We start from the raw sequence: 57,671 nt of genomic DNA, 5'->3' as shown, positions 1-57,671 counted from the left end.
GGCCAAGCACAAACTTATTCCGGTTGTTCATGCGGTTGGTCTGGATAGGCACATCACTGGTATCTATGGCTACGGGTATGCCTTGCCGATCTGAGAAGTACACCTGAAAGCCCGATACCTCATCCTGAAGCAACCGCTCCTTGAACAGCAGGCACAGCGCAGCATCGGAGGTGGTTTGAAACCTGTCGTATGATTTCAGCTCCGATGTGTTACCCGGCAGCATGGCCCTGAACAACTCCATCTGGTTATAGGCATTGTACGAGGGAATGATGCCCTGGGAGAACAGCGCGCTCTCAATGTAGTTCACCGCCCTGTCTACCCGCTGCTCAGTGGATGAAAGCAGGATGTTGTAGTGGCCATAGACCAGCAGCTGGTTATTTTTTGCTATGTCAGCCATGACCTGGTCTATGTCTTCCACCGCAAGGTCATTGGCTGGGTCAGGCATGGAGGTGTGGCGCTTTCGCTTGGCCGTAAGCTTTGCTAATTCTGTGCGCTGGTCAGGTATTTGTATCACCTGGTTATAGACCACGCAATCCGTTGCAGGTACATGGTGCAGGAAGTGCAGCAGGTCCACCGGCAAATCAAAGCCCTGGCTGATGTTGGAGTGCGGGCTGATTACCGACGGTAGGTTAATCTCATCCACATCAATGAGCGATACGCTTTTTATCACTTTCTCACCTGACCGGAGCAGCTCAGGCTCTGCGCTGAAGTTGTTGATACCGAATACATCATTTGAGAAGTCAAAGGCCAGCAGTCGCCTTAAAAGCTCCTGTATCTCCGGCTCAGTCAGCACGTGCGGATCTAGGCCTCTACCCTCCAGCAGCTCCACTATTTTTGCGATGTTTCGATGGAAGGCTTTGAACTCCTTCTCGTCATAGGTAAAGAAGGCAGACCGCTTTACGTCCTTTGTTATGATGAGGTAAGTTGCTAGGTCGCGATACCCCCTCCCATCAAAAGCAGCGTTGTATTTCCGGCTCAGGAAGTCCTCCGAGCGCCGGGGCCTATAACGCTTGAGAGCAAACACATCTAGCTTCTGAATAGTATAGCCTGACCCGAGCAGCTTGACAATATTGGCAAAGAGCCGGTGAAAGCTGCTGTATGCGGAAGCATCAGCACTATACTGGAGCACGGGGTTTGTGATGCGAAGAAGCGCCGAGTGGTCGCCATTCTCATGGTAAAGGGTGTGGTGGTCATGCTGCCCTACGCCAATGTAAGGCACATGGAATTTCTTGTTCTTCATAACTTGGTCAGTCTGGTATACCCTTGGGGCACCAGAGCGGGCAGAGCCTGCGCCCTAGCGCCTGTATCGGGCGGGAACGATAAACACTCCTTCGGATCTGGACTTTGCGTGCAGCCCTTTCTTCTGCCTGCTGTTGGTGTAGAGCAGACCGGAGAGCGAGACTGTCAGCAGTGCCAGGAAGCCCGTCAGGAAGTTGACGGTAACGGTAAGGATGACGGCCGCCAGGAAGCCAGCCAGTATGCTGGCCAGCCCCCAATAGATGTAGCGGCCCTTCAGCGTTTTAAACACTATCGGCTGCTGAAGGCCTTTGTAAACACTGAAACTGTATGCCTGCCTGTCCCGGCTCATAGGCTTACACGCCGAAGAATGCCCTGACAACCACGCCTACCAGCATGAGGAACACGCACGAGCCCATCCAACCCATGATAGACTTCTGGGTGTCCTGGTCTCCTGAGTTCCACTTGATGAACACGCGCACGCCGCCTACGAAGCCTACAATGGCGCCAATGACAATGATGAGTGTACCGATGGGATCAATGTAAGTAGTGAGTTCTGAGGAGGCCGCATCGATACCTGCTACGCCCTGAGACATACCAGACTGAACAAAAGCCAGCATCGCCAACACGGAGAGTGTAAGTTTCTTTTTCATAAAGCTCGGTTTTGGTTTGTGATTAGAATATTGAACTGGAATAAGACTTTGCTTCTTTGATGAACTGCTCCAGTGGGATGCCCTGTCCCTCTACTTGCAGGGTGGGCGTTGGAGCTATGCTGATGGGTACGACTGGTTCCTCCTCTTCAAACTCATCATCTTCTTCGTACTCCACCTGCTCTTGGTGGTCTTCAATATCGTCGGGGTATTCTAGATCATAGGGCACTTCTGTGGGAGCCTCCTCATAGGCGGCCAGATCGTCAACGCTGTACTGCACGCCGCCAGCTGTGGCTCCTTTCTTCCTGCGACCAGCCATGAGGTCGTAAAGTATGTTGAGGGCGTAGTAGGCTGTATAGCCCAAAAGGATAACCGGAAGAAATACACTCCATGCCATAGCTCAATATTTAGGTTAAACACGATGCTTTATGCAGGGGCCGGCCTCACCGCCAAGCGAAGCTTCGGCTAGTCCAAAAGACTGTTGCTTTTTATATCGATCAGCTGTCGTATAGAGTCCTTATGCTTACTGAAAAACTCGCGAAGCAGGAAGCTCACTAACAGGCTGGATTTTATTTTTGCCTTCTTCCTGAGCAAATCGAGCACCTCAGCGCTCTCATTGTCGATGTAAACACTCCGCCTTTCAAATACCATCTCGGCTTTGGCGGACTCCAGTGCCTGGTGCACCTCAGGGAAACCTCCCTCTGATAGGATGCTGGTTAGATCAGGGGCCGCTTCATGTGCGGTAGGTTCTCCCTGCAGGCTTTCGTTTCTCAGGGATTCTTTAATCCTACCGAGTACTGGATTGTTCTTGTTTTTAGTCATACGATAAACCAATGTTTAAAGGTTGAGATATTTTAATACTTTATATAGTGATATTATTGTAACTAATTAAATATCATAGAAATACCTTAGAATATTATCGTGATGCATTTTCTTTCAGGTAGCTGCTGTAGATAAATTCAAATGCCTCTTGCACTATTTCCTTGGCCTCAGCCCCGATTGATACCGTATCGATGCGCTGCAAAGCCACACGCTCAGGTATTTCCGGTGCAATTTCTCCAAAGCTTGCCAGCGCCTGCCGTACCTTCTCTTTGATTTCGTACTTGATGGTTTTATTTAGCCTGGTAGGCAGAAACACGATCTTGTTATTGGGGTTCAGGTGACGTGCCACCCGGGCAAATACATGCGATGACTCAAACACGCTGCGCTCGTAGGCCATGGGGCAGATGATCAGGTCGGCGTCTTTCAGAACGGCAAGTATCGCATCGTCATCCAACCTGCCCGGCATGTCTATGATGACCTGCGTTTGGTCTTTCAATGCTGCTATGTCGGCTGCATAGCGGGGGTACTCCTCCAGCTCCATCTTCAGCACCTCATACAGCGACTCATTGTCGTACAGCTCACGGTCGCGCTCCCACTTGGAGAACACTGTTTCCTGCATATCCAGGTCGAAGAGCACCACCTCCTCGTTTTTCTCAAGGGTCAGGTAGTTGGCCAGCAATACGCAGCTGGTGGATTTACCCACTCCTCCCTTTTGGTTTGCGATTACAATTCTCATGGTATCGTTAGCGGTTTAGTTTTCTCTTGCGGCGCAGGGGCTCCTCCTCCTGCTTTCTGGCAGCAGAAGCTATCAGGCCCAGCAACCCAGCGGCTGCGCTCTGCTCTGGCTGCTCCTGCACTTCTATGCTTTGTGAGATCTCCCGAATGATGTCTTGCGAACGCCTCCGCTCAAAGGAGTCATCAATCTTTCGCCCTTCACTGTCAACTCGTGAGGAGACAATATGCACATGGTTGTTAACGGTGTCACTATGCAGGTAGATTAGGTAAGGGTTCTGGCTGTAGCCCATTCGCTGCAGGTACTGCTCAGCCATACGTAGTAGCTCCTCGCCTTCCATGGCATGCCCCTTACAGGAGATCACCGCATGGAACTGCGGCCGGTGTACCTTTCTCTCATTGTTTGCGGACTTGCTCCATAGCTGAAGGTAGGCTTTGATATCTGCTGTTGAGTTAACCAGGCGCTCCATGTCGAGCATACCAAAGTTCTCAGCAGCCAGCAATCGGGCTGTACCCCTTTCTACCTTTTCCTCATTGTAGCCCACCCCCGAGAAGGAGCTGGCAGAGGAAAGTATCTTTACAATCATAGCAGAAGGTATTATGGTTATGCATAATGCGCACTGCGCAGTAAGGCCTGCGGCTTACGGGTTACGCAATGCGCACTGCGTACTTTACTTTGCTGCACGAAGGAAGGCGCGTATGGCCTTCACATACTCTTCTTCAATTTGGATAAGCTCTGCAAAGCTCCTGTTGAAGTCCTGCAGTACTTGCTCGCTTAGGATATTATGCTTCTCCAGTAGCCGCACGTAGCGCGCCACCTGGTTTATGTCTGTGCCTATCTTTTTAAGGGCTGCGCCTGTGCGATTTGCCACCACAAACAACTCTTTGGGATTATAGTCCGTGTCCCCGGAGAATAGTCTGGCGCGAATGTAGGCGCTCAGGTCGGTGTACCCGGCATCAGCCGCGAGTGTGTCCAGATCCTTCCGCTCATCATCGGTGAACCTGATCTTGTAGGTGTTGTCTCTCGGGTTCTCTGAACGGGGCCTGCCGCCTTTTGGCTTCCAGTTTTCATCATACCCTTGCTGTTCCATAGTCCTGCTACGGCACCACCTCCTGTAAAGGTTTCTGTACCCACATAAACACATCTTGCAAAACAGATTCCGCACTAACCGGCCCCTGCAGAAATAAACTTACCTGTTTTATTAACCGGCACACATTTCCAATCCTATACTATGTCGGGTTTGTCAGAAAATATTTTGATTTTTTTCACCGATTTCGGGCATTTGCCCAACCTGCCGACTATTTATCTATGAGGCCTGAAAGAAAATTGAAAATAACTGCCAAGGGGCTGAGCATAACCTGATATATAAAATGGTAGGGCGCGCCACATTATGCACTAGAAAGGAGAACGAAATGATAGACTTCAACAAATTGGTAAAAGGCGTATGCCTGGTGCTAGCTTTGGTGATCATGCTGGTAGCTGTTAGCATGGGACTGGTAGAGTTTGCCGGCATGATGGTTGGGTTGGTTGTGACGATGATCACCAAACTATAACCAGTTGCCGAAGAGGCAGAGGGAGGCGCTTGCTCAGTGAATGGGCGGCGCCTCTACTTACTTCATGTTTGAAGTAAGTAGATAAAAATAAAGGCACTTGATTTATACTTTGAATGTATTACATCTTAAACTGCCTTCCCATTTTGGGGTGGTATGGCTCCACAGACTTTTGAAGTAGATGGTAAAATGGGGGTGGATCTTTCCTGCCAGGCTGAAACGAAACATTCTCTGCTTGCTTATAGTCGGCCGAGCTTATTTTTGTCCAATCAACTCGGTACCCAGCATTGCGTGCTAAAATAGAAAACAGCACTTTTATGGTGCGGGTATTACCCTCTCTGAATGGGTGAATAGCATTAAGTTCCTCCAGGTAGTAAGCGCCCCTGTGCAGGAATGTTTCCAGATCAGCGCCCTTAAGACCTTTCTCAGCCTTCAGCTCATCGAAAAGGTGATTAGCATAGGGACCAATCATGCTTGGCACAGCATGCACTGCATTCCCTTTTGATATCATCACGCTCCGTATCTCACCGGCCCATGTGTAGACCGTTCCAAATGTTTCCCTGTGGACACGCTGCCAAAGGTCCAGATTTATCGTCTGACGCCCCTTAAGGTTAGTTGAAAACTTATTGAGGTTCATTCTCCAATGGTTAAGCTCTATGAAGTCCAGCTGCGCCTTATCTTGGATATTGAATTTATTAATCAGTACATCAGTGCCAGAGTAGCAGTACGGATCAGTCATTATAGGTACATGAGGTTAAACAGCTCAATTTGCTCATCTGAAGTAATCTTACCCTCTACCCACAGCTTGTCCAATTCATGTGTAAAGGTAGTTGGCTCCCACCCTTCACAGGCCGCAATATGGTTAGTTTGCCTAACATGTTTGCTGCGCTCCATAACGCTGTTCAAAGGAATACTAGCCAAACGTGCCTTATACTGCTCTAAGAGCTGTAGCGCCTTGCGCTGCTTAGTAATGAGACGATGGCTATTCAGTTGCTTATGCAGAAAGTCTAAGTAATCAACAGCTGAATAGTGCTTGTGCTGATTAGCAGCCTCTATAGCTTTAACTAGATATTCCTCCTCTGAGGAGTTAACTCGTAAGTTCTCGATGGTGATCGTCGTGCCATCCCCTAAGTTTGCTGTTAATTTTATCATGTGTTTTTTTACGCTCCAAACCTTAACAAGGTACCTGTAATGCTATGTTTATAACAAGGTAAATGACCATTACGTGCCCTTATAACTTTGATGCCGGAATGCGGTGGCTCCACTTAAGATCCCTTGTACATAAGCACAATCTATGGCAGCTATCATAAAGTCCGCTCTCAATAAGTTTCTCCCTCCAAAGTCTGTACTTCTGTTCAAAGCAGATTAAAGCATTCTTTTGCTAACGGTGTAGTAGCTTATTGGAGTTGAGGTATTGGCTATTTCATATTGCAGCTTGCAGAGGTAGTCAGTGATACTGGGTATCACCTTAATATAACTAGCTAATACTCTTCTACCTCACCTTTCTTCCTCGCCGAATTCAAGCAGCAAAAAGCTCCAACTGGCCTTCCTGGCAGAAGCGGTTGTTGAACTTTGGTTTTAGGGTTTGGATGTAGTGCCGCTCCAGGCGCAAAACCTGTTCCTTGTTCTCGTATTCCTGCAGGTAGATCTGAGAGGCCTCCGTACACTTGGCCTTGTGCTTGGCCATACGCCAGAAGATGTTGCTCGTCTCCCCTACATACACACAGACACCCGCCTCCATAATAAAATACAGGAAGTAGGATGTGTTGTCCCGCACATACCGCAGGTGCCTGTATTCCCGAAGCACCTCTCTCCTGCTGAGTATTTTGGAATCAGCTTGAATCATCTGTTCTTGAGGTACGGTTTACCCTTAAAGTATTCCTTTAGAATGTACTCCACGAAATCGGATTTGCTTCTGTACATCTCATGCAGGGTACCTTTGTCGATGTAGTCTTCCAGCACCTCATCTACAAAGAAAGTGATGCGTTTCCTGTTGGATTCTTTCTTTCGCTTGGGGGGCACAGGTACAGGCACCTCCCCCTCCGCAGGATCAGTGGCTGACTCAGCGGCCCTTACACCATGAAGCTTACCTAGTACGTTATCAAACCGCTTTGAATCTTTAGTTGCCATAAAAGAGGTATTCTATTTTTAGTCACACAAACATAATACTTTATTAACTATTAATAAATTATTATTTATTAATAATCTCTTGCGTTAACTCCCTGTAATCTTTTGCCCCATTAGAATCAGGCGCATAGGAAAACACATCCTGGCTCATCACCAGGCATTCGTTTAAAGCCACGTTCGTACGTATTGCCGTTCGCATAACTTTGTCTCCTAACTGTTCCTGTGCTTCCTTCACAATGGTTTTACCCAAGATTGTCTGGGCATTTTTAGAATGATTGGTAAAGAACAACCCTCCTAATTTAAGCTTTGGGTTCAGCTCTTCTTCCACAATGATGTCAATTGTTTCCAACATTTTATCCAGTCCTTTCCAAGCGAAAGGTTCAGCAGCCATCGGTATATATACTTCATCTGAGGCGATCAAAGCATTTACTGTGTAGATACCCAATGATGGCGGACAGTCAATGATCACGTAGTCATACTTATCCTTCACCTTCTTTAGGACTGACCGTAACTTAGCAGCTCCAGCAACGGAATGCGCAACTGCATTCTCTCTTGATATCAGGGAGTGCCCAGAGTAGGCAATGTCTACTCCGTTTGCATCGCGAATAACGGCCGTGATTTTACAGTTATCCAAAAGCGCATCAGATATATTCCACTCCTCTCTGGAAGAGATGCCCACGGAAGTTGTTAAATTAGCCTGCGCATCTAGATCCACAAGCAACACCTGCTTCCCCATTTCCTTCAAAGCGTATCCAATCCCTAGTGCGCTGGTCGTTTTCGCCACCCCCCCCTTTGCATTTACAATAGATATCACTTTCGTCATACGGCTCTTAAATTATTAATTTTATTAACTATTATCAATTTATTAATTATTGCTAACATTACTAATCTTGTAAGTATATTAAGTCTAGTCAATATTAACAAATTATTCAGAGGCTTTACTTTATTAAGTTTTATTAAAAACATCCCGAAAGAAGCGTTCTATAAGCATGGACCTCTTTGCTATTATTAATTTTATTGTCTTTATTAACTTTGTTGACTGGAAAGCTCAACTACACGCTCCTGTGGCACTGCATTCATAGTCGCAGCAACTCTTCCACGAATTACAATTTATTAACAGTTAATAAATTGTTAATAAAAAATACTATTAATAATATACTCACTTTTAATAAACCATTTTATAAGAAGTCATAGCCTTTGCAAAGCCGGGCATGAACAGCAGTCAGGTGGTTTGTTTAGAGCTTGTTCTAACTTCAAGCGTTACCCAAACTCGCCAAGTAACCTGGGTCAGTAAAAGACCCAGGTTACTTGGCGAGCAATTTTATCTTGCATATAAGACAAAGGTTTAAAAGAACGTATCGAAGCCAGGTATCCCACTGCCAGATTGGCTATCAGGAAAGGGAAGAAGCTGACAAGTAGAATTTAACTACATGCCCTGCACCGCCGGGTATCGTAGCATCAGAGGCGCATGAGCGGGCTAGTTGAAAGTAGAAAAGCTAGAGTGTGGCAAACACGTTGCTTTGCTGGCTATTGTTGTACCCAGGGCAACGGCTCCTGAGACATGCTCTAGGTATTTCATTTCACTTAACAGTTAGTAATTTATTAACTTTATTAAGTTTAATAATTCACTTCAAGATATTAAGTTTATTAACTTTAGCTGTAGATGTACTGCGCATACCATTAGCAGGGTTCTTTATTTTGTGTTCTTCGCAATCTTGTTGTCCAAGTGTTTGGCAAACCATTCTGATTCCGAGGTAAAAGTGAGAGTGTTTCTATTTGTGGAAAACCAGTTATTAGCTTTCGTGATGATTATAGGAGGGAGCTGGCTGATATAATTTTTTATTTGATCTTCTGTAAACCCATATTTATCCCTCATAATTCGGATAGCATTAGCGGTGACTTTGTCTGTCCCACTAGATGGGGTAGGGGAGGAGGAGAATAAGTTTTGCTGCAATGCCTTCGGGGCTGCATTTGCAGAGTCCGGAGCAGCGGAAGGTAATACACTGATCGTCTTGACTAAATAAAAGGTAATGGAGTCTGCGTTCCGGCCTTTTTTATTTATCTTATAATCAAAGGCCATATCGGTATCCATAAGTTCTTCCTTAGCTGTATCTAAAATACGCCTTTTGAACTCTGCAAACAGCGGGTACTTTACGATCCTTATTCTTTCCCCTTCCGGTAAACCCGATCTTTTGGCTTCATCCTCATTCAGCTCCAGATCCAGTCCCAGCATCAACCGTAATTGCTTGTATTTTATAGTTGTTGGTTTATCCCTGAATAGCCCCTGCTTGATAAACATATAGATTCTGTAAGCCTGTATGGTTTTAAGGCTTAACAGCTGCTCCAACTCGGCCTGGGTGTAGTTACCCTTCAAGTCCAGTAAGTAGGGGGCCAGGTCATTATTGATCTTGGTAATGATGTACTTGCTATCCTGAGTGTAGCTTACCGTTGGAAAGATCACCATGCTCAGATAGTTTCTCTTCATCTTCCCTGTTTTATCAGGAGATTGGCTTTCTACCTTGAATTTGATTTCCTGCAGCTCTGTCGCCAGTTTTGCCACCTGTTTGAAATTTCTTCCTCCTTTCGATGCATAGAGCGCGTCTATTGGGATTTTTACATGGGTAAGTTCCTTATCGTCTTTATGTATATGCCCCAAGGCATAAATGAAAGCCCGTAACTGCACCGTTGGAATATCGAAATAACTATTTATTAGGTTATTATGCTGTGTAACAATCTTGTTAGGCTGTCTTACAGGAATATTTAGCAGGTCACTCATAGCAAAAAGTTTAACTGTCTAAATATATGTATTATATTTATAAGTAGTACATATATGGATCTAAATCCGTCGGCTTCTCTTACTGAAGCACGCGGAAGTGGGATTCTGTACATATATGGGATTCTGACCATGTGTTTTTGGGATGGTGTACATACCAAGATGGGATTCTGTACATATAAGGTGGGATTTTGTACAGCTTCTAGTGGGATTATGTACAGCTATTTGGCTTTAATCAACTTGCTTTCAAGTAGTTACCCCTATGTTAATAAGTAATAATAGTATAAAATAAAAAAATAAAATAAAGAGAACTTAGTTCTTTTTACATCTTTTTTGAATCCAATGTATTAGAAATAACTTAAAATGATTCAAGGGAGTGGGATTCTGTACATATAATGCATCAATTTAAGGCCTCTGGGATAGATAATAAAGTAGACTTCCGCAGTGGGATTTTGTACATGTATACTGCAGATAACGCCTATGTTTTAAATTAAATATGCGCACTTAAAATGCTTATAATGAGGAGATTATATTTAATAAAAAGGGCTTACAAGATGCTGAAATACCTTTTATGACAGGAGTACATGTAAAAGACAATACCATAGAATAATCGGTTCTGGCGTAGTGGGATTTAGTACATATATCCTTTCATCCTAGTTCAAGAAAAACGTGCTTTTGTATATTTTATGTAATTGATTATTAGGCTATTATAAAATAATTTAGCAACCATAATTATTCGCTTCTCGCTTTTTGAAAAGCAGTACATATAAGAGCCAAGGAATACGTTCAGCAGATTCAGGATAGATCATGTAGCCCTCTTTTCAAAGTTCAACAACGTTATCGTTTATTCTTTAAAGCAAGAGTTAGGAAAACTCACAGCGGAGAACAGGTAGGGGAGAGGCGTCCTGCCATGACTATAGACTTTGTAGAGGTAAGGAAGAGTCCTCAGTATTGATACATCTTACTTATTCCGTTCTTCAGCAGAATTTGAGTAGAGTGAACGCTGGAGGCGGACATGTAGTCTTTGCACCGTAATAGAAAAGAATTTTTTCCCGCGTCGTGTCGTAAACCCATAGCTATTCAGACGATCAGCGATATCTTGGTAAGCCATACCCTTTTCCCGATACATCTGGATCAGTTCCGTGGCCTGCCGGTTGGCTTTGTGCGAGGCCGCGTTTTCCTGACGCACCTGGAGCCCCTTGGTCCTGGCTCCATGGGTCAGGTTCTCCGGCGTACCCAGGGCAAAACCCTGCAGTTTCTTTTGCTGGAGTGCGGCCCGGGTCCGGGTACTGATCAACTCCCGCTCATGCTGGGCCAGCACGGCGAAGATACCAATGGTCAGGGTATTGGCGTCGGGCATGTCCACGGCAAGAAAGTCCACGTGGCTGTCGCGCAGCCTGAAGATAAACCCGGCATTACGACTGAGGCGGTCCAGCTTGGCAATCAGCAGCTGGGCCTGCTCCCGTTTGGCCAGGGCAATGGCCGCCTCCAGCTCAGGCCTATCGTTCTTCTTGCCGCTCTCCACCTCGATGTGCTCGGCAAGGAGCATGTCGCCGGCCTTCAGGAAACCCTTCACCATCTCGCGCTGCGAGTCCAGGCCCAGCCCGCTCTGGCCCTGCTTCTTGGTGGAGACCCGGTAGTAGGCCACGTACTTCATCTTCGCTACTCCTTATTATATAGGTGAAACTCGGGGGCAAAGATACCTATAACCTTTTACAAACGTGCGTTTGTAAAACGTTATAGGTACACAAAAGTGTGAAACTGCACCTGGCGTTGTCTCCTGATTCACTAACTATTGTCCCTTTTCGTGCGAAGTGATGAGCAGGAGGGAGGCTTTTGTGAAAAATACTAGCTGGGACGTTCTAGCTTTTTTCATTGCTCGCATTTTGCCCGTGGAACATCCAGTGTTCTAGCAAAAGAGCAAGGTTACGACAATCCTGCAAACACCAAGAGATCAAAGGAGGTGCACCTTGACTTTAGATATACATATAGTTATACCTGCCACTTCACTAACTTATGCTTTGCTCCATGAAGCGCGAATTGAAAAAGTAGGGAAGACAGGAAGCAGGAATCCGCAATTATTAAATATGTAAAAAGATAAAGATTACGTTACATACCCATCTTTCAAGCGGCTCTGAGACAGGGTAATTCCTTCTAGTCCTGAATTCCCAGAGTAAGCACCTCTTGCTTCAAATGTAGTATCTAAAAGAGGTATGAGGTTCTCTGTCTCCGTATTCTGCCATAATTCCGCCAACTTGCCTTGCAAAAAAAAGAGTTACTGGAAAGCCACTTGTTGTACTGGATGTATTCCAGTTCATTCTAGCCAAACTTAAAACATCTATCGCGACCTTCTCGACATCTATAGGCTGGTCAGACTTTATTTGTAGCGGTGCCGGGATATGTGGACCAGGGTAAGTTCCCAAAGAAGGCATAAACCCTGTCGTAAATAAATAGGAATTTGCTTCATTTACTATGCATAATGTTCCTCTTTTGGGAGGATACTCCCCATGTCTTACAAGTCTTAGATCTGTTGGAGCAAGGTTGATTAGCTCAACAATAGGAATATTAGCTAGGGCTGTTCTGAAACCTTCTGTCTCGTCCTCATTAAATGCTGATGTTTTATGTATCACAACTCTTTGAGGAGTCATTCCTGTCCTGTCACTATAGTTTTCCAGAATTTTCTCTCCCATCTCATATGCTTGTTTTTCTGTTAAATGAACATTCCGATCTTGCTTAGCATCCCAAGGAATATTTGCTCCTCTAATAGCAAATCCCTCTCCATCGGATGAAAAAGCCTGAGCAATACATGATCGTACTAAGTGGCGATTTGTAGTAGTGTACAAATGGTGAAAACTTATTCCTACATAACAGGTTTCTGGCCCATTGCTTCTGAGTCGCCAAGGTATTCCTCCAGCTTTATAATATATGGCAATGCTGCTATGCCAAGCTCTAGTAGCAGCATCCTGTCCACCTCTCTCAACACCTACAAATAGCCTGTCCCTTCCAATCTGTATTGGAATTTGACATTCCATTGCCTTTGCTTTTAGTGCTCGTCTAAAGTCTCGATTTAGTAAGTCTTCTGCTGTTTCTTCTACTTCTGGTAATACTTCAAATAAATTCAGCTGCTGACTTATTTTTTTTGCTTTGCTAGTATGTTTAACAACTTGATTCTTAATACTCCAGCATCTGTTTATAACTTCCTCAGGTAAGCAGCAAATAATTACATGAGGTTTAGAAAACTCCTGAGAAGCTAAACGTTTAATGGCGTCACTATATAACTGCAGAACTTTTTCAAAAGCTAACGCATCCACTTTTTCTGAAATAGCTTCTTTAAGGGATGTTTCACTGATAGTATTCTCCCATCTAGAGCTTAGAGATAAAGAACATCTAAATACTGATTCAAAGCCAGGATAGTGGGGATATTGATCTATATTCTTCATAGTTGATTCAATATGCCCCATACAAGTGCTAAACCAGTTCCTAGCTTTCAGAAGCATTGCCTGTGGGCCAACTAAGCCTAATCTTATATTTGTATTTCTGGCTGCATTTCCGAATCTTAGGTCATATGGTCCTGCCTCTCTTAAACCAACTTTAGGATCAGTAAACTCACCTGCGCCACCAAACTCTAGTAATGGTTCTGGCAACTCGTGTAAACGGACGCTTATAGACATTGATAAGTTGTTATAGTGTTTGTGCTAAAGGTTATCATCGGTGTCAAGAAACTCTTTAAGCAAGTTTTCCAGCTCTTGATCTACCGCTTCTAGGAGGTTACTATTCTCTTCGGGTTCTATAAAGTCATGGCCTTCAATCGAAACATCATTAATACTTGTAACAGGTAGTATAGCTGAAAATCCTAAACGAGGAAGAGAATATCTCGAAGAATCATCTCCAAACCTTCTAATATTAGGCTTTAATTCGAAAGAGTAAGAATCTTCATTACCAGCAATAAACCTTGACCAAAATATGAGTGCATTAAGTACAGTCATATTATAATCCCGGGCGGCTTTTTTTGTAGATAGTTTGTTAACTTTATCAGAAGCAAGAAGTTTTTTCCAACCTTCTATTGTGAAAACATAGCTAGGGTTTATAAACAGGCCATATGAATGGCCAAATTTTTCAAACTTATAACTTATAGCTTGGTGCTCCCAATACAGTATTTTTCCTGTTGAGGATGATGTCCGAGGCTTAGCGACAGTTCTAGTCGCTTTTTTAAACCTTGCTTGATAGCTTTGGGTACGAGATCCTTCCTCCTTCAATCTTGGGAAGTACGCTCTATGTCGCTTTTTATCAATTCTAAGACCTAATGAGCTAAAATGCTCCTCAATATTTAAGTTGACAAGTTGAGTGAAAAGTTTTCCGTTTTCAATTGATATAAAATCCTCAAGGTCATAAACTTCAACTGTTCCAAAATCTATAACAGACTTCAAAGGACTATTGCGTTGATTTAAATCAAAAAATGTCCAAACTCTGCCACCGTAGTAAACAAACTGCGGGTGCCATTTATCAGAAAGAGCCTTCCATATTTCTTTTTTACTTGAACGAGTGCTAGAAGCAGACCAAATTTGTTGTGGTATGTTCACTAACTCTAAAATATTGGCTGCATACTTAACTGTAGTAGTCTTGAGTGGGGATGCAGTTTTAGTTAAACTATCAACTATGTCTTGGCGTCCATAGAGTGTAACCTCGAAGGTTTCGTTATCCTGAGAAGGCCCAAAAGTAACTGTACTTTCATTCTCATTCATCCAACGATAAACGTCTGATAATCCGGAGCCAGCTTTATCCATCGCTCCAGAGCCATAGAATATATCAGCTAGAATAGGGTTCCTATAACCCTTTATACCTCTACGACCATTCTTTACAATTTCATCTTCGATGGAATTTGAAGCAACTTGAAGCTTTACCTCCTCAGTTAATCCTCCAGGGCTAATTACCTTTATGTAATGAGGAGTTACTTCTATTTCTACTTTACCTGACTTTGAATAGTCTCTATGAACTAGAGCATTAACTATAATTTCCTTAATCGCTAAAGGAGGGTAAGGATATACTGTTTCGGATGATTCACCCTTTAAGCGATAGGCTCTGTTAATAAGGGCAAGAGAATCCATCACTTCATTTAGCTGCCTCCAAAGGTTGCCCTTTATCATTCTTTGAAAGTTTTGAACTTCTGAATCATCATCATCTAAAAGCTTTGCCGAGATTTCCCTTTTCCAGCCATCGGGCCCTGTTAGAGAAAAAAGTACTACTGCATCAGGGAAATGATATTGAGGTAAGGATGTGTATAAGAGACACCCAGCAGAAGTGAGCTTGAAAACCCCTTCTTGATACACAGCAAGATGTCTATTAAGCATTTCCTGCCTTAATCTTTCTTTTCCTAAAGAGCTTGGCAAATAGATATCAAGCCTATTGCTGTATTCTATTATTCTTTCTTGAATTAATGACCACTCCAACTCCTCTTCAGTTGCTTTAACAACAGGTTGGGTATCAAAAGTTGGAGATGAGTTGCCAGAGCTATTATGAGTTATCAAAGTTGGTTTTAATGCAATCCTATTAAGGGAAGGCTTAAGCCGCTGCCACAAATCCTTATCTAATAATTGATCAAATCCATCTATATGAACGAAACGAAAATTTCCGCCGCATTTTTCTGCTAATTCTAATACCAATGGTGGGCAGTTCTCTGGTTTTTCTTGCTTAAGTAAGCACCACCATATTCCATTTTTAAAATTATTAGTATATTCTAAACTATCTATTAAAAGACTTTTAGTAATAGAAGGTTCGCCGCCTCTGTATCCAACAACAACTAAAGGATGGTCTCTTAACAAAGGTTGCATTTTTTCAACAGTATCAGCTGAAAGAGACTGTACTTCTTCTACTATATTCTTGTCAGAATAATGTTCTACCGATCCATGAAGGTATATTTCTAAGGGAAATTTTGGTGTTAAAGAAAACTGGACATAGTCATTATTCGTTTTAATTGGAATTAATATTTGTTTTTTATATGTCATTGCATTACCAAGGCAGTTGTCGAAGTTTGTTGTCAAAACAATATCAACAAGCTTGTTTTGTAGCATTTCTGCTAGAGCATCATATCCAATACTAGGGCTAATTCCAGAAGGATTAACGAGTTCAAGAAAAAACTCTCTCCTTACACTTTGAGGGCGTAGAAGTTCATCAACAACAATAGGATAGTTTTCCGTTGCTGATACAGATGTATTATACCAGGGAAATTCCTTTACCCAAGGAACCCAGTCGCTTCTTTGCACCATAGGGTAATTAGTAGGGTAACCCTGATCTCTACAGTAGGCCGTTCGAATAATTTTCTCCGTCACCTCCCCAGCAAGAGGTATACCAGAGGTTTTGGACGCGCCAGCACCTAAAAGAAACACTGGCTTTACAGGTTCATGAAACAAAGAAAGAATATTACCTGGGCTGGCGGGAGTGAGATTCACCATAACTTAAATATACAGTAGTACAGTTTCCTGCTAATGTGATAGACCGTAAGCAAAATACTATGATAGTAGTGAATTGTGAAATTTTTAAGATAAATGTTTAGAGATAAGTTTTAATAACAAAATAGAGAATGAAATTTTCTATACTTATACTGCGGAAATAGAAAAAAGCTTCTTAAACATTTAATTAAAGGATTACTTTACTTAAAGGTGTTACGAAAAGATTCTCGCAGCATTGGAAGAACAGGCTTTTCTCTCTGAAATACCCACGCATATCTGTTACTTCAGTGGCTGCCTGTAAAGAATTAGTAGCTACTGTTACAGTCCAAGAATCATTCTATATTTATTCAATTTTGTTAGTACCGACCTGCAGTATTATTTTTACCTTATGCCACTACATATCAATATTGAAGACCTATTACATCATCGTTCCGTAGAGTCAGATCGGATTGAATTTAAAGAGGGATGGAACCCTGATGCTATTTATCGATCTATTTGCGCCTTCGCTAATGATTTTGAGAACACAGGTGGTGGATATATCATCGTTGGTATAATAGAGGAAGATGGAGTGGCCAAGCGACCAGTAAAAGGACTTTCTGTAACAGAGATCGCCGAAATCCAAAGGAAGATGATCGGCTTCAACAACCTGATCAGGCCTCTTTACAGCCCAAAGGTCTTTCTTGAAGAGGTGGACGGGCAGCAGATCCTGGTGATTTGGGCGCCGGGCGGCTCTAACCGTCCCTATGAGGTGCCGGAGCAGATTACGGCCAATCAGAAAAGACACTTCTACTACGTCCGCCGCTACGCTAACTCTGTCAAGGCGGACCAGGAGACCCAGCAGGAGCTCATCAGTCTGGCTAACCAGGTGCCCTTCGATGACCGCCCAAACACCCATGCAAGCTTAGACGATGTGTCCATGGTACTGGTGCAGGACCACCTACGAAAAGTGGAGAGTAGACTGTTTGAATGGACAGAACAGCGTTCCAAAGCGGAAGTACTGGAGCAGATGCTACTGGTGGAGGGCCCTGCAGAGCACCGATTCCCACGCAACGTGGCGCTGATGATGTTCAATGAGCATCCGGAAAAGTTCTTCCCCGCCTCCTGGGTAGACGTAGTGTATTTCCCGAAGGGGGAGGGGCACTCAGAATTTACAGAGTTTCCCAAAATCACAGGCCCGGTACCTGACATGATCCGGAAGACGCTGGATTTGCTGCAGACCAATTTCCTAAGGGAAAAGGTCATAAAGCAGCCAGGAAAGGCGGAGGCCGTGCGCGTGTGGAATTACCCTTACGCGGCCCTGGAGGAAGCCGTAGCCAATGCCTTGTACCACCGGGACTACCTCGTCCGGGAACAGGTGGAGATTCGGATGACACCAGACTCCATTGTGATTCTTAACTACGGCGGGCCGGACCGCTCTATCCGGCAGGAGGATCTGAATAGCGGGCGCATCAGGCCACGCCGCTACCGTAACCGCCGCCTGGGCGATTTTCTAAAGGAACTGGACTTGACGGAGGGCAGGGCCACTGGCATCCCTACCATCAAAAGGGTACTGGAAAACAACGGGTCTCCTGCACCTACTTTTAGAACAGATGAAGACCGCACCTTTTTCGAAGTAGAGCTTTTCTGCCATCCTGCCTTTATAGAAGACAGCTTAGTCGGGGGCGACCAAGTTAGCGACCAAGTTAGCGACCAAGTTGAAGAAGAGCTGGCAAGGGAATTGGAACCAGAGCATATGAAGATTCTGAGTTATGCGCTTAAACCAGCTAAGCGTAAAGACATCCTGGAGAAGGGGGTGGGCCTGGCTAACCACACAGACAACGTGAGACGCTATGTAAATCCTTTATTAGAGAAGGGGCTATTAGACCAGACTATCAAAGACCGGCCCAGCAGCCCCTTGCAGCAGTATATTACAACAGAGAAGGGACGAGAGTTGCTGAAGCAGCAGCTAAAGCAGTAGACCTGTTAACAGCACCTTACTATTTTGACTTCCGAACTACCATTCCCAGCAACGTTTGACAGTGATTACAATGAAAGTCTTTACTTCAAAAGGCTACCTATCCTAATGCTTCTTTAACTCTGCAGAAGCGGGATCATAATAATAAGCGCTGACAGTGCCATCTTTGATTTTTTCTACCATTTCATCAATAATGAAGATCGGAACCAAAAACCATTCTCGTGCTTTTACCGGCTTTCCAAAACGGTCCATTAATTCAATATCCAACTTTGCTGCACCGAAAAACTTGTGAATTATATTCTCAAGTTTCGTCCTGTTGATGTTCGCTAGTTTGTAAGTGGCTACTACTTCTACATCGGCCATAAGAAAGGTTGGATCATTTTTGGCGTTCACAAGCCGTTTCTCAACAGCTCCACCCGTCACTCCAATTTTATGGACGATCTCTCTGTTCTCTTTGATAGTAGGATGATTGGATAGGCTACGCAGTACGTAAATTGTACCGCTCTCCTGATCATCTTCACTGTTCTCGCCAGAGAATAGAGGCCCTGAGTCGGCGTCAGTGATAAACCTACTGGTTTCGTCCTTGTACATGGCCCGAATCAGAGACCTGAGCAAAATATTGCTTTCCGTACCGTTGGCATAAATAACCCGCAAGCGGGCATCTTCTTCACCATTGGGAGCTTTAAACGTTTCTCCAATCTCGGCTATATACGCCATTTGCCCCCCTACAATAATAAACTGAGCTTTCTTAAGGCTTGTCTTGGTGAAGCCGGCGTCTTTTCTGAAACGAATAGTTTTCCTGAAACCAGTATCGATATCTCTTTTAACCGCCGCAAACAATGGTTTGAAGTTGTCGAAATCTTCGCAGCGGGTACGGTTGGCAATTTCTTCTGCTGCCTTTTTCTCTACGCGAGGCTTTACATGTTTTAGGTTTGTGATTGAATCCTCGTTATTAACATCCACGCCAAGCTGCGCCAGCAATTCCTCGTCATCCAAGTCCTCTGAAATGTCTGCACCAGGTTTACTTTCGCTATCCAGAAGATTTTGATGATCCAGCTCTTTAAGAAGATTTCTGCACTCTTCCTGCCTGCGGATTTGTTCAAGCCTTACGGCATACAGCCTTTCAAAAATATCTCTGTCCTCACCGTGTTCGGGCAATCGATTATGCTCTTCCACGAACTTTTGTATCTCCTCAAAGCCAGCGATAATTCGCTCTTCTCTGGGCGAGTACTTAACGGCTTTTTTGGCTTCTACCTCTATGCCGAGTTCTGCTAAAAGCGCGTCATCTTCTTCGGTCAGTTTCTGTTGTTTAGCCATTTCTCTCCTCTGCTTTTAAACGAGCCAAATACGCTATTCCTTGTGCCATACGTTGCTCCCAAGGGTCAGCAGATTTGATATCTGGTAATCTGCCTTTCTCTTTTTTGAATTTTAGAGCCCGTTTGGCAAGGTCTCGTGCTTCATCTATTGATATGTTGGGCTTTTTAGCTGAAATAACTTCTGCCATAGCCTTCAGGCTTTTCTCCGTCATAGCCTTAGCTAAAATGGAGTAGGCTTCACTAAACGGATTAATGCTATCAATCCAGTCTACATCCAGCTCGCGGACATCCATAGCAAATTTCCGTACCCCGTCAATCAAAGCTGTATTGGCGCGGCCAGCTAATTCACTGTCATTGTTGATGGCTTCTTTTGCTTTCTGAGTCAGGTTCAGCGCGGCAACAGCATGCTGGCGCACGGATTCTACATCCTCATCGTCTAGCTCTGGGTACCTTTCTTTGATTATCTTCCCCATACGGATTTGGGTGAGCTCCTGGGGCACTACCTCTTCGTCAAACAGGCCGCGTTCGATGGTCTGCTTGTCTTGAACAAATGCTGCGATAACCTCATTCAAATCCTCCCGGCAAATACGCTGGGCGTCTTGGCTTTTGGGCGCAGAAAGACCTTTTATCTCAATGTGATATTGGCCCGTCTTTTCATTAACCCCGATATTTTCTTTACCTGGATCATAGCCGCCTTCCCCATAGTACATTCCTTCAACCGGTCCTGAGTCTTTTTGCTTAGGCACAAAATTAAACTTAGGGGCCAGCACCTGCTCCATCAACAGGCTGGCTGAAATGGCCTTGAGTGTATCGTTAACCGCATCGGTAACGGCCTCTTCTGCTGCATCGGGCTCGGCAATGAGGTTGGTGAAGCGGGCCTGGGTTTTATTGGGTGCATCCCGTGTGGCGCGCCCGATAATTTGTACAATCTCGGTTAGGCTAGAGCGGTAGCCTACCGTAAGTGCATGTTCACACCATATCCAGTCGAAACCTTCTTTGGCCATTCCTAGCGCGATAATGATGTCAACGTGGTCGCGATTCTTTTTGGCTTCCGGCATTCTCAGCGCGGCTAGTACTCTTGAGCGCTTTGCGGAATCATCTTCAACCAGATCAGCAATTTTCAAAACTTTACCCTCTGGCGTTTTAACTAAATGAAAGCCGGTGCTTGGGTCAGTACCCTGCCACTCGCCAAGCTCAAACAAAATATGCTCAACTTCCTTGATTTTATCCCCCATACTCTCGCGCGAATTGACGTTCGGTATATGGATGATCGTTTTTTCATTAGGGTTAAGAACATTTAAAATCTCGTCAGCATAAGCCTCACTATAGAAGTAATAACCAACATGCAAGGTTTTAAGGTATTCGTAACCGTTAAGTTGCTCATAGTAAGTATAAGTAACAGTATCGAATTTAGCCTCATCTTCAGGCATCAGGACAGGGTTGGCATCCCCACGAAAGTAGGAGCCTGTCATGGCCACAATATGTGTCTTATCGCGTTCTACCAGTTGCCTGATTTGTGAACCGAGAACATTACCTTCATCGGCACTCACATGGTGGAATTCATCAATGGCAATGAGTCGATCGTCAAAAGCCTCTACTCCGAATCGCTCTACGGCAAAACGAAACGTGGCATGGGTGCAAATCAGTACCTTGTCTTCGCTGCTTAAGAAAGATCCAACGGCATTAACCTTGCTGCCATCTTCCCCTGGGGCATTACAGAGGTTCCATTTTGGCTCTACATGCCAGTCATAGTGGAAACCGTATTTGCTAAGCGGTTCATTGGCAAAGCTGGAGCCTATAGACTTTTCCGGAACCGCGATAATAGCTTGTTTAATGCCTTGGTTGTTCAGCTTGTCCAGCGCTATAAACATTAACGCCCGGCTTTTCCCCGAGGCTGGTGGGGATTTAATAAGCAAATACTGTTCACCGCGTTTTTCATAGGCGCGTTCTTGCATGGCGCGCATGCCAAGTTCATTTGAGTTGGTAGAACTTCCGGTTCTTTTATAGTTAACGGTAACGGATGGTACAGCTTTTTTTTCGCTCATGAATTCTTGGCTTTAGTAGTCATTTGGGTATAAAGATCGAAAAGTTTTTCCAGGCGCTCGGTGTCGTTTTTAAACCGGCGGCCAATGTAAATGCGCTCCAGCACTTCATCGTTACGTTCATGGGCATGGCAGAGGTCTTCGGGCATTTTCTCTGGATCGTAGAGATCAGCGATGGTGGCGGGGAAATGGCGCTCCCGCGCTATTAAAATTTCTTCAGCGCAACGGGTTAAATCTTCTTTATTTTTTGTTGTTAAGGTCGGCACGGGAAAAGTGTTCCAGCCAAGCGTGTTAGAGTAACGAATACGTGTTTCTAATTGTCCACAGACAGTTTTAATCCAAACTAAATGCATCTGAGAAGCAACTATAGCCATATTCCAAAGGGGTGCATCATAAATAGCAAAAGCACTATCATTAATCAATAAGGTTCGATCTAATAAGCCTATTGGTAGATAGAGCCTGTTTTCAGAAGAATGCCTTGGGATAATAAAACTCCAATTAGTTGCTTCTTGTGTATCCCTAAACTGGTGCGCCCTTTCAGCTAATTGCTTAGCCCCTATGTCTCGGCTTGCAAGACGGTTAAGTCTATTCCTCTCAATTCTTTCAGCTATAAAGGGGTTAGATAAGGCTAAATCTAATTTTTCATTCTTTATCCACAAACAATGTCTTACAGTACCATTTATAAAATCATGACTGCCGGCGATAGGCCTAATAAATGATTGCATCTCTTCAGACAGATCTGAAGGCACATCACCGTTTTCTATAAATAGATGTCCACCATCAACAGGCTTATTGCCATAAGTCATCTTTTCTATAGGTGATATAGGCTTTCTGGCAGAAGTCACATGAACTTCAGAGGACGCTACCAAATAAGCATTAATATTATCAACTTTCTTTTCAGTCACTACGCTATTTTCATCAACTGAAAATAACCGCTTTCCAGTTCTGGTGTGATTTGAAATTCCAACAATAACCACAGTTACACCGGCATTATGGCTGGCAAGATTATTCCATTTGAAAGATGTATGAGCGAATGAAATTTCATGGCCTGTGTTGAATATCAGTGGCCAAAGTATGGGTACTTGCTGGCCTTGGCAAATGGAATTGGTAGAAACGAAAGCCGAGGCAGCATTGGTATGCCTGCCGTATTGGGCAGCTTTCATAAACCAACCTGCTACATAATCAAGCGACTTCCATAATTTGGTTAGGTCTTTGAAGATAGCTTGTAAATCGGATTTTTGTTCTTTGGATTGCCAGGTTGACCCTAGGTAAGGTGGGTTTCCGCAGATATAGGTTTCGCCTCCTTCGTTTTCAAAATCAATTTCAGATTGATGTAAAGGAGTAGAAAAGAGGTCGTTGCTGTGAAGCCTTACACCTGTTCCGGTCGGTGGACAAACAGAAAGCCACTCTAGCTGCAGGGCATTGCCACGAGTGATCCAGTTTTCTTTGCTCAGCGGCAGAAAATCTGCGATTGCTAGCTTCTGCCCCCGATAAATCACATCACACTGATATTCAGCGATGATAAGAGCAAGGCGTGCTATCTCGCAAGAGAAATCACGCAACTCTATACCTCGGAAGTTGGTTAGCGGTATTTCCGTAGGCCTGTCTCCTTCATCCCGGCGTTTGTTGATCTCTGCTTCAATCTCCCGCATTTGCTTGTAAGCAATCACTAAAAAATTGCCAGAGCCACAGGCCGGGTCAAACACCCGGATGCGGGCCAGGCGTTTGCGCAGGTTAAGCAGCTTACGCCCGTTATCGCCTGCTTCCTCCAGTTGCGCGCGCAGATCATCAAGAAACAGCGGATTAAGTACTTTCAGAATATTGGGTACAGAAGTATAGTGCATACCCAGTGCACTACGTTCGTCTTCATCAGCCACCGCCTGAATCATGGAGCCGAAAATATCCGGGTTAATTTTCTTCCAATCTAAGTTGCCAATGTGAATTAGGTAAGAGCGAGCAATCTTGGTAAACTTCGGGCATTCGGTAGAACCGGAAAATAGCTCTCCGTTCACGTAAGGAAAGTTTATGGCCCAGCTACGTATGTTCTTGGCTTTTCGGTCTTCGCGCTTTGTATCCATTGCTCGGAAGATCTCGCTCATCACCTCGTGCGTATCTGAAGCATCAGAGGCGCTAGTTCTCTGAATTGTATCGACAAAAGGATTGTTCCCACTAAAGATGCCGGTATCTTCAGCAAAAAAGCAAAAGATCAGCCGAGCCAGGAAATGGTTCATGTCGTGCCGCCGCGCTTCAGTGGCCCAGTCTGGATTATGTTGCAAGAGCTCTACATAGAGCTTGTTAAGGCGTGCCGTAGCCCTTATATCAAAGGCATTTTCTCGTATTTGCTTTACAGTACTAATGCCTGCCAGAGGCAGAAAGAAGCCAAAATGCTCGTTAAATTGTGGATAGTCGCAAGCAACAGTCTCACCGCTATTCATATCTTCGGCCTGGAACTCCTTACCATCCGTAGCCAGGATAAATTTGGCCTTAGCTTTAGCTGTTGCCGGGCTATTGCGGAGCCGGTTCAGCGTTTCTAAAACCGCGCCTTCTTCGCATACAACTATGTGAATATTGTTTCGCTGGAGAACTCCGCCCTCTACGTCCGATTTATTATTGTTGCCGGATTGTAGGCGCTTAATGGTTGTAGCCTTATTGCCAAAGGCTTCCAGAAAAGCATAGGGAAACTCAACAGGATTAAAAGGCTGTTCTGCCAGTAATGAAATAGCTTCCTCAATCTCAACTGCGTTCATTTCTTACTTCTTATATGATCAAACTACAGAAGAAGGCACAGCTTTAGAATTGTTATTCTAAAACTACCGTGATCTGAGTTAGAGTGACTGGTTTATTTGTTAACAGGGTTAGCAATTTACCTAAAATATGATAAAGTATATATCAATATGGATGAGTGCTAAGAGAAGTTTTAAGGCTATCCCATAAGATACTGGCCTTAAAACTTCTCATTTTGACTACCGTGATTCTATCCATTAGGGCATGGATTAGCACATTTAAGGAATAGATTATATACCGTACTTCTTATGCAGGGTCTAACAGCTACATTAGGTCCATATCAACTCTTCCTGTCTCCGAATGCCTTAAGGCGTGCAGCGACTATTCCCAAGACGGTAACAATCTCCTCCGCGTCAGGCAGCGTACCATACACGAGGGAACGGAATTCCTGCTGGTAGGCCGTCTCTAAAGAATTCCAGGCTCCTTTTACATCCGCGAACAGCAGGCAGGCATCTAACGGCTGCATGGCCCAGTCACCCTGAAATTCGCTGTTGCGGGCATCATCAGCCTGCACGGCCTTGATCATTTGAAAGAAGTCCTCGCTGTGCAGAAAGGCGGTCACTGCAGGTGCTTTTAGCATGGCGTGCAGGTCGTATACATGGCGGATCTTGCTACCTAATTCATCTACTGGGTTTTCGGCATAGGAAGCCCGCACGAGGGCGAGCACTTTCTCTGTGAAGGTGCGCTCCAGGCTTACCACATTCACCTCAAAGGGCTCTAGCCCATACTGGCGGATCATGTCCAGCAAGCCGCGTTGAGCCATAAACTGGCTGATGTAGGTCTTGATCGACATCAGCTGGTGTGGGTTAGGGCTGGCAAAGGAGTTAATCTCGACTAAAATCTTGTCGGTAACCTGACCGTAGTCTCCCTGCACGGAGGCCCCGTAGTCGTGCAGCGTTTTGCGGAACCGGGAGCCCTTGCTGGTCCGGTACGGGTCAGCTACCTCCACCATGTCCTTCGTGATCTCTTTTGAGATTTTGCGGATCAGCTGCATGACCTGGTTGTTAGTCATGCTTCCAGGCGCGTTGATGGCCAGGTCGATGTCCTCGGAAAAACGCTCAATCAGGTTGTAGGCTTTGGACAAGGAGGTGCCGCCCTTGAAAATGGCTTGCTCCACGTAGGGGGAGTGGGCCAGGCGGTAAAGCACCAGTGTCACCCAGTAGTCTTTCTCCACATACACATCCCTAATCTGCAGGGCCTCTGCCGTGGCCGTAATGGCATCCCGAAACACCTCCGGATTTTGGTGCAGGTTCATATAATATTCCAGTCTTTTCTGTTAGGCAGTATGCTCTCGCTAATGCCCAGTTTGTATTTAGTCAGCGGGTTGAGTGACTGCCTTAGCCTGTCTGCCTCCTCTGCATAGCCGAGTTGCTCCAGCAGGGCACCCAGTAAGGCTCGGGTAGAGGGATTATAGTCCAGCGCCAGCTCCATGAGCCGGTCCATGTCGCCTTCGGCTAACTCCTTGATATACTTAAGCAGCATGAGGATCGTCTTTTCGCTGTTGCGGTCCGGAATCCTCTTGTAACCGCGCAGAGCGTCCAGGACCTGAAGCTTGTCAATGTCAGACTCCTTGAAGTTGGTGGGGCTTTGAACATAACGGATTTTGGTTTTCCCTACATTCGCTACCCGGCGCTGCTTGCGTGTCATCAGCGTCACCTCCTGGGGAACCTGCGTTGTCAGACCCAGCTGGTTGTAAAGCCCCAAACCGCTCTCGTACCCTTTGACTTTGCCTTTGGAGGTGCTCAGGCTCTTGATGATCTCTTTTTCGGATGGTCTCACTTTCCCGAAAACAGTTTCCTTTGGCTTATAGTAGCGGCCTTTTGCCAGCCGGTTGACTACCCCTTGCTTGGCCAGGCGGCTGAGCGCCGCAGCCAGGGCCTCCAGCTGGCTGTCATTTACCTGAAAATCAGCATAAGTCAGCAGCTGACCGGGCTGGGCCTGTTCGATTCTTTCCCGGACTTGCTGCATGATGCTCATATTCTGCTTCCTATGTAGTTTAGAACCACTCTTCAAAGATAAGACGTAACACCTTATTTTGTCAAGTTTTTTTGTTATAAAACTTGACAAACAAGACAGAGAGTTATAGTATATATTAACTTAACATAGATTGCTTCTCATCTAGCACCTAAAATTGTATTCAATTTTAGGACTTTCTGTAAGTGGATTATATTAAAATATAATATAAAAAACTTAATATATAACAAATAAAAAATTATAGTATTTTGCATTCCTGATGCTATCCCAACCATTGAAAATAGATGATAGCCACTCCAATGCCAACATAGCCTACACCTAGAATAAGTGTATTGCATACGAGCAAGCAAGTATATCTGGAGCTTCACAACCCGGCAGATGTGGACGGGATTTAGTTTGCCATTGAAGTGGTAGCAGCAGAGGAATAATCGGCATCAAAAAATAAGAATTGTATATGTGGAATGACAAAGAAACTGACTTAGATCTTCTCGGGCATCAGCGAGTTGCCCAAACGATAGTGGAGATTATGCGGGAAGAGGAGCTACGGCCCTTAACCGTTGGTATACATGGCAGTTGGGGTGCCGGTAAAACATCGATACTCTCTCTGATTGAGACAGAATTAAAGAGTGATACTCAGACCCTTTGCTTTACTTTCAACGGTTGGCTTTACCAAGGTTATGAAGACACCAAGTCAGCGTTAATGGAAGCCGTAGTACATGAGTTGTTGAAAACTCGAAGTACTAATGATAAGATGCTTGATCTTGGGAAATCAATTCTCAGGCGCATTAACTGGCTTAAGGTTGCAAAGGTTGGCGGAAGTTTAGCTATGACGGCTGCGCTAGGCCTTCCAGCGACTGCCCTATTCGGTGTACCTGGGTTAATGGCAGGTGCAAAGAGCCTTTTTTCAAAAAAAGATGAAGCGTCACCAGATGTAAATGTTGAAGTCCAAGCAGAGGAGGACCCTTGGCTTAAACCAGAAGAGGCAACTGTTCCAGCACAAATAGAGGCTTTCAGAAAAGAATTACAGCAATTGATAAAGGAATCAACGGTTGAGCGATTAGTAGTGCTGGTTGATGATTTAGATCGCTGCTTGCCATCGGCTGTCATAGATATACTGGAGGCAGTTAAGCTCTTTCTATTTATTGAAGGAACAGTATTCGTTATCGCAGCAGACGAACAAATGATAGAATATGCTGTAAGGCGCCATTTCCCTGATCTCCCTGTCTCACAAGCTGATTATACGAAACATTACTTGGAGAAACTGATTCAGGTTCCTATAAGGGTTCCGTCTCTGAATAAGTTGCAGACTCAGAATTACATCCGTTTTATGCTCCTGCAAAATCATTTAGAATATGATAAAGACAGGCTTATAGAAATATGCCATGCTTTCGAGAGCTCAAGAGAAACGCCTTATGATAATACTGAGCTGTCTTACGAGTTTATAGCAAAACAATTTGGGGGCGAAAACCAGGACTTGAGAGGCACTTTGGCTGTTGCCGAACAGTTGGGTAATACTTTAGCTAACGAACTACGAGGAAATCCACGGAATATTAAGCGCTTTCTAAATACTCTCTTTCTGCGAAAGCGCGTCGCAAAGATTTACGGCCTAGAGACCAAAGTGGCAATGGATGTGTTGGCAAAGCTCATGCTGCTCGAACGCTTTCACTCTGAAGTATATGAAAAAGTGGTTATGGACGCGACTGAGTCTGACAAAGGTACATCAAGCACTATAAAACAACTCGAAGAAACAGATAAGGCGAAAGATACAAGTGGCAAGAAAAAAGAGACTAAAATAGCTGTTAAAGCTACTGAAAAGCCTATAAACTCAAATCTACGGGAATGGGCTAAACAAGCACCTTCGCTCACAGAAGTAGATCTAAGACCTTATGTCTTTATTTCAAGAGATCGCGCTGTAAGCTTTAGAGTAGCGGATGACCTTCCTCCAGCATTGGCACCGATTTTTGAAGCACTAGCTTCAGGTATCAGATTAACTTTTGTAAAATACGAGTCTGAAATAAAGGCACTGGGAGATAGTTTGGCAAGGCTTCTTTTTGATAAACTTAAAACCTTAACAGTGAAGGAGGGGGATTGGAAAAACATGCCAAAACCAATGGAAGGCCTGACATATTTAGTGCAGCGTCAAGCTTCATTAGAAGTTCCCCTAGTAGATTTACTTAATTCCGTCGCCCCGAAAGATTTAGGAGCCTGGTTACCTACTAGAATAGACTTCTTCAGAAGTTCAGAGGGTAAGCAAGCAAGAAGAGTGCTTTTTGAAAATATCTCACAAGATCCTAACGCTGACCAAACTCTTAAAGCACTAATTGAAGAATTAAAATAATTAACAAACTATGGGAACATCCATTAATCGCCACGGTCCTAAACCAACTGTACCGTTGATTCCAGATTGGATCGATGAGGAAGAATCGTTAGATGATAAGAATGACGCAGAACCGACAGAAGATCCTGAAGATGAAGCCAATGAAAAAGAAGATATAGAAGAATTACAGCGCCCAGCTAACCCCTTTGATAAAAGTCAGCGCGGCTTTCGTGAGGCTGTCCGGACAGGAGATTATTCAAGTCTTGAGCGGGTACTAAAGAACTATGTCACACAGGCAGGCGGTGGTGCATCCAGCTCTGCCCGTAGGATGAGCCGTTCTGGTAAAGCGGTAGCGCGATTTGGCATCATCCTTAGTGATATTCGTCAGAACGGACTAGCAAACACTCTTTCCAGGCTTAATCTTGATAATTACAAAGATCAGCCTGCTATACAGGTGTTAGCAGCACTGATGGAGCATGTCTGCGGTACTTCTGCCTTGCTGGATGACACCGTAACACGACAAGCGTATGCGGTGACAATAACGCGTTTGGTGAAAGACATGCCTGGCTTGGACTTAAAAAGCCTTACAGAGCCACAGGTTTGCGAAATGATGGCCGTATTTCTGGAAGAGAGCATTGTTTATAAGCTCATCTGTGATGTAGGAAGATCGTTAACAACGGCTACATCAGATCCTGCCAGGGCTATCGAAGTAGAAGAAAAGCTATACCAGATCGTAAGCGGTCTTGTCCATAGTCGCATTGTGCCTGAACTGAGCGGGAAGATGGCAGACCGAAACAATTTAGACCAGGCTGTGCTCAAAATTTACAGTATCGCCTTTAAATCAATCGTTGGTTCTCAAAAATAGACAACATGCCTCAGATAGGAATAGAGCTAAGAATAGGTAATCATGATGAAGGAGCGTTGGTTGAACATGATCAGTTCTCCGCCTTCTACACATTTCATATCCAGAACACAGAACAAAAAGATCAAAGAATAAGCATTAAAAATTTGCTTAAGGAGCTACGTCGGCTTAAGTTAAATCCTTCCTTGGAGGGGCTCGACCTATTGTCATTAGCCTGCGCTGCTTACGCCGCAGACACCAGTATCAACCGGTACCGAAACTCGGATGACGGTTGGACGAGGCAGTTTCACCTGTTTGTGCCAGTGAGCGATGTTTCTGTCTGGCAGCCCCAGCAGGAGCTTATTACAGAGATACTGAACTTCCTGACGGGAGATTTATGGCAGATAACCTTTAGGCAAAGTGAGGCGAGTATCGTTGTCTCTACAAGGACGATGAAGCCGACAGCGTATGTAACTGATGATATATGCCTTTTCTCTGGGGGAATGGACAGCTTTATTGGTGCGATGAAACTTTTGGATGAAGGCAAAAGACCACTTTTAGTTGGGCACGCGAAGAGCAGTGACGTATCTGAGTACCGCAATAACGCCAGTCGAGAGCTTATGGATCGCTACAGCACCTTATCACCAGATCTGGTAAGAGCATTCGTAAGGGTGGGAAAACCGAAGCTTCATGGTAGAGCCATGGAAGGTGAAAATACGGAGCGAGGACGTTCCTTCCTTTTTCTGGCCTTGGGGGCTGCCTGCGCCACAGCTCTCCCTGCATCCGAAAACAATGCAAGGAAAAACCTTTATATACCAGAGAATGGGTTTATCACACTCAACCTTCCGTTGACGCCTTTACGAATTGGTGCTTATAGCACCCGAACAACTCACCCTTATTACCTAACCCTAATGCAGCGCCTGTTCAACGCCGTAGGAATAGCTGTTGACGTTATCAATCCCTTTGAGTTCAAGACCAAGGGTGAGATGCTGCTGGAGAGTGGTGCTGCTTCCTTTGTCGCTGAAGTAGATACCATGTCTTGTAGCCGACCTTCTACCCGTAATGCAAATATTGAAGGAGCTGGGAGAAAGCACTGCGGGAGGTGTGTGCCGTGCATCATACGCCGTGCGGCTTTGAAGAAAGCAAACCAACCCGATGATAATGATCAATTAATAGAAGGAAGACGCTACAGAACTGATATTTACAAAACGCGTTTGCACGCATCAACAGCAAAAGTGGAGAATAAGACCGCAAAAGGGGAAAATGTTATGGCGTTTAAGTATATGATTGAAAGAGTTCGTCAAGACCCTAATTTTTTAACGGCTGCCATCAGGCTTACTGGACCGCTGGAGTTTCCTGACCAGTCCTTAGCTGTATACAAAAGGGGGCTGGAAGAGGTGGAAGCTGTATTACAAAATGTGACTGTTGTTGAGTGATATGCCCTATTATGTAGATACCCATTGCCACCTAGACCTGTTCAAAGACATCAGGTCTAGTGTGGACAGGGAAGACAACTTGCCTATAAAGACGATTACTGTTACCAATACCCCTGCGCTATGGGCTCCCAATCAAAAGCTGTTCGGAGAGAGTCACAATATAAGGGTGGCGCTTGGGCTGCATCCAGAACTCGCAGTAGAGCGAGAGCATGAAACAGACTTATTTGATAATCTATGTTCTAAAGCGAAATACATAGGCGAAATTGGGCTAGATGGCACTTCAAAGGATAAATTAGTCCGTGACACACAACTTAAAGTGTTTAGACGCCTTTTGGATTCAATTAAAAATTCAAACCCGAAGGTTATCACGGTGCATAGCAGAGGAGCGGCTAAAGAGACAATAGATGAACTTACGACTGCTTTAAAAGGTACGCAACATCAGGTTATCTTGCACTGGTATTCTGGAAGTTCAAGAGACTTAAAAAGTGCGGTCGAACGTGGCTATTTCTTTTCTATTAACCATAAAATGTTATCAAGTAAGAATGGTCAAAATATTATTAAGGAAATTCCACAAGATAAACTTGTTACCGAAACTGATGCACCATTCACCTTTACAGACAAAATTTTTACTCGGGAACAGTCCCTACGGGAGGCGGTTAAAGGTCTAGCTACAATTTGGATGAATGACCACGATCAAGTAAGATATAAAATTTGGGAAAATTTTAAAAGATTGCTTTTGCCAGCCTAACATTCGCCTATTTAACATAAGGTAAATTATAGGGCTAACTATATATAAGAATATAATAGTGTCTGCGCCAATCCAGACAGAGGGCAACAGCAAAGCCACAAAACCACAGTATCTGTTACAGGGCACCTGTCTTCATTTATTCAACTAACAGCCTGCGTACTATATCATTTCAAGGGAACCACCATCCTGTGGCACAAAGCCTCTTATACCTTTGTTATTTCCCTGTCTCGTTGTTTATGATGGCGAGGCAGTTGGGTTCCCAAAAGCCTTCCCCAAGGTTTAAGCACATCAATGCGGTCAAAGATTATCTTTAAGAAAGCGACAAACAGAATCGCCAAAAACATGCCAGCTACTCCCCATAACGCTCCCCCTAGCAATACAACTATGATGGAGACCAAAGCGTTTATTTGCACCTTGGAAGAAACCACCCGGGGCACCAGGATATTGTTGTCAATAAACTGAATCACAACATAGGCACCTACAACACCTAGTTGCGTTGTATAGCCATCTTCGGTTACCGTGGCCATCAACACAGGCAATACGACAGCTATCAGTCCGCCAATGTACGGGATCAAATTCAGGAAAGCACCGATCACTCCGAGCAAAATACCATAGGGAACACCCAAAATCATCAAAGCGGCAGCGTTCAGGACAGCTACGATGGATGTTTCTATCAATAAACCCACCACATAACTTTGGATGGCACTCTTTGATTCTTGTATAATTTCAGCTACTGATTGTGAGTCTTTTCTGGCAAATACCTCAAAGAGGAAATCCAGAATCAACGTCTTATAGAATAGGAGTAGGAAGACGTACACAGGCATTAAAAAGAGCAGGCCAAACATGCCCAACGCGCTACTTATCGTTTGGCCAACCAAAGCCTTGTTGCCTGTCGCCGTATCTTTTAAATATTGTGTTTGCCTTTGGATAGAGACCCCAAAAGTGTTTTCCACATACTGCTGTAAATCAATGAGCAGCTGGACAAGCTTATCTTTCAGCTGAGGCATCATTTCACCAAACTGGATAATTTGGAAGGAAAGGAAATAGAAGAGGCCTCCCAGCAAAACGAAAGTTATCAGCAGCGTCAGCAGAATCGATAGCACCTTTGGCCACCCGAAACCCTGAAACCTGTTGCACAAGGGATTAAGCAGAATGGCAATCAGCACAGAAAATGCCAGCGGTATCAAAATATCGGCCAGCATGGATAGGACATAGACGAATAAGATCAACCCAAACAATACAGTCGTTATTCTCTTATAAAATGGATCAGGCTTTGTCATAGTTAAACATGCAATGCTACACCAACTGGCATTGGCTCAACGTTATCTACATAACTGATCTCCTAATCAAAAAGCCATTTTGTACAGGGCTTACTTGCGGTAAGGAGAACAGCGAGTAAAAAGGTGCGGGTTTCATTAACTTCAAGTTAGAGGGAATAGAATAGGCAGGTAAGCGGATAAAAGCTTGCTTCCTCAACGGCAGCAAGCTTTAGCAATAGATCTAAAACAAAGCAGATGTTTTAAGACAAAACAGTAAACTGAACTACTGGTCTCCCTTTGCCAGAGGGGCCCGTTCTTGACTTTCCTGGACAAGTCTTTTCCCTTCCCTTATTCCTTTATCTGTGACCGTATAGGTACAGGGAGTAACCCCATCCAGCACATGTATGTGTCCGCTTTGGCATAGCTCATCCAGTAGCAGTTGCAAGTGGTTGTCCTCTGGTACTGTGCCCGGATTAACCGTTTTTGCCAGATCGGCTAAGGTGAGCGTTTCATGCTTGATGAGAGTATCTAAAACCATTGTTCGGTTAAGGCTAGCCATAGTGATTATATTTAAGTGTGGGGGAAAATCAAATGCCAAATCCCAGGTAAATCTGAACGACGGAGTTCTTGGAGTTTTCGGTAAAGCTGCCCGCCAGCCCACTGTTTCCGATTTCGCGCAGCCCATGATTATAGCGCGCTCCGACGGTAACATTCCGTACATCAAATCCAACCCCGCCCATTACCCCAAAATCCATCCGGTTGAAGTCATCTGTTTCCAGGTCTTTTATATCCTTTGTGCTTAAATCTGATTTTTTCAAGTCTTTGACATTGGCAGACAACAGGTAAGCCAGGTAAGGCCCTGCATGAACATTCAGAGGCCCGATATTGATGGCTAAAGCTACGGGCACCTGTACATAGTTTAAATTGAAGCGAACTTCGCCCGGTTCAATTCCTAGAACATCAGCTATATCCGAGCCACCGTAAGTTATTTTAGAACCAACGTTGGTGTAGAGCACCTCAGGCTGGATAGCCAGAAAGTCCGTTACAGGGATTTTGCCGAAAACCCCAAAATGATACCCTAACTTTGTGTTTTCGTCTTCTGCATTAGGCTGGCCCACATAGAGTTGTGAAAAATTTAAACCCGCTTTTACGCCAATTTTAGGCCCCGGGCTGTCACTTTGTGCTTTTGCCTGAGCCGCGTTCAAAAGTAAGAGGATGGCAACGCCAAGTCCCGCTACTTTTCTTAAAGAATAATTATTTTTCATGATTTCTGAGATTTCGAACAGCAGGATTACTGACTCGCTATAAACACTTATACGTATACCATTGATAATAAATAAATTACATCCGGGCTATTATCTAATGTATCCTGAATTAAATCTAAGTTCAAAGCAGCTTAACGGGAACCAGAGTCCTGTTTTCAACCGATTGCCTTGTGTGCGACTGGTGGGTATGCATATCCTAGGGCCTGGTTGATGAGGAAAAAGAGTCTGTTTTGAAAGAGCGGGTTAGAAGCAAACAAGTAAGGATTATGAACAGATGTCTACTGTGACCACAGCCTTTCCAACTAGAAAAAGGAAGGGGAAGCTTCACTATGTTAAAAAGAGCGAACGCTCATTTAAGTTAGATCGGTTACTTTGTAGTATTCCTAATTTTATAGTTAAACCCGTTACCTACCTAAGTGCTGCGACAGCTGCTAAACGGGTTGAACAACACCAGGGAGGGTTTTATGCAGGTAGGCATTCGGGTCATGCTCCATGGCCCCCTCCGGAAGCCACCGCCACCACATCCCTAAGTCTTTCTGAATAATATTTTTATAAAAGGATGGCAACTGCTGTGATTCCCCCTCAAAGTACCGCCTGAAAGCAGCGTCTGAGACCAGTTTCTCACGCACCTGGTGGTAAAAACGCAGACGGCCGTAACCTTCCGATGAAACTGCCCGCATAAAATTCATCCACTTTGCTGACCGACTGGGCGAGGCCATGAACCGGCGGTAGATCGCTTTTTTAGAGAAAGTATACGCTGTCAGGTCAATCACCTTGTCATAGAACTCCACCCACCCGTAATTCAGTGGTTTTACATTCATCGCCAGGTGGTTGTTCAGGAAGTGAAACGGGAATGGTAGTACCCTGCCTGCACGCTGGTATTCCAGGTTCAGCGGAGCCGCTTCGCCGAAGGCGCTCAGAAGGGAATAGCCGGGAAAGGCCGCCGGAGACAGATCCACAAAGCGCTTGGTGAGCTCAAAGGGCTCTTCTCCCTCATCACTGTCCAGCCCCAGCACAAAGTTAGTCTGCACGTAGGGCACGTAACGGAACATCATGTTCACGTGCTCCGAAATACGGGCCACCTTCTCCTCCCCCACGCTGCGGGAGGTCCGGGACTTGTTGCCCAGTTCATACCACGACTCTACGCCGGGCAGCAGGGCCTCAAAGCCGTTTCGCTGCAACACCTTCAGGTGCGCCTCTGTCAGGATGGAAAGGCTGCTCTCGGCAAAAAAACGAAAGCTGTTCAAAGGGGCAGCGGCGGCAATCGCGTCCATGTTATCCTCAAAGCGCACGCCGAAGTTCGGGTCATGCCACCCAACGGTGGGTCTCTTGAACTTGGTCAGCAGAAAACGTAGGTCCTCTTTTATGACATCGAAATTCATGGGCTGGTAATTAACCGTGGCATCAATGCAAAAAGAACAGGTGTAAGGGCAACCCAAGCTTCCCAGCATAGGCACCATCTGGAGAAAAGGGGCTTTCTTTAGCGTAGGCTCGATGAACTTCCAGCGCTCTTTTACCCCCGGAAGGTGAGCGGGCTGCCTGCTGGCGGAAAGGTGTCTGCCCTCAGGCTGCTGCGGCCTGCATTCCTGCAGCACTTCCGCAATAGTCTCCTGGTGGGTGAAGCCCAGCACATAGTCAAAGTACTTTATAGCATCATCCGGGTAGCAACGGGCATGGGGGCCGCCCAGCACCGTAACTGTGCCCTGGCTTCGGAAATAGTTGCTGAGCGCATAGGCCAGTAACGCCGCCTGGGTGAAAGAGCAGATAAAAACTATATTCACTTCCCTTGGCAGCTCCTTTTGCAGGTTTTCCAGGCCTGTATAGCAAACAAGCTTCACCTCATGGCCCTGCTGCTCGCACCAGGTGGCGACCACCTGCGGCATGATGCTGGCCAGGTTAGCATGCATCACCCGGGCCCACAAGGTACTCGTGGGGCCCTTGCTCACCAGGTCAATAATGCCAATCTTCAGTTTTGTCATGGGTATGGGGTATAGGGCGGCATTTAAAACTAGAGCAGGTTAATCTGTATTAATTAAATAAAAATTAATACAGATTAAATCATACTAAATTTTGAACTAAAGGTTATACTGCCCTTGTCATTCACGAGGGTGATGATTAGTGTAAATCAGCTGGTTTGATTCTATAGGAAACAGAATTTAATCAAGGGTTTTACCACACCTGGGCTTTTGCGTGGAGAGTGGAAAGGAGGTACCGGTCATCTGAAGAAAAGCATTCACCACACCGCATGGAAGAACAGCAGGTGTTGTGAAGCAAAACGGCAAGATGTCAGGTGCTGCCTAGTCTCTCAGTGGAGCGTATGGCGGCTATCTGACCTGTCCCATCTTCCGCTGCCTCAAATAAAAAAGACTCCTGCACCAGGTTGACGATCTATTACAAGCACCTGCAGTTACCCTGCACCAATCTTTCCCCTCGATTATTTCCTTACCTGTGTGATGGATTGGCAGATGGAAGTTGCACTAGCTGGCATGCTTATGTGCCTCAACCAGATCTGCTAACAGGAACTGCAGGTGGTTGTTGCTGGATGAGCAGACCCAAGTAGTTTTCTTTGTAGCATTGCATTATCAAAAGGTAGTGCTTCGTATTTCACCAGGATGTGGAGAATAGCCGTAGCTGCCAGGGCGAAGTATGACCGTCTTTAAATGGTGTAGAAGGTTTATCAGCTGCTGCCCCCAATAAAAGGTAGAGCAGGTAAGGCAGGCTGTGTGCTTGCTCAGACAAACTCAATAAGGCTGTTATATTGAGTTTACTTTAAATTATGGCCTCTGGTTCTGTGGCAGACTAACGTGGCACCGCTGTTTCATTGTTCGTTAGTTCCCGCTCAAAGTACACATGCTCCTTCTCCTTTGGGTGCTCCAGATCGGTGCAGTAATAGATGCGTTTTACGTACCGCCTCACCGCCAGCTTAACTCCAGGGTTTGCTTTGGCATACACGGTAGATCCTTCAGGATATTTATTTTCCATAGCAGAACAGGTCGTTGGTAACTTAGTTATTAGCTGACTTCTCTGATGCTTTGGCTGCCTTTTGGGCTTGTTTGTCAGCCTCGGTGCGGTTCCTTTGTGCCTTCGCCTCCATTCTGGCGGAGCGTTTGGCCTGTTTGGCCGCATAGGCAGCCTCCTTGTCGATGCGCTTGGCTTCTTTGGCGTTTGCCTTGGCAACCCGTGCGTCAGCCTTGGTATCTTTTCTCAGCTCAGAGGCGTCATCAAGGCGCTGTTTGTCTGCTTTAGCTTTCTGCTGTTCGGTTTTGCTCTCCTGCTTGGCCTGAGAAGTCTGGGCGAAAGTCTGGGCGGAGGCTAAGGCCAGCATCCCGGTGAGCAGCGTAATACATAGGGTCTTGTTTTTCATATTGGCAGGAAAAGGTTTATTCTATTATCCTGCTTAGTTATACGAGTGGATAAGCATAATAATTGTAATTAATTGATAATAAGTTATTTATGTTTGATAATGTTCTTTGCGGGCATGTTAGGGCACATTTGAAGTTTAGATGCATACTCTTTCTGAGCCAACAATAAGGTGCAGCACTCTTATGTCTATCGAAATAAGCCGCTGATTTCTAAACTATTACAGGTTATACTTTTGTTATAGAGCCATAACACCCAACCGGCCCGATGGCCAAACCCGACCAGCTGATTGGCTGCCCGCTTTTATTCGTCCCGCTACTAACAACGTCAACTATGAAAAATGCCTATACTAACTACAGCGACTGTGCAGCCTACTTTGCCCATCTTATTGGTAGAGAGCCCAGCCCGGCTGAGTTGATTCGTTTTGAGGATAACCAAGACCTGATACTGATCAACAGACGAACGGAGAAGAACAATGCCTACCACATCAGCTTCACCAACGGTACGGCTGTACAGTTAGTGACTGACGGGGTTATCCTGGGCGGCTCCATACAGCTGCACAGCCAGGAGGAGGGCCACCGGTTCTATGCCGTCATGTTTGAGGAACAGGGCTCCATGGAAGAGCACTACCTGATACTGGATGCCTCCGTGGAGTCAGTTATTGTGGCCGGAATCAGGACCATGCTGGTGCAGGGCGTGCGGCTGATCACCATCGAAGACCTGGTGCTGCAATACAGCCCCGTTATGTCTAACCTTACGTAACTAATTTATAATGACACAAGACCAGTTTTACTATTGCCTGGAAAGGATCCTGGAGCTTAGGGAGAAGATTAAAGAGACGTGCAACGTACGCAGGAGGGCGCAGGCCGCAGAGTCTGCCCTGGCCGAAGAGCAACATCTGAATTTCGACTCGCTCAGGCGCTTTGCTGAGAACAAGGACAGTGCCGACAGGAACACCGCCGAGTGCAAAGAGCTGACCAAAGAGCTGGCGGCGCAGGAGGCGAAGATCAGGGCTTTTGTGCCCGTTTCTGCCTATGGCGTGACAATAGATGCCACACAGCCCCAGCAGCCCCCACTGCGTGTGGTGGTAGAGGCCAATCAGATAAACATTGGAAAGAGTCAATAGGTAGCGGCACGCAGCTTAGTGTAATTTGCTGATAAAGCTTGATAGCTCGTTGGTATAAGCTCCTTTGGTGAGGCACAGCATTTCGCCGGTAACGTCGTTCCGTACCCATGTGAGCATGCTGTCTTGATCTCCTTTATGGGAAACGTACTCTTTCCAGTACGCGTGAGCGGCCGCAAGAGCCTTATGTTTGAGTTCATTGAGCTGGTCTTCTTCCATAGGATAATAAGTTATCTGAAACATAAGTATACGTCTCCAGCCGTAAGTAGTACACTATACTTCTGAAGTGTTGTAGCTCGAAGTATAGAGGCCTCGCCTGAACAGCCCCCAAGCAAATATGCTCGCTGACTGCATTAGGCCTCTGCCCTCTCAGTAGAAGATGCTAAATGAACCTATGTTGTGGTCGCACACATTATGTATTTGTACAAAACTTATTTTTGTTTGGAAAACGACTTTCCAGATAGATAAATACGTCCTCTGTTTCCCTTCCTGTTCTATGCGCATTGCCTACATTTATCACGTAAAAGCAAAAGGCAGCCCGCTTTGGCGTTAATATCGCTAGTAGAATCCAGATTTTCTATACGAGCGCTTTGCTTCTAGTTGCAGACACGGCGAAGGAGAAAGATCCACACGATGAAGAAAACAATACTTGACCGCTCCATAGAGCCTATTAATAAGTTTCTGCACTATGAAAACTCTGGAGGTGCGGTTTTGATGTTAGCAGTGCTTGTTGCTATTCTATGGGCGAATTCGCCTTGGAGTGAGGCTTACCATCACCTATGGGAAACAGAGTTTACCATAGGTTTAACAGGTTACCTTTTAACCTATTCGCTTCACCATTGGGTAAATGACGGGCTTATGGCCATGTTCTTCTTTGTGGTGGGGCTGGAGCTCAAGCGTGAAATTATTGCTGGCGAGTTGTCTTCTTTCAAGAAAGCGCTGTTGCCGATGGCTGCCGCCCTGGGAGGCATGATCTTTCCGGCACTCATCTACTTTATGATCAATATAGGCCGAACTTCCTTGAGTGGGTGGGGCATTCCCATGGCAACTGATATTGTCTTTGCGTTGGCACTCATGTCCCTTGCAGGCAAAAAAGTACCTGTTTCCGCAAAGGTTTTCCTGGTTGCTCTGGCCACTATAGATGATTTGGGGGCTGTACTGGTTATAGCCTTTTTTTATAGCTCAAATTTGTCTTTTGAAAGTCTTGCTTACGGGTTTGCTTTGTTAAGCATTCTCTGGGTAGCGAACCGTGCCGGAGTCCGCAACACGCTGTTTTATGCTTTGATCGGCATTGGAGGAGTGTGGCTTGCCTTTTTGCTCTCCGGCGTGCACGCCACCATTGCAGGGGTGCTGGTAGCGTTCGCTATCCCGGCACGGACGAAGATAGATGAGTCGGCTTATTCCGCTAGTCTGGAAGTACTGGTGGCAGAGTTTGATGAGGAGATTCCGAACCAGGGCCCTCTGATGACCCAAAAGCAGCATCAGGTAATTGAGAAAGTAAAAAATAAGAGTGCCGAAGCGCAGACGCCTTTACAGAAAATAGAAATCGCCCTACACCCTTGGGTCACTTTTTTGGTTATTCCCCTCTTTGCCCTTGCTAACGCCGGTGTCGCCATCGGTTCAACTTTCTTTTCCGATCTTTTACATCCCATCAGCATAGGGGTGTTTGCAGGCTTGGTATTGGGAAAGCTGGTTGGAATCCTGTTATTTACCTGGGCGCTGGTAAAGTTCAGGGTGGCACCCCTTCCTGAGGCAGTTACGTGGAGGCATATTGTGGGCATTGCTTTTGTAGCCGGTGTGGGCTTTACCATGTCCCTTTTTATTGCCGCCCTGGCGTTCGGAGACCCACATATGATTGAACAGGCGAAATACGGCATACTCTTGGCATCCGTCGTTTCAGGCACGCTTGGGGTTTTGACCCTTAGAAGTGCTGAATAGTGTAAACTGTGCACCTTTGCGCAAGAAGGCCAGACCTCACTGCCACGTAAAAAAGGCCATGTTCAGATTGCCGAACTCTGCCGTAGTCCTCGTGGTACAGCTTATTATCCTCAGCTACTATGCCCTCTGCTGGTTTCTCCCTGTTCCCGACATCCGTACGACCTTTCTAGGCAAGCTAAAATTTCTTCCTCCGATTCCTGTCAGATCTACACTGCAGCGCTACGCGCACTCCCTTCGCACCCTCATGCGCTAATCATCAATAATAAGGGCCTGCAACCCTAACCCTGCAGGCCCTTATTATTCTCCCCTTGACAAGCTGAGCCCATTCATTACAGGATATTGTATAGCTCGTGCCATGCCGGGAACATACCACTTCCTTACTCCTTTAAACTAATTCTTGCCTGTTAGCTCGTGCAGCTGCATTTAGCTTATGCGCATGTGTTGTCTGATTGATTCTCTACAGATAAAGCTGGTCGTTTTGGAGAGTACAGCGCCTTTACATCTTCAAGTTTAATATTACTAGAATTCATCCTATTCGTAAAACTAATTATGCGTATTATGCAAATATACCTTTGCCTAGTTTTTTTAAAGCACATTTTCGATGTCCCAGTTAGATAGAGCCGGCTTCGGCCCGAGAGCCCTTAAAACTGCTGGCATTGTGCTTCTCGGGATAGCTGGCTTTTTCCTAATGATGCTGGTGCTCCTGTACTGTTTTGCAGAGCCGCTGGTGGAGCGGTATCTCAAACAGCAGGTGACCGAGCAGACAGACGGACTTTACCAGGTCAGCTTTGAAGATTTGCAATTGCACCTGCGCACGCGCAGCATCACGCTGCAGGGGCTGCACTTCTACCCTGACACCACCGTGCACCGGCGGCAAAAGAACACATGGCAGGCCAGTCGCACGCTTCTAGACGTGCAAAGCCCAAAACTGAAGCTGATAAGTATAAAGCTGCTGGACTTACTTTTTAGAAAGCGCTTACGTATAGTCTCTGTCGTGGCAGAACGCCCGGTGATCACGCAGCTGCTGGATGAGTCGGTGGAGAAGGCAAACGAGCGGGGCGGAAAGAGTAGAGGTTCCATGAAAGCTGTGTATATCCAGAGGCTCGCCTTACAAGATGCCAGTTACCGTTACCGGATGCTGGGGCAGCAAAGCAGGCCGCAGCACGAAATACCGCAGCTCTCGCTACAGGTGCAGGACCTGCGGCTGGACTTACAGGCACAGGAGGATATCGCTCGTATGCTCCAGGCAGATGCGGTTAAACTCGACCTCCGAAATTATACTTACCAATCTCCTGACAGCGTCTATGCCATCCGGGTGGGGCGGCTTTCCTACTCCTCGGGGCAGCGGTTGCTGAGACTACAGAACATAGCCGTGCGGCCGGACCTCCGGGCTAACGCGGCGCTCCCCAAAAACCAAGCCTATCACCTCGTTTTCCAGTTCAGCACGCCCTTGCTCTACATGCGTGGCCTGGATGTGGCTGCGGCCTGGCGCACAAAGCAGCTGCAAATTGACCGGTTGCTGTTGAAACACCCTGCCCTGCAAGTAATCGAAGATCTCACGGTACCCGATACCGCTTCATTACCTGGTCTGGCCAACCTCTACGCCAGCCTGTCGCCATACCTGCGGGAAATTGGCGTAAAGGAGCTGCGCCTGACCGACGGCGCCTACAGCTACCGACAGAAAAATGGAGTTGTGCATACAATTCACCGCCTGGAACAGGCAGACCTGCACCTGCAGGCGCTGCAGCTCGACTCCGCCACCCTTTTCACGCCGAAAGAAAAAGCCTTTACAGCAGCCATCAGTATAGCGGCAGAGACCTATACCTACACCCCCCGCCACAGTCCTTACACTTTGAAAACAGGAAGCATCAAGCTATCTACCCGTGATAGAACCCTGCAGGCTGAAGCCCTGCACCTGACCGGCGACTGGAGCAAGAACGATAGCCTGAAAAAACAGAACAAGGCGAAGCGCGCAATGTACGATGTTAGTTTGCCACGCCTGCTCCTGCGTGATTTGGACCTGCTGCAGGCACTCCAGACCTCCCGGCTTGCCGTAGGCAGTATCACCGCTGAACATCCTGTCATTGCTATACGCACTGATCGGCTGGTAAAAGTGCAGGATACCGGGCCGGGTCTACAGGAGTTGTACCGCCAGCTCTCCGTTTTGGTCAACAGGCTGGAAGTAGGGAAGATCAGCATAACGGATGCCTCTCTCTCGCAGCACAGCAAAACCAATACGATTCAGCTCATGCAGCAGCTGGAGCACGCCTCCGTTACGGCCACTGGCCTGGTGGTAGATTCAGCTTTTATTTTCAATCCGGATCTAAAACTGCCGCTGCAGGACCTGGTGGTGACGGCTAAAAAGTACCGCTACCGGGTACCCGGCAATACCTACACCTTTGCCCTTTCCAGCCTGCGCTACTCCACCCGTGAGAAGGAGTTCAGTGCCCGCACGGTAGAAGTGATCTCCAGCAGCAGGGAAAACGACCGGCAGAAGACCTTCGCTAACGCCAGCCGCAACCTCTTCGACCTGTCGGCCTCCACCTTACGCATAACAGGTGTGGATTTGGTAGAGGCTCTTAATACGGGGCGCCTGGAAGTAGACCAGGTGCTGCTCCTGAAGCCGGACGTGGCCATGCTGCTGGATCGGACGGTGGCTGCAGCAACGCCGAGACAAAAGAAAGCAGGGGATAGGATCTTCAATCTACTGGAGATCATTTCCGTGAACACCATCCGGCTGGAGGACGGCTCCTTCACCTTTAACGAAAAGTTGGAACCGGTGATGCGCACGCATATGCTGGAACACGTGACAGGTACGGTATCAGGTTTTCAGCTAACGCCTGCCAAGCTTGCGAATCTGGGCGAAGCGCTCCCGATGCAGGAATTGACCCTGCTGGCAAAGAACTATACCTACCGCTCCACCGACAGCCTATACGTCTTCCGGCTGGATAGCGTGCACTATTCCAGCAGAACGCAGGAGATTGTCGCCCGCACGTTCACCGTAAATGCAGACAAGGAAGTGAACGAGCGCCTGAAAGCGGAACACCCGGATCTGGCAAGCCGGAACCTGATCGACATATCCGCTGGAAGGTCCCTTATAACCGGCTTCAACCTGATCCATGCCTATGCCACCGGGCAATACCACATGAGTATGCTGCTGCTCTCAGAGCCCAGGGTAACGATACTGCAGGACCACAATGTGCTACCTGATAACGGCAAAACACCTGCAGGGCAGGATACGATAGCTGCCGCCGGCGCGGTGCAACCGCTCAGCGACATGGTTACAACACTGCGGGTGGGGCGCCTGGAGGTGGAGGACGGTACGTTTTATTTTAACATACTGGAAGATAATATCCGCATAAGCCAGACGTTGGCGCATGTAGCGCTGGCGATAGACCAGCTCCGGCTCGTGTCGCTGGAGGCAACCGACCCGCTGGATATTTTCGATGCAGACGACATTGGCCTACGCGTGCAGGGCTATACCTTTTTCACGCCCGATAGCCTCTATGCGTTGGAGGTGAAGGAAATAAGGGCGTCGATGCAAAACAGTACGCTCTCAGCAGACAGCATCCGTCTTCGGCCGCTTTACAGCAAAGAAGCGTATGCAATGCTTTTCAAATATGCCCATGACCGTATTGACATGGCAGTGCCGGGTATGGAGATGCAGGGGATCAGTCTGCGGGCGCTGTTCAACAGACAGGATATTGTAGCACATAGGATGCTGATCCGAAACCCCGTCGTAGATATTTACCGCGACAACCGCTTAGGCATCGACCCATCGCGAAGGCCTCCGACAATGCAACGGGCGCTTCGCGAAGCGGGGCTTTATGTCAGGCTGGATACTATCCTGGTGGAGAAAAACCGGCTGGTTAATACAGTCGTTGCAATGAACGGTGTGAAACCGGGAAATCTCCTGCTGGAAAACATCCGGATGGAGCTTTACAACGTCACCAACGATACGGCCCTCATCCGCCGCAACAACATGGTTACTGTAAACGCCAGTGCGCTTTTTATGGGGGCCAGCATCCTGCAGGCCCGCTTCCAGTTTCAGATGGACCACCCGGAAGACCGCTACACTTACGAAGGCACACTGCAACCCATGGACTTAACAGCTTTGAATCCATTGTTGGAGAACCTAATGTTTATCCGGGTAAAGAGCGGCCGGATAGACACTGCTTCGTTTTCGATAGCATCCACCAGCCGGTTTGCCACAGGCCAGGTGCATTTCCCCTACAGCAACCTAAAGGTTGAGCTCCTGAACAAGCATGACCCGGAGAATCCTAGCTTTTTGCTGAAGGTAGAAAGCCGTTTAGTAAACTCACTTATCATAAAAACCAACAACCCCTCCACCTGGGGGAAATTCCGGGAGGGTGAGGTGGAAGAGGTGCGAGATCCCCAGCGGTCAGTTTCTTTCCACGTGAGCCAAGCCATACTGGATGGTGTTACCCACAGCCTGATGACAAAACTGGTGTACCGCATCGTCTCAAGGTTTATTGACTTGTAGTCAGGCGCTTTCGTTTTTATGGGCATCAGATTATAACCTACTTTACCCACACAGTCGGTATTTACTTTGTCAGGTTCAGAAAAATCAAGGCCGCGTCTCATGCGCCGGCCACCACCTCAAGAGGGCAAGGCCCGTCACCGCCGAAAACACGGAGGCCAAAAGAAGAACAGCAGAGCTAGTTGCGCCGGTGTGCAGGAAGTGCTCGAAAGGTTTTGCTAACTTGTCAATAATCTCTTTTGGTAGTCGAACAAATGTGGTGTCAGTTTCCTGGTCTTTTCTCATGGCAAGAGTTTTATGGATTGCTGAAGGGCCATAAGCGAGGACCTACCTTGCTGTGTATACCTAAACAGCAAGTTGTGAGCCTTTTACGGTTACTACTATCGAGCCACCCATTATGAGCTTTCGTAAAGAAATTTATCCTCATACTCCTACGTCAACTGCCCTTTAACCTCATCCAAAAAAACATCCTGCCAGCAATGAAGACTTCCGGGATTACTTCAAGTTTAGTTGACGTTCTTGTCAAGATTTAAACCCAAGGCTATTTAGTGAAGGGGCTAACGCACAAACACATTAAAAGCTATCTCAAGAATAAAAATTAGAGATTGAGCTTTTTTATTACTGGCACGCCGCCTGTCTGTTTTAATCATACCGCAACAACTCAGACTCTATGGGAGGGCTAAAAACAGAAAGGGACGCGTTAAGCGTCCCTTTCCTAAAAATAAGTGTCGAACAAATCGAGACCTTACTTTTGCTTTTATTTATGCCAAACGCGTCTTTATGTTACGCCTTCGTTGAGAAGCTCCCACTTCGGGGCTCGTACAACATTCTGCAGTCTGCACGACGTTTATGCATTCTTCCTATGGGTTTGATCATACAGCAACGGTTCAGATTCCCAGCTAATCACCCGGACTATACCTCTGGCAAATATGTACTACCTACAGCAATGATACATTAGGCACGAGCGCGCTTGTAAAAGCGCTTCTTCGCGCATGCCTGGCAAGGAAGCATGAGGCGCATGGGTCTCCTTAATTGATAAATCAGCACAACTGCCTATCCTTGTTCCATAACACCTTTTATGATAAACAGCACAACCTGTGTGCTTCTTCTCATCCTAACTTTCTATTTGAAAAGGATACTTTTCGGTTTTCAACAAAATTTTGCCTTTAATAGGCTGCTTTTTTATCCTTTGAGCCTGTGTCAGATAGCTTCCTGTGCGGCTATGTATTTTGACTAGTGCTCGTACTGTTCTGTTCCTGACTTGCTTTGGGTACAGAGTGACAGTAAAAGCTGCTAGGGCCATCACTAAAATACGAGGCACAAAAGCGGTTTTTTGTAACATCAAAGTAGAGAGATAGAGCAGCATCACATCCAGATGTTTTCACGGAAGCAGTTTGGTATTTCTTTGTTCCTGCTAAACTCATGCCTTATTGTTTATAGTCAGTAGACAGGGCTGCCGTGAGAACACGGCGGCCCTTCTTCCTTTAAGCAGCCATGATGGGCTGAAAGCTTTTGGCTGTCTCCGCTTTCAGATCCAGAATGTAACTGGCAGCTTTGAAGGCTCTTGTACCGGCGTAGAATATCATGGTCTTGTCATCCTTAAGCTTGCTGACCCAACCCTGTAGGTACGCCACAGAATTTTTGAGTACCTCTTCCTTAATACCTGTGAAGGCGCTGAGGAAGCTGGCGCCCATCTCGGCTATCAGCTCCTCTTTGCTGTAGTTCTCATCCCCGAAGTGGCTAGCCCTCTCTTCCTCGCTGAAGCGGTTGAGCCTATTAGGGTGGCCTGTGGAGTGAATCAGTTCATGAAACAGTGTAGCGTGATAGGCCTGGGAGGAAACAAAACTGCTCAGCTCCGGTAACTGTACCCTGTCACTGGCTGGCACATAATAGGCCTGTGAACCACCATGCCCGATATACGGGCGTGGCTCAGGGTAGCCCTCCACCACACGCTGACACGCCTCCAGGACCTGTAACTCTGTTCGCTCAAATCCGGCTGGCAGTACAAAGTCAATGCCCTCCACCTGATCGATGTTAAATACTGTCCAGAGCATGGGAACAAACTTTCTTTCAGCCGTGCTCATTTCTTCTTCTGCCTCTTCACCTTCCTTCTTTCCAGCTTTGTCCTGGTAGAGCTTCCAATAAATGATTTTCGTGCCCTTCTCTCCTTTCTTCACGTACCCGCCCAACTCCTGCGCCTGCCGGAAGGTGAGGAAGCAGGGTGCTGTGTAGTTGTTTTTCTCCGTGATGTAGTGCAGATAGAAGGCGTTGAAACCTTCGTAAGGCCTGCCGGAACTGTAGTTTTTAGGAAGGCCAAAAGAGGTCCATGGCTTCTGCCAGAGCACCTTCCCTTGCTCCAGCTGCTCAATTACTTCGTTTGTCACCTGCTCTGCTAACTGATGAAATTTCTGATATGCGTTCATAGCTGTAAAAGTTTGTGGGAGATGTAAATGATTAAAAATTTAGTGCTGTCTGGTTTGCTGCTGTATACCGTTCCTGCAGTTCTTTAAGTTTGGTCTTTGCTCTCGCCTCTGTCCAGGTGAAACGCACCAGGCAAATACTCACGGCCTCTTTGTTGGTCATTAAATTTGCGTTCCTCAGAGTTAAAATTGCATCCCATATAAGCTCTTGTACTTTGCTTGCGTCCATTGCTATATGTTTTATATATACAACATGCGAGTTAAATAAAAAGGCACGGTTGGTTGCCTCTTTTATTATAATATACGACTATAAAATGCACTATGTTTCATATATACAACATAACGAGAAAAAATTATCCTTCATTCTTCTGCCATCTTTTTGTTTCGATGGAATAAGTGCGGATTTCTATGATGGTCTGCGCTACCGGGTACTTCTCTGTGTTTACATATCGCTTCACGGAGCCGTCTATAGGGTTCTCTATTTCTTCAACCTCCAGCTGACCGTTTTTAATGCGGTTGTTTATAGCAGTAGTAGATACGCCGCATAGCTGAGCGTACTTGTAAGGGGTTACGTATTTGGCTTGTTTCTTCGCAGTCATTTCAGATTATTTACGCAAACCTATATTATATGTTTTACATGTGCAACATATATAACTTATTAATGTAGCTTTGCTATACAAAGATATAGGGGTGCTTTCTTTCCCCTTTTGTTAATAAACTCTACATGTTATGATCATAACGGAAAACCCAGACCAGGAGCGGCGCTAAAGGCAGGAAGCTTTTACTGCCGGAGCCCCGGAAAGCATCAAGTGCTGGTATGAGCTAATGTACAGCTACAGGAATGCAATTACTATTTACAATGCCTCTATAGCCCTTCCAGAGCCGGAGGTTACCCCAGCAGCGCCAGGATGAAGGAGTGTCACGAGTGGCTCAGCTCTATGCACAGTGAGTCTTGGAAGAAGTACCAGGAGAAGTATAAGCTAGACCCAACAGAGTACGAGCGTGAAATGAACCCGCAGCATAGTGATCTGCCGTACCCTTCAGGTGATGCTGCTAGCCATAGTCTTGACGAGGAGCCTCCATTTTAGATTGACTCATTAGGTTCATTACTATAATGGCATAAATGAGGTTGATGAATTAGTCTTGCCTAAACCTTTTGCGCCTGCTTTCAGAGCGTGCGCGTTGGCGCCTGACTTGAGAGCGCCGGGAAGCTCTCCGGGAAATGAGCAGCATTTGCCGGTGTGCTGGACGGTGGGGCAAGGCATGCCAGGGAGGGCTGCCTATATCTTCCGCTTGAACGCCTCCGTAAAATCAGCCACGTCTCCCCATTCAATGCTTTTGTACCCGTCCATCATGACCAGGTGCAGTTTGCCATTGAGCGCGAACACATCGCTTATGCTTGTGGATCTACAGCTGGGAACGTCAACTAGCGGCTCTACTTCCTTAATCCTAATCCACTCCCTTATACCGTTCTGCGACAGGTTCCATGCGTCGCCTACCGTACCGACGTTCATTCTAGCCACCAGCTGATAGTCCTTTTTATCAATCTTGGCTTCCTCCTCAAACGTCACGCTTGACGAATAAGGAGTCCTGTGAAATATCTCAACCATAGTTTTATTGGTTAGCCTTATAGGTCAACTCCTTATTTACAGCATCGGAGTCTTGCGTATAAGTATAGGTGTTTTCATCTAGAACCTCGCCATTTTGGTAAACGGTAATCTTCATGGCCATCGATGCAGGCGCATCCTCCACTGGGGAAAAGCCGATCGTGCTGTGTACCTTGAGCTCACGCACGTCATCGGCCTCATAGGAGACACTGCCATCTGCCAGCTCCTCATTGTATAGAATGGTAGGCATAGGCTCATTGGTGCCGGTGCTTTTAAACTCGCCTCCGCTTATGGTTACAATCTTCGTGAACTTCTCATAATCCCCCGTCTGCTGCAGGTCTACCCGAAATGTCGCCTCCTCTGGTGTCGGCTCGTCGCTGCCTGAGTCAGAGCAGGAGGTCATAAGCAGCGCACATAGCGCGTAAGCGGCGAGTGAATAGAATCTTTTCATAGGGTATAGGTTTAGGTGTTTTTAAAGGTATCGGGTTCTTGTTGTAATTGTACTCTCATGTGTGGTATAAAATGCCAAACATCGAATATCAGCTAGTTGTGCTCAGGCATAATTTAACTTAGCACCCTTTTTTTTACTTCAGGGGTAAGCAGATCATTGAAGTCCTTTACTCCTTTGGCCTTGTGCACGTGCAGGCCAGAGCGAACACCTGCCTGCCGCTCAAATGCGCTCAGGCTAAGCCTGTCGGTGGCCAGCTCAAAGCTCTTGCCGTTTACTTTAAACAGCAAAGAGTCGTTTCCTTTTTTGAAAGAGTACTCCTTGCCAGACATAGCGGTGGCCAGTAAGATGTCATACACCTTGCCCTGGTAGTCATTGTCGAAAAGGCTGTGCTTTGCCGCCTGTGGCCAGTGCCGCAGTGCCAGCTGGAGTTGAGCCTTGGCTATGCCCCCGCCGAAAGCAATGAACACAGAGCTGTTAATGTCGATCCTGTGCTTGTGCAGCTGGTAGAAGCTCATCACATCGATGGGGTTTTCTCCAAAGAACACGTTACGGGTTCGTGCTGGGTCTCCTGCAAAGTCTGCAATCCAGGAACCCTGCTGTCTGTCACTGCCTGCCGCCACACTTTTAAAACCATAGTTTCGCAGATCATAGCCCACTATGGCTGTTGAGCCTGGCTTAGTGAGAGGAAAGGCAATGTTTGCGTACGCCTTAGCCGGCTCTTTCTGGGAGTCCTTCACAAGCCGGATGTATGGCATGAACAGCTTTACGGTTTCCCTGTACAATCCCCGGGCTTTGGTCAGGTAGTGCAGCTTGCCCACAGTCAACGGTAGAGACTCATAGCGGCTCTGTGAGAAGGCCTTGGGCTTTGGCGTAGGGAAAGATGGCTTAAAGGTCTGCGGCTCGTTGGCGAAGCGGGAAAGCACCTTGTTGACACCTTCAGTCACTGATTGGTAGTGCTCATTAAACCGCGTTAGCCTGTTGGCTACAAAATCAATGACAGAGCCGCGATCTATACTACCATCACGGTTAAAGTACAGTTGCCTTGCACTGTTGTTCGGATTGCTGATAATGACAGTGTCTCCATCTGGGTGCTTGTACTCTAATCGCCTTTTGCCTTTTCTCAGGTCTACCTTGTACCCGAGTGACTCAGCAACCTGAATAATGGGCACCTTTTCTCTAAACTCCTTAAAAGTTGGTTTCCCCTCCATCGTATCAGCGCTTAGGTCCTGAATGCTTCCGTTGCTCCGGTGTAGTTTGAATCGCTTGGCCACTTGCAGGTATGGAGATTATACCACTCGGCTGATTTAAGTCGATACGTGCTCGTAACAGTCCACCCCTGCGGCTCTCCAGTTCTATAGCCCTGCCCTGGCGCAGCAGCTCTTTCTGGTCATGGCTCAATACCACGTCTTTTATGGCGCTTGGAACAACCAGCTCCTTTGCACGAGCCCGAAGTATTTCGTTAGTCTCTCGATCAAGCTGAAAGTAGTAGTGCTCGTTCTTCCCATCCCTGCCTGCGTATTCGCGCATCAGCACCCTGCCCTGCTTCAGCCGATCGACCTCCTGATCAGAGAGTCTCAGGTCATTCTTCACCTGCCCCCGCACTGGGTGCACATACACAGCCAGTGAACCATCCGGGTTGCGTTGCAGGGAAAGCTTTGCCTTTATGTCAAACTCACCTACCTGAAGGCGCTGCAAGCCTGTCCTGTTTCCCGAAAGCAGGCGTGCCAGATCTTCCGGCTTCATGGTTAGTACTTCTTTCTTGCCAAGGCCTAGCTTCTCAAACTGAGCGTATGGCAGTTCTTTGATGTCGATGTTCATAGGCTATAGATGTATATGTTAAAATCATGCTCACGCTACAGCTGAAGCTCTGCTATGAGTGAGGCAATGTCTTGGTTTATCCTGTTGAAATTCTGCTCCAGCACGGCGTTACGCTCGTCATCTGAACCAAACCTGTAGAACACCGGTGTGTCCAGGTATTTAGACTCCTCCTCGCTTATCGCAGTAAGATCTAGGTCTACCTTGCAGTTGTAGGCACTGCTCACGTGCTTGCCATCAAAGGCCGTGTGGTCAGAGGCTACCTGCCCCACCATCTCTCCTGCCCTTAGGTTGGCTATCTTTGATGCCGGAATGAGTGAGCCCATCTCCTCGTTCAGGCTTATGGACGTTCTGTTGCGGTCTATGCTCAGGCCTTGTTTCTGCTGCCTGACGCGCCCGAAGATCTTTTCCAGCCAGTCCAGCGTTTCTTTGTTCCTGACAGCACCAGAGAGCACGTTTGCGGCCACAGAGCATATTGTGTCTGCTGCCTCCCTTCCGTATTGCTGCCGGAGCTGTGGTATATCCTGCAGGCCCAGCAGCACGGCTATCTTGTTGCTCCTGGCTGTGGCTATCAGGTTCTCCACCTTGTGCACATAAAGCGTGGGTGACTCGTCTATGATCAGGCCACAGGGCAGGTTCCCTTTGGAGTTTATCAACTTGGTAAGGCGGTTAAGTATAAGCGCATTGCAGGCGCTGTTGATGCTTTGGGTGGAGGGATCGTTTGCAATGACCAGCACAGCAGGATTCTCCGGAGAAGTTATCTTCAGATCGAGGTCATCACCAGACAGCACCCAAAACGTTTCCTTAGTGGCCAGCCTGCCGATGTTGATCTTCAATGTACCTATCTGCCCCTCCAGCTGGTCAAAGGCTTTATTTTTATATGCAGAACGAAAGGGAGATAAAAGGCTAACCAGCTGCGGCTCCTGAAACAGCAAGTCGAATATCTCATCATAGCCAAGGTTCAGAAACGCCATTACGTGCGGAAAGGTGGAGTAACGGCCGCTTTTGTATCGGCTCAGGAAGAATATGCAGCTGGCTAGAAAGTTAACGGCAGACTGCGTAAAGAACTGTGCTGCGCCTATCTCTTTATCGTTTTTAGTAAGCGCCTGCAGAAGCGCCTCAGCCGTTTCGATGGCATCGGCCAAAGTAGGCAGGTAGGCAGGCTTGAGCGGGTTGAGCCTCCTGCTGTGGGCTACGCTGTTAAAGTTGATGACATGGAACCTGTGCTGCCGCAAAACCCCTTTCTTTTTGTTCACCAGAAAGTGGTAGTAAGCCAGCTTGCCCAGGTCCGGAAACTTAAAGTCGTAAAGAGCCATTGAGAAACCCTTAGCCAGCATCTGCTTTATGAATGGGTTGACCACGGAGAAGGACTTGCCGGATCCGGGAGTGCCGATCAGCACCGTAGCCCGGAATGGATTCACGATGTTGATCCACCCCTTATGCACTTTATTCTTATGGTAGAAGCGCATGGGAATGTTTACCGAGTACTCCGTTTCTACCAATGCCCGAGGCTGCTCAAACGACTCGTTCTCTACATTGAATTTGTCCTTCAGCAGGCTGCTCTGCATGTGCTTAGAGACATTATCGAGCGCCACATGAACAAGCACAGCACCAACTAACGAGCAAGCCATATACAGGCCATCAGATAGCGTGATGCCTTGTAGCAACACGGCACTGCTGGCATACTGGAGGCAATACCAGGAGCCGGCCATAAACAGCAGAAGTCCTATGCACAGCGGTGCCAGTATGTGCCTGGTCCTGCTATGGTTCGGGTTTTTCTGTCCTTTGGTACCAATGCTGACAATCAGGATCAGCAGCAGCGTGAAGCCCTTCGAATAGAACAGGCTTTTATAAATCGGCATGCGTGCCAGCCTCTCAACCACGGGCTGAAGCGCCGCTATAAAGTAAGCATCGGCAAACACAAACACGGTGAACTCTGCGAAAATGGAAATATAGACCACCCCCTGCAGAAAGGTGTACAGTTTTTTGATATCGCTTGACTCCTCCATGGTTGTGCTCCTGTATGCTTAAAGTTTGATTAGCACCATCTAGACAGTTTTGTCCTGATGGTGGCTGTGCTGGCGTGCTTACAAAGTGTCTGCCGCCAACACGTCTTTATAGTCCACCTTCAAAGAAATCGTGCGCCCGGACACCTGCTCTTCGGCTACCTCCACGTTAAAGACCTTTTCATCTGGGAAGGTGAAGCGCCTAAAGACAAACACGTTCCGGTAGTTGCGTTTAAAACTATCGGTGTCATAGAGCATAAACACCGGCTCCACCTCCAGCTGCTGAAAGTTGGTAGCCTTCAGCACCTTCTTATCCTCAATCTTGAAGCGAAACTGGTCTATGTCGTAGGGTATGTCCGAGCGGTTTTTCATAGACACGTCCACAAAGTAGAAATCACCCATAGTATAGATGTTATTTAGTCTGAGGTCTACTTTATTGCTGCGGTTGAAGGCGCGCCTGCGCGGTTTCTGCTCGATGGCCCTGAGCGAAATGCGCTGCATCTCCGATCTGCTCATGGGAACGTCCGGGTTTAGGTATTCATCGCGCTGCGTTGGGTCTATACGAACCTGCGTATCGGCTTTTTCCGGGCTGCTGTAGTCCAGCCTATACTGCACCATAAAGCGCTCTCCTACGATGGTCACAATACCCAGGGCGGGCTTGTCTTTCTTGGGCTTGATGCGCAGGATATTGCCCACCGGAAGATCTCCGGCCACGTCATCGGTTGATATGTCGACGTAGGTGATCGGTTCAGGGCTTACAAAGTGCGTGGAGATGTTCTTATTCACATGCACCAGCTGCGGTTCCTGAGCGAAGCAGGCCACTGATGCCAGCATTAGGCTTAAAATGATCGTTAGCTTTCCCATATTATCTTTGTTTGGCTTGGTTGTCTATCAGGTACACGACTGTGTTGTATTTGAGCTTGGCCTTATTCTTCTTGATGGCTCTGCCTGCTGCCTGTGAGGCGGTCTGCGTCATGCGGTCCATCATGGCGTACAGCATTTCGGCAGAATTTTCGGCATCTCCTCCAAAGTTCATGCGCTGCCCTGAGGCTGCGCGACCTGCCAGCTCTTTTGTGAATGCCCTAAACTGTGAGTCTGGCACGTATAGCCCTTTGATACCGTCGTTATCGTAGATGCTCAGGTTAACCGGTATGATCTCATCACCCATAAGTATAGAACTGATGGTGATCTCCACCCGCTGCGCCCCGAAACCAGACACCAGGCCATAGAGGTAACTGCCCTCGGTGACCTCTCGGCCGCCAACATAGATGTCATCAAGCAACCTTATCCTAATTCTGCCACCATCCCTCACTTTCAGCCCCTCGTCCAGCATAGCTTTAATAAACTGCTCATCTGAATTGCCGCCAATCGTGTTAAAATATGCTGTGTTTGGATTCAGGGTTTTCCTTACTGGCATCGGTTCTGGCTCAGGCTCCTTGGTAGACTCAGCTACACGCTCAGCCCTTTTGTGTGGAGTGCCAGCAGGCTCCTCCCCTGCTCTGCTCAAGCTATCGATGTAGGCCATTTGTTCTTTGAACATCCGCATTTCACGTGCATAGCCACTCTCGTGGCCAGTCGATACCCTCCTGCTTTGGGTTAGCCCTGGCGCCGCGGCATAGGAGCTGCGGGTCTGTCTCTGGTTTACACGCTCCATGAAACCAGGCGCGGGCTCATCGGTCAGAATCATGTTGTTAAGGCTATCCAGCAACCGCTGCTCTTCTTCGGTATACACAGATCCATACTCCTCTTCCTGCGTGAAGCCATCGCCTAGCTCTCTTATGGCCGAGTAGTCGGTTCTATACTTGTGTGCTTCCCTGGCAGCGGAGAACTTGTCTTTCACACCCCGCTTATCCAGATTAGCCATAGGCAGCGAAGTATTAAGGCTAGTGGTGTCCTGAGCCGCGATTGCCTCTGCCTCTGTAGGCTTTGCGTTAGCCGGGAATGTGTCCAGGTAGAGGTAGTTAAGTATGCACAGAAACGGTAGCGCGATGGCTGGAATGACATAGCGCCCTTTCTTAAAGTCTATCTTTCTCATGGATGATGCTGTTTAACTGTTCGTCGATACCTTTCAGGAGTGTGCTGTCGGCTGCGGTGAGGCTATCAGGCTCGATGGCGCTCACTGAAGTATACAGGTGCACAAGGGCAAACATATCGGCCATCAGGGGGCGTTGGCGCTCTGGTGTGCTAGCCTTAGCGTAGAGCCTGCTGATGGCATGGGTAGGCTCGGCACGCACTGTGTCAGGCTCTGAGGCCAGCAGCCAGCCTAAACCACAGCACATGCTTGCGAACATGGCACCTATGGCAGCCTTTGGATATTGCCGGGCCTTTCTGGCCAGCCACCTGCGCAGATGTTTAAAATTTATTCTTCTCCTCATATGCCAGGTCTTTGTTTAGCACCGTCTTCCAGTTCTTGATAATAAGCCCATGAGGGTTGTTGTCAGTGCGGGGAACCTCCTGCAGGTCGCCTTCGGTCACCAGTGCCCTTGTCACAATAGAGCTGTTGCGCTCGATGCGCTGCTTTGCGTAGTAGCGGAAGTGCCTGTTCTCATCCACGGTGATGCTGTCGGTCTTTATAGTGAGCAGGGCAGACGAAGCCAGGATGGAGTTGTAATAGCCTTTCTCCTTCAGGTTATTGTACTGGGCCAGCCCTGTGTCATCGATCAGGTACATGGCCTTTGAGATATTGGACTGAATGTAGGCGTCATCAGGGGGCAGCGTAAAGAACAGCAGGTGAAACATGTTCACGTGCGCCTTATACTCGACCTCACGGTTAGTGCCGTACTCTGCCTGGCGCACCAGCACCGGCACGTTATGATCCAGCACATAAATGTTCTTTCGTTGCTCACTCACCAGCCGGTAAGCAAACAGGCATACCACGACTGCTAAGGCAATGGACGCGAGAAAGCTTCCCGCACTGACCGCAAAAGCCAGCTTCATTTTCTTCTCGATGTTGTTGATCATAGCGTTAGTGTTTATTTAGCGAGACATCCTGCGCACGGCTTTCCCTGCGCCTTCGGCCATGGAGCCAAGCGCCTGCCCTACGCCACCCGTGTTAATGATCCAGGTGGAGATGGCAGGTATGGTGAGCATGGCCAGTGCTCCTATGATGAGCGAGACGATGTAAAAGCTTATGTTGCCTGATGGGTATGAAACATAGGCGATGAACATGTCTTCATTTGCCATCACGGCCTTGAGTATGTCTATCTCCTTCATCAGCCCGTACTTGATGAGCACAAAGGATATTGACATCACGATGTAGGCGATGGTGGAGTACAGCCCTACCGAAATGTAGCGCCCGATCCACGTAAGGTAGGAGTCCCTGAATCCGGGTAGCACGCTCATGGCGAAGGCGAAGGGCCCTAGTATCACGAGTATGCCGGCAAAGATTATCTGAAGGAAGAACACAATGTAGGTGCAAACCTGAAAGATGAGTATGACCACATACTCCACCACCCGAAGCATGGTAAAATTTATCTTAGCCATGAGCATCAGGTAGTACCCCTTCATTTTGTTAAACATCGGCTCCAGGTCAATACCCATCGTTTCCATCCAGTCACTGTCCTGAGTCTCCGACTGTATCTGCTCAAACTCCGCACTGGAGTCCGACAGCTTTTTGGCCACACTGTCAACTAGTCCCAGGCGTTCCCGGTGCAAGTCTTCCACCTGGTCTATCTGCCCCTCATACATAGCCCTGGCGCTGTCATTGACAACCGTAAGCGGGAAGTTCAGCACGTCCACAAACCCACCCCATAAGACAATTACCATTGATAGAACAAAAGGGCGAAAAAGTGCCATATAGCGCAGCTGTTCATCACCTACCATCATTTTGTAAGCCTCGACTGCAAAGTATAGCAACATGGAAATAGCAGCCAATGCCTGCGCGTCTGCCAGAAACTCACCTGCCAAATCCTGAATGTTCAGAAAGAGCCCCTCAAACAGGTCAAATATTGCTTTATCAATCAGTTCTCTCATGCAGATCGTGGTTAGTGTTAGTTTGCAAGGTTCCTGCTCACGTTGAAAAGTGCAATCAAGCGCCTGTAGTAGCCCCGGAGCTCAGCAAGGTCCTTGAGGTAGCCGCGGAAGGCTTCGCCTTTTACAGCATCATCCTCATAGGCTTCGCGCGTAATCTCCACATCGGCTGCAATGCGCTCGCGCGCCTGCCTTAGCTTCAGGATCA

General features: G+C 46.8%; 52 protein-coding genes (1 of these 52 running past the window's edge). 10 read left to right on the top strand and 42 right to left on the bottom strand.

Annotated features, from left to right (window positions below):
- The 8 genes from PXG97_RS21390 to PXG97_RS21355 all read right to left on the bottom strand — a co-directional run.
- Positions 1–1,240: the 5' portion of a TraG family conjugative transposon ATPase gene (locus PXG97_RS21390; RefSeq protein WP_276499890.1), read on the bottom strand. Its footprint begins 1,229 nt before the window's first position; 1,240 of the gene's 2,469 nt are visible here — the first part of the coding sequence; its start codon is at positions 1,238–1,240; the stop codon falls past the left edge of the window.
- Between the two features lie 54 nt (positions 1,241–1,294).
- Positions 1,295–1,588, bottom strand: a complete 294-nt coding sequence (locus tag PXG97_RS21385) for a DUF4133 domain-containing protein (RefSeq protein WP_276499889.1) — start codon at positions 1,586–1,588, stop codon at positions 1,295–1,297.
- 4 nt (positions 1,589–1,592) lie between these two features.
- Complete coding sequence (locus PXG97_RS21380; protein WP_276499888.1) at positions 1,593–1,889, bottom strand: DUF4134 domain-containing protein; 297 nt, start codon at positions 1,887–1,889, stop codon at positions 1,593–1,595.
- Between the two features lie 22 nt (positions 1,890–1,911).
- Entirely contained in the window at positions 1,912–2,283 is a 372-nt protein-coding gene (locus PXG97_RS21375; RefSeq protein WP_276499887.1) for a hypothetical protein, read from the bottom strand.
- Between the two features lie 68 nt (positions 2,284–2,351).
- Positions 2,352–2,708, bottom strand: coding sequence for a hypothetical protein (locus tag PXG97_RS21370; protein ID WP_276499886.1), 357 nt, complete (start codon positions 2,706–2,708; stop codon positions 2,352–2,354).
- Between the two features lie 94 nt (positions 2,709–2,802).
- Positions 2,803–3,444, bottom strand: coding sequence for a ParA family protein (locus tag PXG97_RS21365; protein ID WP_276499885.1), 642 nt, complete (start codon positions 3,442–3,444; stop codon positions 2,803–2,805).
- A gap of 7 nt (positions 3,445–3,451) precedes the next feature.
- Positions 3,452–4,027 carry a relaxase/mobilization nuclease domain-containing protein gene (locus tag PXG97_RS21360; protein WP_276499884.1) on the bottom strand — a complete coding sequence of 192 codons (576 nt, stop codon included), beginning with the start codon at positions 4,025–4,027 and terminating at the stop codon, positions 3,452–3,454.
- Between the two features lie 84 nt (positions 4,028–4,111).
- A complete protein-coding gene (locus tag PXG97_RS21355; protein ID WP_276499883.1) occupies positions 4,112–4,531 on the bottom strand; it encodes a plasmid mobilization protein in 420 nt (139 codons plus the stop codon).
- Positions 4,532–4,853: 322 nt separating this feature from the next.
- On the opposite strand from PXG97_RS21355, the gene PXG97_RS21350 reads away from it, so the two are divergent.
- A complete protein-coding gene (locus PXG97_RS21350; protein WP_276499882.1) occupies positions 4,854–4,994 on the top strand; it encodes a hypothetical protein in 141 nt (46 codons plus the stop codon).
- Between the two features lie 118 nt (positions 4,995–5,112).
- On the opposite strand, the gene PXG97_RS21345 is transcribed toward PXG97_RS21350, so the two are convergent.
- The 9 genes from PXG97_RS21345 to PXG97_RS21305 all read right to left on the bottom strand — a co-directional run bounded on the left by PXG97_RS21345 (position 5,113) and on the right by PXG97_RS21305 (position 16,340).
- On the bottom strand, positions 5,113–5,730 hold the full coding sequence (locus PXG97_RS21345) for a Fic/DOC family protein (protein ID WP_276499881.1): 618 nt from the start codon (positions 5,728–5,730) through the stop codon (positions 5,113–5,115).
- Positions 5,730–6,143 carry an antitoxin VbhA family protein gene (locus PXG97_RS21340; RefSeq protein WP_276499880.1) on the bottom strand — a complete coding sequence of 138 codons (414 nt, stop codon included), beginning with the start codon at positions 6,141–6,143 and terminating at the stop codon, positions 5,730–5,732. Before PXG97_RS21340 ends, PXG97_RS21345 begins: the two co-directional genes overlap by 1 nt.
- A gap of 367 nt (positions 6,144–6,510) precedes the next feature.
- Complete coding sequence (locus PXG97_RS21335) at positions 6,511–6,837, bottom strand: GIY-YIG nuclease family protein (RefSeq protein ID WP_276499879.1); 327 nt, start codon at positions 6,835–6,837, stop codon at positions 6,511–6,513.
- Complete coding sequence (locus PXG97_RS21330) at positions 6,834–7,121, bottom strand: hypothetical protein (RefSeq protein WP_276499878.1); 288 nt, start codon at positions 7,119–7,121, stop codon at positions 6,834–6,836. The genes PXG97_RS21335 and PXG97_RS21330 overlap by 4 nt, the downstream gene beginning before the upstream one ends.
- 61 nt (positions 7,122–7,182) lie before the next feature.
- Positions 7,183–7,941, bottom strand: coding sequence for a ParA family protein (locus PXG97_RS21325; RefSeq protein WP_276499877.1), 759 nt, complete (start codon positions 7,939–7,941; stop codon positions 7,183–7,185).
- Positions 7,942–8,811: 870 nt separating this feature from the next.
- Positions 8,812–9,894: a replication initiation protein gene (locus PXG97_RS21320; protein WP_276499876.1), complete on the bottom strand. Its 1,083-nt coding sequence runs from the start codon at positions 9,892–9,894 to the stop codon at positions 8,812–8,814.
- Positions 9,895–10,852: 958 nt separating this feature from the next.
- Positions 10,853–11,548, bottom strand: a complete 696-nt coding sequence (locus PXG97_RS21315) for a recombinase family protein (protein WP_276499875.1) — start codon at positions 11,546–11,548, stop codon at positions 10,853–10,855.
- A 532-nt stretch (positions 11,549–12,080) separates the two neighbouring features.
- Entirely contained in the window at positions 12,081–13,562 is a 1,482-nt protein-coding gene (locus PXG97_RS21310; RefSeq protein ID WP_116541373.1) for an argonaute/piwi family protein, read from the bottom strand.
- Positions 13,563–13,586: 24 nt separating this feature from the next.
- Positions 13,587–16,340, bottom strand: a complete 2,754-nt coding sequence (locus tag PXG97_RS21305; protein ID WP_276499874.1) for an ATP-binding protein — start codon at positions 16,338–16,340, stop codon at positions 13,587–13,589.
- Positions 16,341–16,725: 385 nt separating this feature from the next.
- On the opposite strand from PXG97_RS21305, the gene PXG97_RS21300 reads away from it, so the two are divergent.
- Positions 16,726–18,294 (top strand): RNA-binding domain-containing protein, encoded by a 1,569-nt coding sequence (locus PXG97_RS21300; protein ID WP_276499873.1) that lies wholly within the window; start codon positions 16,726–16,728, stop codon positions 18,292–18,294.
- 102 nt (positions 18,295–18,396) lie between these two features.
- Here the strand turns inward: PXG97_RS21300 and PXG97_RS21295 are convergent, their stop codons facing one another.
- The 5 genes from PXG97_RS21295 to PXG97_RS21275 all read right to left on the bottom strand — a co-directional run bounded on the left by PXG97_RS21295 (position 18,397) and on the right by PXG97_RS21275 (position 26,410).
- Positions 18,397–19,608: a GIY-YIG nuclease family protein gene (locus PXG97_RS21295; RefSeq protein WP_116541370.1), complete on the bottom strand. Its 1,212-nt coding sequence runs from the start codon at positions 19,606–19,608 to the stop codon at positions 18,397–18,399.
- Positions 19,601–21,652: a DEAD/DEAH box helicase gene (locus PXG97_RS21290; protein ID WP_276499872.1), complete on the bottom strand. Its 2,052-nt coding sequence runs from the start codon at positions 21,650–21,652 to the stop codon at positions 19,601–19,603. Before PXG97_RS21290 ends, PXG97_RS21295 begins: the two co-directional genes overlap by 8 nt.
- Positions 21,649–24,396, bottom strand: coding sequence for a class I SAM-dependent DNA methyltransferase (locus PXG97_RS21285; protein ID WP_276499871.1), 2,748 nt, complete (start codon positions 24,394–24,396; stop codon positions 21,649–21,651). The genes PXG97_RS21290 and PXG97_RS21285 overlap by 4 nt, the downstream gene beginning before the upstream one ends.
- Before the next feature lie 317 nt (positions 24,397–24,713).
- A complete protein-coding gene (locus tag PXG97_RS21280) occupies positions 24,714–25,688 on the bottom strand; it encodes a nucleotidyl transferase AbiEii/AbiGii toxin family protein (protein WP_276499870.1) in 975 nt (324 codons plus the stop codon).
- Complete coding sequence (locus tag PXG97_RS21275) at positions 25,685–26,410, bottom strand: type IV toxin-antitoxin system AbiEi family antitoxin domain-containing protein (protein WP_276499869.1); 726 nt, start codon at positions 26,408–26,410, stop codon at positions 25,685–25,687. Before PXG97_RS21275 ends, PXG97_RS21280 begins: the two co-directional genes overlap by 4 nt.
- A 451-nt stretch (positions 26,411–26,861) precedes the next feature.
- On the opposite strand from PXG97_RS21275, the gene qatA reads away from it, so the two are divergent.
- The 4 genes from qatA to qatD are packed head-to-tail and all read left to right on the top strand — an operon-like array spanning position 26,862 to position 31,749.
- Positions 26,862–28,745 (top strand): Qat anti-phage system ATPase QatA, encoded by a 1,884-nt coding sequence (gene qatA, locus PXG97_RS21270; protein WP_276499868.1) that lies wholly within the window; start codon positions 26,862–26,864, stop codon positions 28,743–28,745.
- Positions 28,746–28,755: 10 nt separating this feature from the next.
- Positions 28,756–29,589: a Qat anti-phage system associated protein QatB gene (gene qatB, locus PXG97_RS21265; RefSeq protein ID WP_276499867.1), complete on the top strand. Its 834-nt coding sequence runs from the start codon at positions 28,756–28,758 to the stop codon at positions 29,587–29,589.
- Between the two features lie 5 nt (positions 29,590–29,594).
- Positions 29,595–31,001, top strand: coding sequence for a Qat anti-phage system QueC-like protein QatC (gene qatC, locus PXG97_RS21260; RefSeq protein ID WP_276499866.1), 1,407 nt, complete (start codon positions 29,595–29,597; stop codon positions 30,999–31,001).
- A 1-nt stretch (position 31,002) separates the two neighbouring features.
- Positions 31,003–31,749, top strand: a complete 747-nt coding sequence (gene qatD, locus PXG97_RS21255) for a Qat anti-phage system TatD family nuclease QatD (RefSeq protein WP_276499865.1) — start codon at positions 31,003–31,005, stop codon at positions 31,747–31,749.
- Positions 31,750–31,952: 203 nt separating this feature from the next.
- Here the strand turns inward: qatD and PXG97_RS21250 are convergent, their stop codons facing one another.
- The 5 genes from PXG97_RS21250 to PXG97_RS21230 form a co-directional block, all read right to left on the bottom strand.
- Positions 31,953–33,029 carry an AI-2E family transporter gene (locus PXG97_RS21250; protein WP_276499864.1) on the bottom strand — a complete coding sequence of 359 codons (1,077 nt, stop codon included), beginning with the start codon at positions 33,027–33,029 and terminating at the stop codon, positions 31,953–31,955.
- Positions 33,030–33,595: 566 nt separating this feature from the next.
- A complete protein-coding gene (locus tag PXG97_RS21245; RefSeq protein WP_276499863.1) occupies positions 33,596–34,273 on the bottom strand; it encodes a porin family protein in 678 nt (225 codons plus the stop codon).
- A 431-nt stretch (positions 34,274–34,704) separates the two neighbouring features.
- Positions 34,705–36,252, bottom strand: coding sequence for a B12-binding domain-containing radical SAM protein (locus PXG97_RS21240; protein ID WP_276499862.1), 1,548 nt, complete (start codon positions 36,250–36,252; stop codon positions 34,705–34,707).
- A gap of 820 nt (positions 36,253–37,072) precedes the next feature.
- On the bottom strand, positions 37,073–37,255 hold the full coding sequence (locus PXG97_RS21235) for a hypothetical protein (protein ID WP_276499861.1): 183 nt from the start codon (positions 37,253–37,255) through the stop codon (positions 37,073–37,075).
- A gap of 22 nt (positions 37,256–37,277) precedes the next feature.
- Complete coding sequence (locus PXG97_RS21230) at positions 37,278–37,637, bottom strand: hypothetical protein (RefSeq protein ID WP_276499860.1); 360 nt, start codon at positions 37,635–37,637, stop codon at positions 37,278–37,280.
- Positions 37,638–37,966: 329 nt separating this feature from the next.
- On the opposite strand from PXG97_RS21230, the gene PXG97_RS21225 reads away from it, so the two are divergent.
- Entirely contained in the window at positions 37,967–38,395 is a 429-nt protein-coding gene (locus tag PXG97_RS21225) for a hypothetical protein (protein WP_276499859.1), read from the top strand.
- A 10-nt stretch (positions 38,396–38,405) separates the two neighbouring features.
- Entirely contained in the window at positions 38,406–38,759 is a 354-nt protein-coding gene (locus tag PXG97_RS21220; RefSeq protein ID WP_276499858.1) for a hypothetical protein, read from the top strand.
- A 15-nt stretch (positions 38,760–38,774) separates the two neighbouring features.
- Here the strand turns inward: PXG97_RS21220 and PXG97_RS21215 are convergent, their stop codons facing one another.
- Entirely contained in the window at positions 38,775–38,975 is a 201-nt protein-coding gene (locus PXG97_RS21215) for a hypothetical protein (protein WP_276499857.1), read from the bottom strand.
- A 414-nt stretch (positions 38,976–39,389) separates the two neighbouring features.
- Between PXG97_RS21215 and nhaA the strand changes: the two genes are divergently transcribed.
- Together nhaA and PXG97_RS21205 are read left to right on the top strand one after the other, a co-directional pair.
- Complete coding sequence (gene nhaA, locus PXG97_RS21210) at positions 39,390–40,694, top strand: Na+/H+ antiporter NhaA (protein WP_276499856.1); 1,305 nt, start codon at positions 39,390–39,392, stop codon at positions 40,692–40,694.
- Positions 40,695–41,295: 601 nt separating this feature from the next.
- Complete coding sequence (locus PXG97_RS21205) at positions 41,296–45,198, top strand: AsmA family protein (RefSeq protein ID WP_276499855.1); 3,903 nt, start codon at positions 41,296–41,298, stop codon at positions 45,196–45,198.
- Positions 45,199–45,282: 84 nt separating this feature from the next.
- Here the strand turns inward: PXG97_RS21205 and PXG97_RS21200 are convergent, their stop codons facing one another.
- The 14 genes from PXG97_RS21200 to PXG97_RS21135 all read right to left on the bottom strand — a co-directional run.
- Complete coding sequence (locus PXG97_RS21200) at positions 45,283–45,480, bottom strand: hypothetical protein (RefSeq protein WP_276499854.1); 198 nt, start codon at positions 45,478–45,480, stop codon at positions 45,283–45,285.
- 1,199 nt (positions 45,481–46,679) lie between these two features.
- The gene (locus PXG97_RS21195; protein ID WP_276499853.1) at positions 46,680–47,618 is read right to left on the bottom strand and encodes an ArdC family protein; all 939 of its coding nucleotides are present in this window, start codon (positions 47,616–47,618) and stop codon (positions 46,680–46,682) included.
- Positions 47,619–47,968: 350 nt separating this feature from the next.
- Positions 47,969–48,214, bottom strand: coding sequence for a hypothetical protein (locus PXG97_RS21190; protein ID WP_276499852.1), 246 nt, complete (start codon positions 48,212–48,214; stop codon positions 47,969–47,971).
- 681 nt (positions 48,215–48,895) lie between these two features.
- Positions 48,896–49,225 carry a hypothetical protein gene (locus PXG97_RS21185; RefSeq protein WP_276499851.1) on the bottom strand — a complete coding sequence of 110 codons (330 nt, stop codon included), beginning with the start codon at positions 49,223–49,225 and terminating at the stop codon, positions 48,896–48,898.
- Positions 49,226–49,229: 4 nt separating this feature from the next.
- Entirely contained in the window at positions 49,230–49,673 is a 444-nt protein-coding gene (locus PXG97_RS21180; protein WP_276499850.1) for a beta-barrel fold lipoprotein, read from the bottom strand.
- Positions 49,674–49,786: 113 nt separating this feature from the next.
- Positions 49,787–50,881 carry a toprim domain-containing protein gene (locus PXG97_RS21175; RefSeq protein ID WP_276499849.1) on the bottom strand — a complete coding sequence of 365 codons (1,095 nt, stop codon included), beginning with the start codon at positions 50,879–50,881 and terminating at the stop codon, positions 49,787–49,789.
- A 4-nt stretch (positions 50,882–50,885) separates the two neighbouring features.
- Positions 50,886–51,491 carry a DUF4099 domain-containing protein gene (locus tag PXG97_RS21170; protein ID WP_276499848.1) on the bottom strand — a complete coding sequence of 202 codons (606 nt, stop codon included), beginning with the start codon at positions 51,489–51,491 and terminating at the stop codon, positions 50,886–50,888.
- A 35-nt stretch (positions 51,492–51,526) separates the two neighbouring features.
- The gene (locus PXG97_RS21165; protein WP_276499847.1) at positions 51,527–53,497 is read right to left on the bottom strand and encodes a type IV secretory system conjugative DNA transfer family protein; all 1,971 of its coding nucleotides are present in this window, start codon (positions 53,495–53,497) and stop codon (positions 51,527–51,529) included.
- A 78-nt stretch (positions 53,498–53,575) separates the two neighbouring features.
- Positions 53,576–54,358 carry a conjugative transposon protein TraN gene (gene traN / locus PXG97_RS21160; protein WP_276499846.1) on the bottom strand — a complete coding sequence of 261 codons (783 nt, stop codon included), beginning with the start codon at positions 54,356–54,358 and terminating at the stop codon, positions 53,576–53,578.
- A 1-nt stretch (position 54,359) separates the two neighbouring features.
- Entirely contained in the window at positions 54,360–55,529 is a 1,170-nt protein-coding gene (gene traM / locus PXG97_RS21155; RefSeq protein ID WP_276499845.1) for a conjugative transposon protein TraM, read from the bottom strand.
- Positions 55,510–55,869 carry a hypothetical protein gene (locus PXG97_RS21150; protein WP_276499844.1) on the bottom strand — a complete coding sequence of 120 codons (360 nt, stop codon included), beginning with the start codon at positions 55,867–55,869 and terminating at the stop codon, positions 55,510–55,512. The genes traM and PXG97_RS21150 overlap by 20 nt, the downstream gene beginning before the upstream one ends.
- A complete protein-coding gene (traK, locus tag PXG97_RS21145) occupies positions 55,847–56,455 on the bottom strand; it encodes a conjugative transposon protein TraK (protein WP_276499843.1) in 609 nt (202 codons plus the stop codon). Before traK ends, PXG97_RS21150 begins: the two co-directional genes overlap by 23 nt.
- Positions 56,456–56,470: 15 nt before the next feature.
- Positions 56,471–57,466: a TraJ family protein gene (locus PXG97_RS21140; RefSeq protein ID WP_276499842.1), complete on the bottom strand. Its 996-nt coding sequence runs from the start codon at positions 57,464–57,466 to the stop codon at positions 56,471–56,473.
- A gap of 17 nt (positions 57,467–57,483) precedes the next feature.
- Positions 57,484–57,671: hypothetical protein (locus PXG97_RS21135; protein ID WP_276499841.1), on the bottom strand; the 188-nt coding region annotated here is incomplete at its 5' end.

Source organism: Pontibacter litorisediminis (genome assembly GCF_029360645.1).
Lineage (GTDB): Bacteria > Bacteroidota > Bacteroidia > Cytophagales > Hymenobacteraceae > Pontibacter > Pontibacter litorisediminis.
Note: the sequence above shows the minus strand (reverse complement) of the source record. Positions and strands in the feature narration are given on the sequence as shown.

What these genes read in the sequence shown, in the direction of transcription:
- PXG97_RS21385 (WP_276499889.1), bottom strand. Translation starts at nt 1,588, where the DNA reads ATGAGCCGGGACAGGCAGGCATACAGTTTCAGTGTTTACAAAGGCCTT.
- PXG97_RS21380 (WP_276499888.1), bottom strand. Translation starts at nt 1,889, where the DNA reads ATGAAAAAGAAACTTACACTCTCCGTGTTGGCGATGCTGGCTTTTGTT.
- PXG97_RS21375 (WP_276499887.1), bottom strand. Translation starts at nt 2,283, where the DNA reads ATGGCATGGAGTGTATTTCTTCCGGTTATCCTTTTGGGCTATACAGCC.
- PXG97_RS21370 (WP_276499886.1), bottom strand. Translation starts at nt 2,708, where the DNA reads ATGACTAAAAACAAGAACAATCCAGTACTCGGTAGGATTAAAGAATCC.
- PXG97_RS21365 (WP_276499885.1), bottom strand. Translation starts at nt 3,444, where the DNA reads ATGAGAATTGTAATCGCAAACCAAAAGGGAGGAGTGGGTAAATCCACC.
- PXG97_RS21360 (WP_276499884.1), bottom strand. Translation starts at nt 4,027, where the DNA reads ATGATTGTAAAGATACTTTCCTCTGCCAGCTCCTTCTCGGGGGTGGGC.
- PXG97_RS21355 (WP_276499883.1), bottom strand. Translation starts at nt 4,531, where the DNA reads ATGGAACAGCAAGGGTATGATGAAAACTGGAAGCCAAAAGGCGGCAGG.
- PXG97_RS21350 (WP_276499882.1), top strand. Translation starts at nt 4,854, where the DNA reads ATGATAGACTTCAACAAATTGGTAAAAGGCGTATGCCTGGTGCTAGCT.
- PXG97_RS21345 (WP_276499881.1), bottom strand. Translation starts at nt 5,730, where the DNA reads ATGACTGATCCGTACTGCTACTCTGGCACTGATGTACTGATTAATAAA.
- PXG97_RS21340 (WP_276499880.1), bottom strand. Translation starts at nt 6,143, where the DNA reads ATGATAAAATTAACAGCAAACTTAGGGGATGGCACGACGATCACCATC.
- PXG97_RS21335 (WP_276499879.1), bottom strand. Translation starts at nt 6,837, where the DNA reads ATGATTCAAGCTGATTCCAAAATACTCAGCAGGAGAGAGGTGCTTCGG.
- PXG97_RS21330 (WP_276499878.1), bottom strand. Translation starts at nt 7,121, where the DNA reads ATGGCAACTAAAGATTCAAAGCGGTTTGATAACGTACTAGGTAAGCTT.
- PXG97_RS21325 (WP_276499877.1), bottom strand. Translation starts at nt 7,941, where the DNA reads ATGACGAAAGTGATATCTATTGTAAATGCAAAGGGGGGGGTGGCGAAA.
- PXG97_RS21320 (WP_276499876.1), bottom strand. Translation starts at nt 9,894, where the DNA reads ATGAGTGACCTGCTAAATATTCCTGTAAGACAGCCTAACAAGATTGTT.
- PXG97_RS21315 (WP_276499875.1), bottom strand. Translation starts at nt 11,548, where the DNA reads ATGAAGTACGTGGCCTACTACCGGGTCTCCACCAAGAAGCAGGGCCAG.
- PXG97_RS21310 (WP_116541373.1), bottom strand. Translation starts at nt 13,562, where the DNA reads ATGTCTATAAGCGTCCGTTTACACGAGTTGCCAGAACCATTACTAGAG.
- PXG97_RS21305 (WP_276499874.1), bottom strand. Translation starts at nt 16,340, where the DNA reads ATGGTGAATCTCACTCCCGCCAGCCCAGGTAATATTCTTTCTTTGTTT.
- PXG97_RS21300 (WP_276499873.1), top strand. Translation starts at nt 16,726, where the DNA reads ATGCCACTACATATCAATATTGAAGACCTATTACATCATCGTTCCGTA.
- PXG97_RS21295 (WP_116541370.1), bottom strand. Translation starts at nt 19,608, where the DNA reads ATGGCTAAACAACAGAAACTGACCGAAGAAGATGACGCGCTTTTAGCA.
- PXG97_RS21290 (WP_276499872.1), bottom strand. Translation starts at nt 21,652, where the DNA reads ATGAGCGAAAAAAAAGCTGTACCATCCGTTACCGTTAACTATAAAAGA.
- PXG97_RS21285 (WP_276499871.1), bottom strand. Translation starts at nt 24,396, where the DNA reads ATGAACGCAGTTGAGATTGAGGAAGCTATTTCATTACTGGCAGAACAG.
- PXG97_RS21280 (WP_276499870.1), bottom strand. Translation starts at nt 25,688, where the DNA reads ATGAACCTGCACCAAAATCCGGAGGTGTTTCGGGATGCCATTACGGCC.
- PXG97_RS21275 (WP_276499869.1), bottom strand. Translation starts at nt 26,410, where the DNA reads ATGAGCATCATGCAGCAAGTCCGGGAAAGAATCGAACAGGCCCAGCCC.
- qatA (WP_276499868.1), top strand. Translation starts at nt 26,862, where the DNA reads ATGTGGAATGACAAAGAAACTGACTTAGATCTTCTCGGGCATCAGCGA.
- qatB (WP_276499867.1), top strand. Translation starts at nt 28,756, where the DNA reads ATGGGAACATCCATTAATCGCCACGGTCCTAAACCAACTGTACCGTTG.
- qatC (WP_276499866.1), top strand. Translation starts at nt 29,595, where the DNA reads ATGCCTCAGATAGGAATAGAGCTAAGAATAGGTAATCATGATGAAGGA.
- qatD (WP_276499865.1), top strand. Translation starts at nt 31,003, where the DNA reads ATGCCCTATTATGTAGATACCCATTGCCACCTAGACCTGTTCAAAGAC.
- PXG97_RS21250 (WP_276499864.1), bottom strand. Translation starts at nt 33,029, where the DNA reads ATGACAAAGCCTGATCCATTTTATAAGAGAATAACGACTGTATTGTTT.
- PXG97_RS21245 (WP_276499863.1), bottom strand. Translation starts at nt 34,273, where the DNA reads ATGAAAAATAATTATTCTTTAAGAAAAGTAGCGGGACTTGGCGTTGCC.
- PXG97_RS21240 (WP_276499862.1), bottom strand. Translation starts at nt 36,252, where the DNA reads ATGACAAAACTGAAGATTGGCATTATTGACCTGGTGAGCAAGGGCCCC.
- PXG97_RS21235 (WP_276499861.1), bottom strand. Translation starts at nt 37,255, where the DNA reads ATGGAAAATAAATATCCTGAAGGATCTACCGTGTATGCCAAAGCAAAC.
- PXG97_RS21230 (WP_276499860.1), bottom strand. Translation starts at nt 37,637, where the DNA reads ATGAAAAACAAGACCCTATGTATTACGCTGCTCACCGGGATGCTGGCC.
- PXG97_RS21225 (WP_276499859.1), top strand. Translation starts at nt 37,967, where the DNA reads ATGAAAAATGCCTATACTAACTACAGCGACTGTGCAGCCTACTTTGCC.
- PXG97_RS21220 (WP_276499858.1), top strand. Translation starts at nt 38,406, where the DNA reads ATGACACAAGACCAGTTTTACTATTGCCTGGAAAGGATCCTGGAGCTT.
- PXG97_RS21215 (WP_276499857.1), bottom strand. Translation starts at nt 38,975, where the DNA reads ATGGAAGAAGACCAGCTCAATGAACTCAAACATAAGGCTCTTGCGGCC.
- nhaA (WP_276499856.1), top strand. Translation starts at nt 39,390, where the DNA reads ATGAAGAAAACAATACTTGACCGCTCCATAGAGCCTATTAATAAGTTT.
- PXG97_RS21205 (WP_276499855.1), top strand. Translation starts at nt 41,296, where the DNA reads ATGTCCCAGTTAGATAGAGCCGGCTTCGGCCCGAGAGCCCTTAAAACT.
- PXG97_RS21200 (WP_276499854.1), bottom strand. Translation starts at nt 45,480, where the DNA reads ATGAGAAAAGACCAGGAAACTGACACCACATTTGTTCGACTACCAAAA.
- PXG97_RS21195 (WP_276499853.1), bottom strand. Translation starts at nt 47,618, where the DNA reads ATGAACGCATATCAGAAATTTCATCAGTTAGCAGAGCAGGTGACAAAC.
- PXG97_RS21190 (WP_276499852.1), bottom strand. Translation starts at nt 48,214, where the DNA reads ATGACTGCGAAGAAACAAGCCAAATACGTAACCCCTTACAAGTACGCT.
- PXG97_RS21185 (WP_276499851.1), bottom strand. Translation starts at nt 49,225, where the DNA reads ATGGTTGAGATATTTCACAGGACTCCTTATTCGTCAAGCGTGACGTTT.
- PXG97_RS21180 (WP_276499850.1), bottom strand. Translation starts at nt 49,673, where the DNA reads ATGAAAAGATTCTATTCACTCGCCGCTTACGCGCTATGTGCGCTGCTT.
- PXG97_RS21175 (WP_276499849.1), bottom strand. Translation starts at nt 50,881, where the DNA reads ATGGAGGGGAAACCAACTTTTAAGGAGTTTAGAGAAAAGGTGCCCATT.
- PXG97_RS21170 (WP_276499848.1), bottom strand. Translation starts at nt 51,491, where the DNA reads ATGAACATCGACATCAAAGAACTGCCATACGCTCAGTTTGAGAAGCTA.
- PXG97_RS21165 (WP_276499847.1), bottom strand. Translation starts at nt 53,497, where the DNA reads ATGGAGGAGTCAAGCGATATCAAAAAACTGTACACCTTTCTGCAGGGG.
- traN (WP_276499846.1), bottom strand. Translation starts at nt 54,358, where the DNA reads ATGGGAAAGCTAACGATCATTTTAAGCCTAATGCTGGCATCAGTGGCC.
- traM (WP_276499845.1), bottom strand. Translation starts at nt 55,529, where the DNA reads ATGAGAAAGATAGACTTTAAGAAAGGGCGCTATGTCATTCCAGCCATC.
- PXG97_RS21150 (WP_276499844.1), bottom strand. Translation starts at nt 55,869, where the DNA reads ATGAGGAGAAGAATAAATTTTAAACATCTGCGCAGGTGGCTGGCCAGA.
- traK (WP_276499843.1), bottom strand. Translation starts at nt 56,455, where the DNA reads ATGATCAACAACATCGAGAAGAAAATGAAGCTGGCTTTTGCGGTCAGT.
- PXG97_RS21140 (WP_276499842.1), bottom strand. Translation starts at nt 57,466, where the DNA reads ATGAGAGAACTGATTGATAAAGCAATATTTGACCTGTTTGAGGGGCTC.